The organism is Tindallia texcoconensis, from assembly GCF_055383815.1.
In genome coordinates, this window is the sequence record NZ_AP042431.1 from 518,753 (window position 1) to 576,423 (window position 57,671).

The 57,671-nt window shown below is 39.0% G+C and carries 57 protein-coding genes, 2 tRNA genes and 2 other annotated features (2 of these 61 running past the window's edge); of the genes, 11 read left to right on the top strand and 48 right to left on the bottom strand.

The window, feature by feature from the left end:
- From mtaB to lepA, 9 genes are all read right to left on the bottom strand, one after another.
- Positions 1–117, bottom strand: the 5' portion of a protein-coding gene (gene mtaB / locus ACZ47N_RS02480; protein WP_464887564.1) for a tRNA (N(6)-L-threonylcarbamoyladenosine(37)-C(2))-methylthiotransferase MtaB. The gene continues 1,194 nt to the left of window position 1, outside the view; the window shows 117 of its 1,311 coding nt (coding positions 1–117); its start codon is at positions 115–117; its stop codon lies beyond the left edge, outside the window.
- Between the two features lie 25 nt (positions 118–142).
- Positions 143–898 (bottom strand): RsmE family RNA methyltransferase, encoded by a 756-nt coding sequence (locus tag ACZ47N_RS02485; protein ID WP_464887565.1) that lies wholly within the window; start codon positions 896–898, stop codon positions 143–145.
- A gap of 48 nt (positions 899–946) precedes the next feature.
- Complete coding sequence (gene prmA / locus ACZ47N_RS02490) at positions 947–1,894, bottom strand: 50S ribosomal protein L11 methyltransferase (RefSeq protein ID WP_464887566.1); 948 nt, start codon at positions 1,892–1,894, stop codon at positions 947–949.
- Positions 1,895–1,929: 35 nt separating this feature from the next.
- Positions 1,930–3,072: a molecular chaperone DnaJ gene (gene dnaJ, locus ACZ47N_RS02495; protein WP_464887567.1), complete on the bottom strand. Its 1,143-nt coding sequence runs from the start codon at positions 3,070–3,072 to the stop codon at positions 1,930–1,932.
- A gap of 112 nt (positions 3,073–3,184) precedes the next feature.
- Complete coding sequence (dnaK, locus tag ACZ47N_RS02500; protein ID WP_464887568.1) at positions 3,185–5,032, bottom strand: molecular chaperone DnaK; 1,848 nt, start codon at positions 5,030–5,032, stop codon at positions 3,185–3,187.
- A gap of 47 nt (positions 5,033–5,079) precedes the next feature.
- Entirely contained in the window at positions 5,080–5,676 is a 597-nt protein-coding gene (gene grpE, locus ACZ47N_RS02505; protein ID WP_464887569.1) for a nucleotide exchange factor GrpE, read from the bottom strand.
- An 81-nt stretch (positions 5,677–5,757) separates the two neighbouring features.
- The gene (gene hrcA / locus ACZ47N_RS02510) at positions 5,758–6,789 is read right to left on the bottom strand and encodes a heat-inducible transcriptional repressor HrcA (RefSeq protein ID WP_464887570.1); all 1,032 of its coding nucleotides are present in this window, start codon (positions 6,787–6,789) and stop codon (positions 5,758–5,760) included.
- A 129-nt stretch (positions 6,790–6,918) separates the two neighbouring features.
- Positions 6,919–8,061, bottom strand: a complete 1,143-nt coding sequence (gene hemW / locus ACZ47N_RS02515) for a radical SAM family heme chaperone HemW (RefSeq protein ID WP_464887571.1) — start codon at positions 8,059–8,061, stop codon at positions 6,919–6,921.
- Between the two features lie 17 nt (positions 8,062–8,078).
- Positions 8,079–9,887, bottom strand: coding sequence for a translation elongation factor 4 (lepA, locus tag ACZ47N_RS02520; RefSeq protein WP_464887572.1), 1,809 nt, complete (start codon positions 9,885–9,887; stop codon positions 8,079–8,081).
- Positions 9,888–10,055: 168 nt separating this feature from the next.
- Between lepA and rpsT the strand changes: the two genes are divergently transcribed.
- A complete protein-coding gene (rpsT, locus tag ACZ47N_RS02525; protein WP_464887573.1) occupies positions 10,056–10,331 on the top strand; it encodes a 30S ribosomal protein S20 in 276 nt (91 codons plus the stop codon).
- 116 nt (positions 10,332–10,447) lie between these two features.
- Here the strand turns inward: rpsT and holA are convergent, their stop codons facing one another.
- From holA to ACZ47N_RS02555, 6 genes are read right to left on the bottom strand one after another with little or no spacing between them, the layout of a single operon-like run.
- A complete protein-coding gene (gene holA, locus ACZ47N_RS02530) occupies positions 10,448–11,491 on the bottom strand; it encodes a DNA polymerase III subunit delta (protein ID WP_464887574.1) in 1,044 nt (347 codons plus the stop codon).
- A gap of 14 nt (positions 11,492–11,505) precedes the next feature.
- Complete coding sequence (locus ACZ47N_RS02535) at positions 11,506–12,087, bottom strand: cysteine hydrolase family protein (RefSeq protein ID WP_464887575.1); 582 nt, start codon at positions 12,085–12,087, stop codon at positions 11,506–11,508.
- Between the two features lie 21 nt (positions 12,088–12,108).
- Positions 12,109–13,620, bottom strand: a complete 1,512-nt coding sequence (locus ACZ47N_RS02540) for a ComEC/Rec2 family competence protein (RefSeq protein ID WP_464887576.1) — start codon at positions 13,618–13,620, stop codon at positions 12,109–12,111.
- A gap of 37 nt (positions 13,621–13,657) precedes the next feature.
- Positions 13,658–14,785 (bottom strand): YibE/F family protein, encoded by a 1,128-nt coding sequence (locus ACZ47N_RS02545; protein WP_464887577.1) that lies wholly within the window; start codon positions 14,783–14,785, stop codon positions 13,658–13,660.
- Positions 14,786–14,796: 11 nt separating this feature from the next.
- Complete coding sequence (locus tag ACZ47N_RS02550; protein ID WP_464887578.1) at positions 14,797–16,110, bottom strand: tetratricopeptide repeat protein; 1,314 nt, start codon at positions 16,108–16,110, stop codon at positions 14,797–14,799.
- Between the two features lie 14 nt (positions 16,111–16,124).
- On the bottom strand, positions 16,125–17,510 hold the full coding sequence (locus ACZ47N_RS02555) for a hypothetical protein (RefSeq protein WP_464887579.1): 1,386 nt from the start codon (positions 17,508–17,510) through the stop codon (positions 16,125–16,127).
- A gap of 65 nt (positions 17,511–17,575) precedes the next feature.
- Between ACZ47N_RS02555 and ACZ47N_RS02560 the strand changes: the two genes are divergently transcribed.
- Positions 17,576–18,538 (top strand): ComEC/Rec2 family competence protein, encoded by a 963-nt coding sequence (locus tag ACZ47N_RS02560; RefSeq protein ID WP_464887580.1) that lies wholly within the window; start codon positions 17,576–17,578, stop codon positions 18,536–18,538.
- On the opposite strand, the gene ACZ47N_RS02565 is transcribed toward ACZ47N_RS02560, so the two are convergent.
- Complete coding sequence (locus ACZ47N_RS02565) at positions 18,428–20,587, bottom strand: Eco57I restriction-modification methylase domain-containing protein (RefSeq protein ID WP_464887581.1); 2,160 nt, start codon at positions 20,585–20,587, stop codon at positions 18,428–18,430. The genes ACZ47N_RS02560 and ACZ47N_RS02565 overlap by 111 nt on opposite strands.
- A 169-nt stretch (positions 20,588–20,756) precedes the next feature.
- Here ACZ47N_RS02565 and ACZ47N_RS02570 point away from each other — a divergent pair, with 169 nt between their 5' ends.
- Together ACZ47N_RS02570 and ACZ47N_RS02575 are read left to right on the top strand one after the other, a co-directional pair.
- Positions 20,757–21,425 (top strand): hypothetical protein, encoded by a 669-nt coding sequence (locus ACZ47N_RS02570; RefSeq protein ID WP_464887582.1) that lies wholly within the window; start codon positions 20,757–20,759, stop codon positions 21,423–21,425.
- Positions 21,426–21,513: 88 nt separating this feature from the next.
- A tRNA-Leu gene (locus ACZ47N_RS02575) sits at positions 21,514–21,599 on the top strand.
- A gap of 67 nt (positions 21,600–21,666) precedes the next feature.
- Here ACZ47N_RS02575 and ACZ47N_RS02580 read toward each other — a convergent pair.
- The 3 genes from ACZ47N_RS02580 to polA are packed head-to-tail and all read right to left on the bottom strand — an operon-like array spanning position 21,667 to position 26,578.
- Entirely contained in the window at positions 21,667–23,265 is a 1,599-nt protein-coding gene (locus ACZ47N_RS02580) for an ABC transporter substrate-binding protein (protein ID WP_464888405.1), read from the bottom strand.
- Between the two features lie 2 nt (positions 23,266–23,267).
- The gene (gene coaE, locus ACZ47N_RS02585; protein ID WP_464887583.1) at positions 23,268–23,888 is read right to left on the bottom strand and encodes a dephospho-CoA kinase; all 621 of its coding nucleotides are present in this window, start codon (positions 23,886–23,888) and stop codon (positions 23,268–23,270) included.
- A gap of 11 nt (positions 23,889–23,899) precedes the next feature.
- The gene (gene polA, locus ACZ47N_RS02590; protein ID WP_464887584.1) at positions 23,900–26,578 is read right to left on the bottom strand and encodes a DNA polymerase I; all 2,679 of its coding nucleotides are present in this window, start codon (positions 26,576–26,578) and stop codon (positions 23,900–23,902) included.
- A 152-nt stretch (positions 26,579–26,730) separates the two neighbouring features.
- On the opposite strand from polA, the gene ACZ47N_RS02595 reads away from it, so the two are divergent.
- Together ACZ47N_RS02595 and ACZ47N_RS02600 are read left to right on the top strand one after the other, a co-directional pair.
- A tRNA-Leu gene (locus tag ACZ47N_RS02595) sits at positions 26,731–26,817 on the top strand.
- A gap of 82 nt (positions 26,818–26,899) precedes the next feature.
- Positions 26,900–27,778: a cation diffusion facilitator family transporter gene (locus ACZ47N_RS02600; RefSeq protein WP_464887585.1), complete on the top strand. Its 879-nt coding sequence runs from the start codon at positions 26,900–26,902 to the stop codon at positions 27,776–27,778.
- A 7-nt stretch (positions 27,779–27,785) separates the two neighbouring features.
- On the opposite strand, the gene ACZ47N_RS02605 is transcribed toward ACZ47N_RS02600, so the two are convergent.
- Genes ACZ47N_RS02605 through ACZ47N_RS02615 form a run of 3 tightly spaced genes read right to left on the bottom strand, consistent with a single transcriptional unit; the run spans position 27,786 to position 29,819 of the window.
- A complete protein-coding gene (locus ACZ47N_RS02605; protein WP_464887586.1) occupies positions 27,786–28,451 on the bottom strand; it encodes a response regulator in 666 nt (221 codons plus the stop codon).
- Positions 28,438–29,610 (bottom strand): sensor histidine kinase, encoded by a 1,173-nt coding sequence (locus ACZ47N_RS02610; protein WP_464887587.1) that lies wholly within the window; start codon positions 29,608–29,610, stop codon positions 28,438–28,440. The genes ACZ47N_RS02605 and ACZ47N_RS02610 overlap by 14 nt, the downstream gene beginning before the upstream one ends.
- Positions 29,611–29,642: 32 nt before the next feature.
- Entirely contained in the window at positions 29,643–29,819 is a 177-nt protein-coding gene (locus ACZ47N_RS02615) for a DUF896 domain-containing protein (RefSeq protein ID WP_464887588.1), read from the bottom strand.
- A 207-nt stretch (positions 29,820–30,026) separates the two neighbouring features.
- Between ACZ47N_RS02615 and ACZ47N_RS02620 the strand changes: the two genes are divergently transcribed.
- Together ACZ47N_RS02620 and ACZ47N_RS02625 are read left to right on the top strand one after the other, a co-directional pair.
- A complete protein-coding gene (locus ACZ47N_RS02620; RefSeq protein ID WP_464887589.1) occupies positions 30,027–31,016 on the top strand; it encodes a M23 family metallopeptidase in 990 nt (329 codons plus the stop codon).
- Positions 31,017–31,038: 22 nt separating this feature from the next.
- Positions 31,039–31,488: a bactofilin family protein gene (locus ACZ47N_RS02625; protein ID WP_464887590.1), complete on the top strand. Its 450-nt coding sequence runs from the start codon at positions 31,039–31,041 to the stop codon at positions 31,486–31,488.
- A 40-nt stretch (positions 31,489–31,528) separates the two neighbouring features.
- On the opposite strand, the gene ACZ47N_RS02630 is transcribed toward ACZ47N_RS02625, so the two are convergent.
- From ACZ47N_RS02630 to ACZ47N_RS02690, 13 genes are all read right to left on the bottom strand, one after another.
- Positions 31,529–32,236 (bottom strand): DUF881 domain-containing protein, encoded by a 708-nt coding sequence (locus ACZ47N_RS02630; protein WP_464887591.1) that lies wholly within the window; start codon positions 32,234–32,236, stop codon positions 31,529–31,531.
- A 61-nt stretch (positions 32,237–32,297) separates the two neighbouring features.
- Positions 32,298–33,299 (bottom strand): tryptophan--tRNA ligase, encoded by a 1,002-nt coding sequence (trpS, locus tag ACZ47N_RS02635; RefSeq protein WP_464887592.1) that lies wholly within the window; start codon positions 33,297–33,299, stop codon positions 32,298–32,300.
- A 20-nt stretch (positions 33,300–33,319) separates the two neighbouring features.
- The gene (locus ACZ47N_RS02640) at positions 33,320–33,508 is read right to left on the bottom strand and encodes a hypothetical protein (protein WP_464887593.1); all 189 of its coding nucleotides are present in this window, start codon (positions 33,506–33,508) and stop codon (positions 33,320–33,322) included.
- Between the two features lie 126 nt (positions 33,509–33,634).
- A complete protein-coding gene (locus ACZ47N_RS02645; RefSeq protein ID WP_464887594.1) occupies positions 33,635–33,865 on the bottom strand; it encodes a glutaredoxin family protein in 231 nt (76 codons plus the stop codon).
- A gap of 99 nt (positions 33,866–33,964) precedes the next feature.
- Positions 33,965–34,306, bottom strand: a complete 342-nt coding sequence (locus ACZ47N_RS02650; RefSeq protein ID WP_464887595.1) for an ArsR/SmtB family transcription factor — start codon at positions 34,304–34,306, stop codon at positions 33,965–33,967.
- Positions 34,307–34,476: 170 nt separating this feature from the next.
- A complete protein-coding gene (phoU, locus tag ACZ47N_RS02655) occupies positions 34,477–35,127 on the bottom strand; it encodes a phosphate signaling complex protein PhoU (protein WP_464887596.1) in 651 nt (216 codons plus the stop codon).
- A gap of 11 nt (positions 35,128–35,138) precedes the next feature.
- A complete protein-coding gene (pstB, locus tag ACZ47N_RS02660; RefSeq protein ID WP_464887597.1) occupies positions 35,139–35,891 on the bottom strand; it encodes a phosphate ABC transporter ATP-binding protein PstB in 753 nt (250 codons plus the stop codon).
- Between the two features lie 29 nt (positions 35,892–35,920).
- Entirely contained in the window at positions 35,921–36,763 is an 843-nt protein-coding gene (gene pstA / locus ACZ47N_RS02665) for a phosphate ABC transporter permease PstA (RefSeq protein ID WP_464887598.1), read from the bottom strand.
- A 2-nt stretch (positions 36,764–36,765) separates the two neighbouring features.
- Positions 36,766–37,743 carry a phosphate ABC transporter permease subunit PstC gene (pstC, locus tag ACZ47N_RS02670; protein WP_464887599.1) on the bottom strand — a complete coding sequence of 326 codons (978 nt, stop codon included), beginning with the start codon at positions 37,741–37,743 and terminating at the stop codon, positions 36,766–36,768.
- A gap of 196 nt (positions 37,744–37,939) precedes the next feature.
- On the bottom strand, positions 37,940–38,842 hold the full coding sequence (locus ACZ47N_RS02675) for a PstS family phosphate ABC transporter substrate-binding protein (protein ID WP_464887600.1): 903 nt from the start codon (positions 38,840–38,842) through the stop codon (positions 37,940–37,942).
- Between the two features lie 142 nt (positions 38,843–38,984).
- The gene (gene pnpS / locus ACZ47N_RS02680) at positions 38,985–40,757 is read right to left on the bottom strand and encodes a two-component system histidine kinase PnpS (protein WP_464887601.1); all 1,773 of its coding nucleotides are present in this window, start codon (positions 40,755–40,757) and stop codon (positions 38,985–38,987) included.
- Between the two features lie 48 nt (positions 40,758–40,805).
- The gene (locus ACZ47N_RS02685; protein WP_464888406.1) at positions 40,806–41,498 is read right to left on the bottom strand and encodes a response regulator; all 693 of its coding nucleotides are present in this window, start codon (positions 41,496–41,498) and stop codon (positions 40,806–40,808) included.
- Between the two features lie 20 nt (positions 41,499–41,518).
- On the bottom strand, positions 41,519–41,776 hold the full coding sequence (locus ACZ47N_RS02690; protein WP_464887602.1) for a metal-sensitive transcriptional regulator: 258 nt from the start codon (positions 41,774–41,776) through the stop codon (positions 41,519–41,521).
- A 174-nt stretch (positions 41,777–41,950) separates the two neighbouring features.
- On the opposite strand from ACZ47N_RS02690, the gene rd reads away from it, so the two are divergent.
- Complete coding sequence (rd, locus tag ACZ47N_RS02695) at positions 41,951–42,112, top strand: rubredoxin (RefSeq protein WP_464887603.1); 162 nt, start codon at positions 41,951–41,953, stop codon at positions 42,110–42,112.
- A 51-nt stretch (positions 42,113–42,163) separates the two neighbouring features.
- Here rd and yihA read toward each other — a convergent pair whose 3' ends face one another.
- Both yihA and lon read right to left on the bottom strand, forming a co-directional pair.
- The gene (gene yihA, locus ACZ47N_RS02700; RefSeq protein WP_464887604.1) at positions 42,164–42,760 is read right to left on the bottom strand and encodes a ribosome biogenesis GTP-binding protein YihA/YsxC; all 597 of its coding nucleotides are present in this window, start codon (positions 42,758–42,760) and stop codon (positions 42,164–42,166) included.
- On the bottom strand, positions 42,750–45,101 hold the full coding sequence (gene lon, locus ACZ47N_RS02705; protein ID WP_464887605.1) for an endopeptidase La: 2,352 nt from the start codon (positions 45,099–45,101) through the stop codon (positions 42,750–42,752). Before lon ends, yihA begins: the two co-directional genes overlap by 11 nt.
- Before the next feature lie 238 nt (positions 45,102–45,339).
- Between lon and ACZ47N_RS02710 the strand changes: the two genes are divergently transcribed.
- Positions 45,340–45,888 carry a chromate transporter gene (locus ACZ47N_RS02710; RefSeq protein ID WP_464887606.1) on the top strand — a complete coding sequence of 183 codons (549 nt, stop codon included), beginning with the start codon at positions 45,340–45,342 and terminating at the stop codon, positions 45,886–45,888.
- Complete coding sequence (locus tag ACZ47N_RS02715) at positions 45,885–46,403, top strand: chromate transporter (RefSeq protein WP_464887607.1); 519 nt, start codon at positions 45,885–45,887, stop codon at positions 46,401–46,403. The genes ACZ47N_RS02710 and ACZ47N_RS02715 overlap by 4 nt, the downstream gene beginning before the upstream one ends.
- 432 nt (positions 46,404–46,835) lie before the next feature.
- Here the strand turns inward: ACZ47N_RS02715 and ACZ47N_RS02720 are convergent, their stop codons facing one another.
- The 11 genes from ACZ47N_RS02720 to infC all read right to left on the bottom strand — a co-directional run.
- Positions 46,836–47,288, bottom strand: coding sequence for a hypothetical protein (locus tag ACZ47N_RS02720; RefSeq protein ID WP_464887608.1), 453 nt, complete (start codon positions 47,286–47,288; stop codon positions 46,836–46,838).
- A 61-nt stretch (positions 47,289–47,349) separates the two neighbouring features.
- Complete coding sequence (locus ACZ47N_RS02725; protein ID WP_464887609.1) at positions 47,350–48,648, bottom strand: phenylacetate--CoA ligase family protein; 1,299 nt, start codon at positions 48,646–48,648, stop codon at positions 47,350–47,352.
- An 80-nt stretch (positions 48,649–48,728) separates the two neighbouring features.
- Positions 48,729–48,982 (bottom strand) — a binding site (T-box leader).
- A 65-nt stretch (positions 48,983–49,047) separates the two neighbouring features.
- Positions 49,048–50,268: a beta-N-acetylhexosaminidase gene (gene nagZ / locus ACZ47N_RS02730; RefSeq protein WP_464887610.1), complete on the bottom strand. Its 1,221-nt coding sequence runs from the start codon at positions 50,266–50,268 to the stop codon at positions 49,048–49,050.
- Between the two features lie 154 nt (positions 50,269–50,422).
- Positions 50,423–51,646 carry a tyrosine--tRNA ligase gene (gene tyrS, locus ACZ47N_RS02735; RefSeq protein ID WP_464887611.1) on the bottom strand — a complete coding sequence of 408 codons (1,224 nt, stop codon included), beginning with the start codon at positions 51,644–51,646 and terminating at the stop codon, positions 50,423–50,425.
- Between the two features lie 31 nt (positions 51,647–51,677).
- Positions 51,678–52,196, bottom strand: coding sequence for a cell division protein ZapA (locus ACZ47N_RS02740; RefSeq protein WP_464887612.1), 519 nt, complete (start codon positions 52,194–52,196; stop codon positions 51,678–51,680).
- Between the two features lie 77 nt (positions 52,197–52,273).
- Positions 52,274–54,676 carry a phenylalanine--tRNA ligase subunit beta gene (gene pheT / locus ACZ47N_RS02745; protein ID WP_464887613.1) on the bottom strand — a complete coding sequence of 801 codons (2,403 nt, stop codon included), beginning with the start codon at positions 54,674–54,676 and terminating at the stop codon, positions 52,274–52,276.
- A 37-nt stretch (positions 54,677–54,713) separates the two neighbouring features.
- Complete coding sequence (gene pheS, locus ACZ47N_RS02750; protein ID WP_464887614.1) at positions 54,714–55,733, bottom strand: phenylalanine--tRNA ligase subunit alpha; 1,020 nt, start codon at positions 55,731–55,733, stop codon at positions 54,714–54,716.
- A gap of 59 nt (positions 55,734–55,792) precedes the next feature.
- Positions 55,793–56,010: a binding site (T-box leader), on the bottom strand.
- Positions 56,011–56,023: 13 nt separating this feature from the next.
- Entirely contained in the window at positions 56,024–56,842 is an 819-nt protein-coding gene (locus ACZ47N_RS02755; RefSeq protein WP_464887615.1) for a TrmH family RNA methyltransferase, read from the bottom strand.
- A 176-nt stretch (positions 56,843–57,018) separates the two neighbouring features.
- Complete coding sequence (rplT, locus tag ACZ47N_RS02760) at positions 57,019–57,378, bottom strand: 50S ribosomal protein L20 (RefSeq protein ID WP_464887616.1); 360 nt, start codon at positions 57,376–57,378, stop codon at positions 57,019–57,021.
- 26 nt (positions 57,379–57,404) lie between these two features.
- Positions 57,405–57,593, bottom strand: coding sequence for a 50S ribosomal protein L35 (gene rpmI, locus ACZ47N_RS02765; protein ID WP_464887617.1), 189 nt, complete (start codon positions 57,591–57,593; stop codon positions 57,405–57,407).
- A gap of 28 nt (positions 57,594–57,621) precedes the next feature.
- Positions 57,622–57,671, bottom strand: the 3' end of a protein-coding gene (gene infC / locus ACZ47N_RS02770; RefSeq protein ID WP_464888407.1) for a translation initiation factor IF-3. It continues 481 nt past the right edge of the window; only the last 50 of its 531 coding nucleotides appear in the window; its start codon lies off the right edge, out of view — the gene reads right to left on this strand; it ends in the stop codon at positions 57,622–57,624.

Here is a 57,671-nt window from a genome sequence, read left to right on the forward strand (position 1 = left end):
TTCTTTTTCCGAAACAATTTGATATCCATTTTTTTCAAACATTTCCAACATTGCTTGAGTTTCATATTGATTTACCTTGCATCCCAAGGTGCTAATCGCTACGGTCTTTAGATTCATTCATAGGTTCCTTTCCTTTTTTAGGCTAAAGCTCTAGCTCGTATAATAGAATGGACAACATCACCATTCCAGATGTTTCGGTTCGAAGAATTCTTGGCCCAAGTGTAACGGTATGAACATTGGACTTTACCGCTAACTCTACTTCTTCCTGATGAAATCCTCCCTCTGGGCCAATCCAAATTCCTAACCCATCGTAATCATATAAACAGCATTTTTGAAGGTAGTCTCGAACAGAAGTATTCCTTTCTGCCTCATAGGCCAATAAATGCATATAATTCGATGAACCACTCCCCACTTTCGATATGGCTTCCTTAAAAAGAATAGGCTTGCTGACCTTTGGCATTATCAAGGATTTAGATTGTTTTGCTGCTTCTTCAGCAATTTTCTGCCAACGAAGCTGCTTTTTTTCAATTTCTTTATCTTTCAACCGTACCACGGTATGCTCAGTTATAGTCGGAATGATGGTTCTCACTCCAAGCTCTACAGCTTTCTGAATAATAAAGTCCATTTTACTGCCTTTAGCAATTCCCTGGTACAAGACCAATGACGGAATGTCTTTTTCTATGGATTTCAGTTCTTTCTTTATTTTCACCAATACTTGCTTATTATTAATACTAGTAAGTTCACCGACATATCCTTGTCCAGATCCGTTGGAGACAGTGATCATGTCCTTCACTTTTAATCGCAAAACTTTTTGAATATGCTTCACATCTTCTCCCTCAATGTAAATTGTTTGTTGATTCAAATCAATATGTTCAGGTTTCGCAAAAAAATGATGCATCTTTCCACCTCCCTCTTCTCTATTATATCACAAAAAAAAGGCCTCTTATCAAGGCCTTTCTGGTACTTGTGCTACAACACTAACCCATTCGCCCATCTCTCTGGTTTCGAGGATAATGAGCCCCGCATCTTGAATGGCTTTCTCCACTTCATGCTGTTTGTCACGAATAATACCTGAAGAGATCCAAATGCCTCCAGGCTTTATATACTGCCAAACATCCTCACACATTTTAACGATTATTTCTGCTATGATATTGGAAACAATAATGTCTGCCGGTTGATCTAAGACATCCATTAAGTTTCCTTGAAAAACTTCTACACGCTCTTCCACTTGGTTCATAGCCAAATTTTCTTTTGTAATTTTCACTGCCAATTCATCTAAATCTATGGCAATCACTTTTTCGGCACCAAGTAAAGCAGCCGCAACCGAAAGGATGCCACTTCCACAACCTATATCGTATACCAACTGATGCGGCTTTACATGTTTTTCCATTTCTTCAATACAAAGAGAGGTAGTTTCATGGGTTCCTGTTCCAAAAGCCATTCCGGGGTCAATCTCCAACACCAATTCGCCAACTTGTGGCAAATAGGGTTCCCAGCTTGGTTTAATAACAATTGTATTCCCTGGTTTCATTGGTTTGAAGTATTTTTTCCATTCATTGCTCCAGTCCATTTCGTCCACAGCGGATACAGTCACTTTTCCTAAACCAATATCCAGTCCATATTCAGGAAGATAGTCAACGGCTTTTCGGATCAAGTCTAATTGATCCCCAGTATGTGGCATGTCAGGCAAATACCCCTTAACAACGGCTCCCTCCAGGTAGCTGTCCGCAAGATTTTCATCAATAAGTTCCCAAGTCTTTTCTTCCTTATGAAGCATTTCAAGGTCTCGAATGTCTTCAATGGCAACACCTGTAACACCAGCGTCATAGAGGATATTAGAAACTGCCTCTACGGCTCCTGAGGTTGTTTGTACTGATATCTCAATCCACTTCACCCTAATTCCTCCCGTCGCCTATCCTGAATCTCCGATTACTTAAACGCATCTTTTACTTTATCGAAAAAAGATTTTCTCTGTTCATGAGAGCTATCACTGCCTTCAGCTGCAAATTCCTTTAATAAATCTTTCTGTTTATCGGATAAGTTTTTGGGCACCTCTACAATCACTTTTACATACTGATCGCCTTTACCCAAGCCACGAGGGCTGGTAACCCCTTTTCCTTTCATTCGAAAGACCGTACCACTCTGGGTTCCTTCTGGGATTTTATGCTTTACTTTTCCATCTAATGTTGGCACGTCAATGGTATCACCAAGGGTTGCCTGTACAAAGGTAATGGGAATATCACACATAATATGCTGTCCTTCTCTAACAAATATCGAATGTGGCTTCACGGTAAACACCACATACAAATCTCCTGAAGGTCCACCCTTATCACCTGGTGATCCTTCCCCTGACAGGGAAATCATAGAACCATTATCCACGCCAGCAGGAATATTGACTTTAAGTTTTTTCTCTTTTTTCTTTTTTCCATTGCCGTTACATGCTTTGCATGGATTTTCAACTATTTTTCCTTCTCCATGGCAATGATCACATGGTCTTACGTTTAGTATTTGACCCAAGGGTGTTCGCTGTGCAAACCGAACTTCTCCTGTTCCATTGCAATGGGAACAACTTTTGGTATCACTGCCAGCTTCTGCACCACTTCCTTGGCAGGAATCACAGGTATCCATTTTGTTGACTTTGATTGTTTTTTCAGCACCAAAAACAGCTTCTTCAAAGGTGATGGTCATTTCATATTTTAAATCTGCACCTTTTCGAGGGCCTCTCCTTCTTGATGAAGAGAATCCACCTCCACCGCCGCCGCCAAACATGTCAAATATGTCTCCAAAAATATCTTCAAATCCACCGCCGAATCCACCAGCGCCACCAAATCCACCATTGCCTTGACCGCTCACACCATCATATCCAAATTGATCATATCTTTTTCTTTTTTCCGGATCACTTAAAATTTCGTAGGCTTCGTTTGCCTCTTTAAACTTATCTGCAGCCGTTTGATCATCTGGATTTCTGTCAGGATGGTATTTCATGGCCATCTTTCGGTATGCTTTTTTTACCTCTTCCTGACTGGTATTGCGATCAAGACCCAATATTTCATATACATCTCTTTTCGCCACTGTTTCACCACCCTAACCATTCCAAGTATATTGATTTTCATAACATTATTCTACTCATTAACCACATGCTATGGCCGCATGCCGATGATGGCATGCGGCACAATAGTCGCAGTTATTTGTTTTCTTCTTCATCCACCTCTTCAAACTCAGCATCTACCACGTTTTCATCATTGCTGCTACCGCCCTGTTGCTCAGCACCAGCCTCTGGACTTCCTTCTTGCTGTGCTACGTTTTCATACATTTTTTCAGATATTTCATGGAATACCTTCGTCACATCTTCAACGCCTTGCTTCATGGCATCTAAATCATCTTCTTCTAGGGCTTTTTTCAGCTTATCTAATTCCGCTTGAACTTTTTCTTTCTGATCTGCCTCAATCTTATCTTCTACTTCTGTTAAGGTTTTTTCTGTCTGATACACAAGGGAATCTGCTTGATTTTTTACTTCAATTTTTTCTTTTTTCTGTTTGTCTTCTTCAGCAAACTTTTCTGCCTCTTTGACTTTCTTTTCGATTTCTTCTGGACTTAAATTGCTAGATGCAGTAATCGTTATTTTTTGCTCTTTTCCTGTACCCAAGTCTTTAGCAGATACATTCACTATTCCGTTAGCATCGATATCAAAGGCAACTTCAATCTGAGGTACTCCTCTTGGAGCTGGTGGAATTCCACTAAGCTCAAATCGTCCAAGGGTTATATTATCGGCTGCCATGGGTCGTTCGCCCTGAAGCACATGGATATCAACAGAGGGTTGATTATCGGCTGCTGTTGAGAATGTTTGGCTCTTTTTAGTGGGAATGGTGGTGTTTCTCTCAATTAACTGAGTAAAGACGCCACCTAAGGTTTCTATTCCTAGGGATAACGGAGTCACGTCAAGTAGTAATACGTCTTTGACTTCACCTGTCAGCACACCACCTTGGATCGCAGCTCCCAAAGCCACAACTTCATCTGGATTCACGCCTTTGTGGGGATCTTTTCCTGTAATTCGTTTGACAGCATCTTGAACAGCAGGGGTTCTTGTAGATCCTCCAACTAAAATAACTCGATCCAGTTCTTCTGCTTTTAACCCAGCATCTGATAAGGCTTTTTTCATTGGATCAATGGTTTTATCCACCAAGTGTGAAGTCAGTTCATCAAATTTAGATCTAGTAACATCTAAATTCAAGTGTTTTGGTCCTTCATTAGTCGCCGTAATAAAGGGTAAGTTAATATTGGTTGTCATGGTACTAGACAACTCTTTTTTTGCTTTTTCTGCTGCTTCTTTCAAACGTTGTAATGCCATTTTGTCTTTTGACAGATCAATGCCTTCCTGCTTTTTAAACTCACTGGCGATATGATCAATCAAAACCTGATCAAAATCGTCCCCTCCAAGATTATTGTTTCCGCTAGTAGCCAGCACTTCAAATACGCCGTCTCCTAACTCTAAGATTGAAACGTCGAAAGTTCCTCCGCCCAGGTCATAAACCAGAATTTTTTGCTGTTCATCCACTTTATCCAACCCATAAGCAAGTGAAGCTGCTGTTGGTTCGTTGATAATTCTCAATACGTTCATTCCAGCAATTTTCCCTGCATCTTTTGTTGCTTGACGTTGGCTATCTGAGAAATAAGCTGGTACTGTTACCACAACATCGCTTACGGTTTCACCCAGATACGCTTCCGCATCTGCTTTCAATTTTTGAAGGATCATTGCTGAAATATCCTGTGGTGCATATGCTTTGTCATCAATCTTTTCACTATGATCCGTTCCCATATGTCTTTTAATGGATTGGATGGTTTTTTCTGAATTTGTCACAGCTTGGCGTTTGGCTGGTTCTCCAACAATTCTTTCTCCTTCTTTTCCAAAAGCCACCACGGATGGTGTGGTGCGATTCCCTTCGGAATTCGGAATAACAACTGGCTCTCCACCTTCTAACACGGCTACACATGAATTTGTTGTTCCTAAGTCAATCCCTATTACTTTACTCATTTTTTTATTCCTCCTTGATGGTTCAATATAATACTCAAATTTAATTTTTATTTATACACTTTAACCATGGCAGGCCGTAAAACCCGTTCATCAATGGTGTATCCTCTTTGCAGTTCTTGTGCCACTGTTTCCTTAACCTCATCTTCATCACAAGGTTCTGTCATGACTGCATGATGTTTATTCATATCGAAAGCCACACCTTTTGTTTCTATGGGTTGGATGCCATGTTTTTTAAAAACCTCTAAGGTTTGCTGGTAGATCAGCTCTACCCCTTTGTAGATTCCTGCATTCTTGTCCTCTGTGGCTTCAAGCGCCCGTTCCAAGTTATCTAATACAGGCAAAAGGTCTTTCGCCAGGTTTTCACATCCATAGATATAAAGATCTGCTTTTTCTTTTTCCACTCGTCTTTTATAATTCGTAAATTCAGCCTGAAGACGAAGAAGCCTATCGTCCCCTTCTTGTTTCTCCTCTTCTTGCTTTAATGTTTCTTCCTCGACTGTTTCTTCCTCAACTGTTTCTTCCTCGACTTCTGTTGCTTCTTTTTCTGTTTCCAGTGTTTTATGCGTTTGTTCTTGTTTTTGTTGTTCTTGTTCTTCTTGTTCTTCTTGTTCTTCTTGCTTTAGTTCTTCCTTGTATTCTTTCATCAATTATAAGCACCTGCCTTTAATTATCATCTGTGTACATAAGGAGAGTGCAAAGTCATTGCTTCGCACTTGATCATGTCATTAATATGATTGGTCCTTTAAGATCTGTGTCATCATTTTACTTACCTGTGCTAATACCGACATAACACGATCGTAATCCATACGAGTCGGACCAATAATGCTTAACTGCCCTATGGTTTCTTGATCTAAGTGATACGTAGTTGTAACAATACTGCATTCTTTTGCTTCTTGAATCGTGTTTTCATTCCCAATTGATACATTCAATCGACTTGAATCTTGACGTGAAATCAACTGGCCAATGGTCTTTCTTTCTTCTAAAAGATTTAAAAATGACCTCGCCTTTGTCAAATCATTGAACTCTGGAAAGTTAAAAATGTTGGTTGTACCACTTAAATACAAACTAACATCACTGACTTGCTCCAGGGTTTTAAACATCTCAGGTAACAATGCATATACTGTATTGTGGAACTGGGCCAACTCTTTTTTCAAGTCATCTGCCATTCGTATTTCAATTTCTTCTAAGGTTGAGCCTGCGAATTCCTGATTTAAGAAATTGGAGATTTTTTCTAACTCTTCCTGCTTCATATCTGGCGGAATTTTAAATATAGGATTCTGTATAAGCCCTGTGTTTGTAATGAAAATGGCTAACATCGTGTCCTCACTCAATCGTGCCAATTGAATCTGTTTAATACGACTCTTCTTTACTTGAGGCGCTAAAACAATGGATGTGTATTGAGTGAAGTCAGACAATACCCTAGACGTATACTCTAATAATTGTTCTAATTCGCCATATTTTTTAAGTATATCGCTTCGTATCTGTATCCTGTTTTTCTTGGCTGTTCTCTTAATCTCCATCAGCTTATCGACATAAAGTCTGTATCCTTTATCCGATGGAATCCGTCCAGCAGATGTATGTGGTTGCTGTATAAAGCCCATTTCTTCTAAATCAGACATTTCATTTCTAATCGTCGCAGGACTTACCCCTAAATCGTATTTTTTAGAAAGACTTCTAGATCCTACAGGCTCTGCAGATTCAATGTAATCCCTGATAATAGCTTCTAAGATTCTTAGTTTTCGATGGTTTAAAGCCATTTACATCACCTTTGCATCCCCTTCGTTGTTAGCACTCTCGAGTGTCGAGTGCTAATTCTTGATATAAAAATACCATTTTGCTTGACTTTTGTCAACCCTACTTCTGGATTTTTCTCCTATGGCTGCTGGTTACATAAAAGCAACCAGTACTTGGTCTGCTAAATCAAAGCCTCTTTCGGTTAGTTTTATCCGTTCTCCATCTAGACACAATAAATCTTTCTGCCTCAACTCTTGTATCTCATTTCCAAACAAAAGGAGGCATGATTGTTTATGTTTCTTATAAAAGGCCTTTAAGGATATTCCATCCCTCAATCTTAGGCCTAAAAACAATGTTTCTCTTATCGACTCCATCTGGCTGATGGGCTCTCTCATCAGAACTGGATAACACCCTTGCTTTAACATGGATTTGTAATCCTTTATGTTTTCTACGTTGCCATACCTCTCTCCATTAAAGTATCCATGTGCCGCTATACCCAAGGCCAGGTATTCTTCATTTTTCCAGTAGGTGAGATTATGCAAACATTCATAACTAGGTTTGGCATAGTTTGATATTTCGTAGTGTAGATACCCGCTTTTTTGAAGAGTTTCAATGGTTTTTCGATACATACGCCACTCCAGTTCTTCCTCTAAAGGGTTTTCTAGTCCCGCCTTCATTTTTTTATAAAGGGTGGTTCCTTCTTCATAGGTCAAACCGTAGCATGACAAATGCGGTAAATTCATGGCGGTAACATACTCAATGGTCTCCACCCAGTCTTGCATCTGTTGACCTGGTACGCCAAAAATAATATCCGCATTTATATTCGAAAACCCTTCTCTCCTAGCCTGTATCACCTGTTGATAAAAATCCTCTGCACGATGATGCCTTCCAAGAGTTTTTAATAATGGGGTCTGCCTTGCCTGCAATCCAAAGCTAATCCGATTAATGCCACTTTGCCTGTAACCATGAAGTCTTCGTTGATCCATATGTCCTGGGTTGGCTTCTACCGAAACTTCTGCGTCTGGCATCACATTAAATGTAGATTTAAGCGCTTTCATTAGCTTTATCATCTCTTCACTGGAAATTAAAGATGGAGTCCCTCCACCCAAAAAAATGGTTTTAATGCATCGGTTTTCCAAGAGTTTTTGATATAACTCCATCTCTAACTCCAAGTATCCAAGGTATTGGCTTATTTCAGATTCACTACCAACACAGGACACAAAATCACAATAATGGCATTTAGAAGCACAATACGGGATATGAATATAAATACTTATAGGTGCACAGGTTTTCATCAATCAACCTCCAAAAATCAGGAATCAAGTTTTAATACGGACATAAATGCTTTTTGAGGGACTTCTACACTGCCGACTTGACGCATACGCTTTTTCCCCTCTTTTTGCTTTTCTAAAAGTTTGCGCTTACGGCTAATGTCTCCACCATAACATTTGGCCGTCACATCCTTACGCAGGGCTCTGATGGTTTCTCTCGATATGATTTTTTGTCCTATGGCTGCTTGCAGTGGTATGGCAAATTGATGCCTTGGAATTTCATCTTTCAACTTCTCACACATCAATTTTCCGCGTTCGTAGGCCTTACTTTCGTGTACGATGAAAGATAGTGCATCCACCTGTTCACCATTGATTAAAATATCCAATTTTACTAGCTTGGATTCCCGATAACCCAACATTTCATAATCTAAAGATCCATACCCTCGTGTCTTGGACTTCAATGCATCAAAAAAATCAAAAATTACTTCATTCAACGGCAACTCATATTGTAGGGTGACACGTTTTTCATCTAAGTAGTCCATACTTATCATGGATCCTCTGCGCTCTTGACAAAGCTCCATTACCGCTCCAACATAATCATTTAACACCATGATAGCCGCCTTCACAATTGGTTCATCTATCTTGGCTATTTCCTGTGGTTTAGGCATATTAGCTGGGTTTTGGATCGAAACCATCTCTCCATCCGTCTTATATACCTGATAAATAACGCTAGGAGCTGTTGTAACAAGATCTAGGTCAAATTCTCGTTCTAATCGTTCTTGCATAATCTCCATATGAAGCAACCCTAGAAAACCACATCGAAAGCCAAAACCCAGTGCTGCAGATGTTTCATGTTCAAAAACAAGAGCCGCATCATTTACTTGTAATCTTTCCAGTGCATCTCTTACATCTTCAAACTTTTCCCCTTCTGCTGGATAAACGCCACAGTAAACCATTGGCACCACTTTTCGATAACCTGGAAATGGACTTTCCGCTGGTCTCTCAGCATCTGTAATGGTATCCCCCACTCGGCAATTACGCACATCCTTTATACTGGCAGCAACATATCCAACATCTCCAGCTTTTAAGGATTCCTGCGGAATCGGTCCTGGCGAAAATAAACCCACCTCTGTTACTTCAAATTCTTTTTTTCCAGCCATCATTTTAATCTGCATTCCTTTTTTAAGTTCGCCATCCACCAGTCGAATATAGCCAATAACGCCACGATAATTATCGTATACTGAATCAAATATCAATGCTTTTGCAGGTGCTTCTTCGTTTCCTCTTGGGGCTGGCACACGTTGAACCACCGCTTCCAAAACATCTTCAATGTTAATGCCTTCCTTTGCAGAAATAAGTGGAATTCCTTCTGTGTCAAGGCCAATCACATCTTCAATTTCTTTTTTTACTTCCTCCACTCTAGCACTAGGAAGATCAATTTTATTAATAACAGGAATAATTTCAAGATCCTGTTCCAATGCTAGATAAACATTGGCTAAGGTTTGTGCTTCAATCCCTTGAGCTGCATCTACGATTAAGATAGCCCCTTCGCAGGCAGCCAAGCTTCTTGATACCTCATAGGTAAAGTCAACATGTCCCGGTGTATCGATGAGATTTAAACGGTATTCTATCCCATCCTTTGCTTTATAGTTTAATCGAATGGTTTGGAGCTTGATGGTAATGCCTCGCTCACGTTCCAAATCCATATTATCCAGCAGCTGTTCTTTCATTTCTCGATGGCTTACTAAACCTGTATGTTCAATGAGCCGATCGGCCAAGGTTGATTTTCCGTGATCAATATGTGCAATGATGCTAAAGTTTCTGGTTTTATTTTGACGATTTTCAGACAAGAGAATTCCTCCTTCAAGGATATCAATCAGAGTAACCAATTGATTATATCACACACTTATAATTTCTTTCAATGAAAAGCATCTATGGATACATAGAATTCATTAAAAATATATTGATTTCTTTTCAATCTTTTGGTAATATTAGAATGTTAATGCTCGTATAAGGGGGTGAATAGATTGGCCAATATAAAATCAGCAATGAAAAGAGTAAGTGTCATTCGGAAGAAAACAGCACGTAATAAAATGATCAAATCCCAGCTCAAAACTGCCATTAAGCGCTTTGAAGAGGCTATTGACAGCGAACAATTTGACCTGGCAAAAGAGAAATTGCAACTTGTTGATAAAAAGCTTAAGCAAGCTGCTTCCAAAAATGTTATTCACAAGAACAAAGCTTCCAGAAAACTTTCTCGCTTGACAAAAAAACTTCAGCGTACTGCTTCTTAAAAAGTATGATCTCAAGTCAGATAGTTGTCTTAGAAAGACTGATGAAGGAATGTGGTGTTCCAAATCCATCAGTCTTTTTTAATGAAAAAATCTACCCCGCCTTTGTTTCTCCATGATCAAGAGGACTCCTTGCATATTTCTACCATCATTAACTCCATACTGGAAATTGCATCCATCTTCCCACTTTTCAGCCTACGATCAAGCTGGTTAAATCGATTCAATAGTTCTATTAATTTTCTTTCTTCAAAATTCTTACTGTACTTCAGACTCTTTTGAACAGCAAAAGGATGCTGTTTTATTTTTGTTGCCATTTTTGCTGCCGTATACCCGTATTGATCCATTTCCTTGACCCGTAGCATGGTTTTAAATTGATTTCTCAAAAATCCAATTATTTTCATCACTGGCTCCCCATCTGCCATTAACTGACGAAATCGCACTTGTGTTTCGGCTATTTTTTTCTGACTCAAGCTATCTATCAGTTGAAAAACATCGTTCTGGAATGTATATATTGAGCTTTCTTTCACTACTTCTTCGGTGATTTCTTTCTTCGATCCCATGTAAGCAGCCATTTTTTCAATTTCACTGCTAATATCATGAAGGGACTGGGTAGGGTTCCTGCTTAGATAGTCAAAATTATTTATTAGGGCTTTCTGAGCCTTTGCTGAAATAGTTTTTCCTCGCTTTTCACACTCAATGATCACCCATTTTTTCAAATCACTTTCCTTCAGTCTTTGAAATTCAACGGAACAACTTGTCTTTTTCAGTAATTTTGTTATCCCTTTTCTTCCATCTGGTTTCCTTTCACAAAAAACAGCTAAGCAGGTTGTCTCTGGCGGCGAACTTAGATATGCTTTCAGTTTTTCTTCATCTCTACTATCTAGTGACGCTCCTTTTGTCTCTAGAAACCATGGATTTTTCATTATGACCAACTTTTTTTCTGCCATTACTGGCAAGGTTTCACAGCTTTCTAGCAACATATCTACCGTAAAAGATTTCTCTTCAAACCTTGCCAGATTAAAATCCTCCATCGACCCTGGTACCACTTTGTGTTTCAATAACTCTATAAAGCGTTGCATCAACAAAATTTCCTCACCAGTTATAAAGTAAATGGGATGGAGTTTCTCTGCGGATGTGTTTTTTAACTTAATCAATTCCTGCATAAACGTGTACTCCTTCATTCGTATGATTTTAACACTTGAAAACCCAGAACATTTTTAAAATGATCCAACGCCATTAGATGAGCCTCTTCATTAAAGCTGGCCACTAAGCTTTCATCTATAATCGCCTTGAATCCCTTATGATAAGCTTCGATGGCTGTATGAAGCACACAAATATCCGTACAAACACCAGCCAATTCAATGGTCTCTATTCCTTCTTGTTTTAAAATAAGGTGCAAAGGGGTTCCACAAAAAGCAGAATACCTCTTTTTATCCATTCGATAGACTCGTCCAGGATTTTTCTGTTCCAGTTCATTGATCAATGGGTGAATGCTTCCATAAAGCTTTCTTCCTTCAGACCCTATTAAATTGTGAGGCGGAAACAACTTATGTTCAGGATGAGATTCTTCCTTTTCATCATGAAGATCATTGATGACAAAAATCAGATCTCCACTTTCCGAAGCCTGTTGGATTTTTTTTACAATCGCTTTTTCGATAGCCTGTGCTGGTTTTCCAACCGTAAGTTTTCCATCATTTGCTACAAAATCTCGGGTGTAATCTACTAATATAAATGCTTTTTTTTCCTCCATATTTTTCATTACAATCGCCTCCTGTCCCTATTAACAAACATTATGAATCCTAGTTTTTTCATTAGAAATCATATCTACAGCCAGCAGAACTCCTAGCATCAGCAAATAGTAGATCATCAAAAACTTCATAGGCATGGTTTCAATCGATATAGAAGCATATTTCCATTCGGCCATCATGCTTATCAAACGAATCATATATAGTAAGATTCCATTCACCACGTGCATGATTATCTCAGCAACCAAAGGCATCCAACTGAAAAACCAAGCCATCAGTGTTAAGATCATGAGTGTTCCTAGTACTGGAAGAATCAATAGGTTTGATAGCGGAGCCATCATGGATAGTTCTTTAAAATGATAGGCCAGAATTGGCCAGGTACCAATTTGAACAATCAACGTTATGATGAGAAGTTTGGATCCTGGTATCTGAAATTGATTTTTCTCCTTTATAAAGCCCAACCCCACTATGATAGATGCTGTCGCAAGAAAGCTTAGCTGAAAGGAGATACTCTTTATCATAGAAGGATCTGCAGCCACAAATATCATCGCCGCCAGTATCAATGCATTTCCAGGATCGTAATGTCGCTGAAAGGAAAAGGATAACAACATGATAGTGATCATAAATCCAGCCCTCAACATAGAAATTGGTAACCCTGCCATTAATGCATAAAACCATACCATAGCCATGGTGATGACCTTGGCTTTGCGTATGCCTACACCTAATCCCTTGGTTATTTCATGAGCTGCCATGGCAATAATGCCAGTATGAAGGCCAGATACGGCTATGATATGAGCGGTTCCTGTTGTAGCAAAAATAGCCCGCATATCTGAAGATAAATATCCCTGATTCCCCAACATAATGCTTTTCAAAACCTTGCTTTCTGGAGGGTCCAAATATTGTTGAATAAAAGACTGCATAGAGTGCTTTGCTTTGTTGGCAATTTCTATTAGAAAGAATCGATTCACTGGTATATGTTCCATCTCCTCGAATTCGGCTCTTAACACCCCTTGAAATCCACGATCTTTCAGAAACTGGTAATACGTATTTTCTGTATCCTTTAACAAATTTTCTGCCACCGTAAAATCATGGATCATGATCCGATCTCCAGACTCATATGTTCCAAATACAAATTCATTGTTTCTAGCCTCCACCATTATCTTACCTGTAATAGGGTAACTGCTGGGACTTGTTTTTAAATGAATTTCTTTTATAGAAACACTATAGCGAACATGCCCAAAACTGCTATGATGCGTTTCTAGCAAAACACCTTCTATCCCATCGATTTGATGTAATGAAATAATATCATTTTCTAGGTAATCCATAAAAGTTTCCTGATGTTGATGTCTGTACCCCAGAAACATACCTGTAACGAAAAAGAGGATGGCGATCCATATAGGCGTTCTTTTAAGATTTGTTACAAACAGACCTCCTACAGCTAAAGATCCTCCCCATAGCCACATTTTAGATATATAACTACCTAGCAACGTCACCATTGCTACTCCAGCTAAAAAAGAGATCCCCGCCATCATCATAGGTCTTTTCATACGTGACGCTCCTTCGCTGTCTCCGATTCCAGCTTAGCTACTTCTCACACCTGCTTGACGATTTCTTTACCCTTCTATTCAATAAAACAACACTAGCTAATACGGTTAAGGGTACTGTTAAAACCAGTCCAATACTACCAGATAACGCCCTTACCACTTCTGTAGCAATCATATCTAGATTAAGGATATCGATCATGGTTGCATCATAGGCCATAAACAACAGGAGTAACGGCAGCGCTGCACCAGTATATGCTAATATCAACGTATTAGACATGGTTCCCATAATGTCCTGCCCAACATTCATTCCAGATTTCATCAGCTCACGGATCGATATATCCGGACGCACTCGTCGAACTTCTTCCATGGCCGAGGCTACGGATATACCTACATCCATGACAGCCCCAAGGGCTCCCATAATAATACCAGCAAAAAGTAGATCTCGGAAATCGAAGTTCACATCTTGAGGAATATACATCAACATGGTAGCCTCTTGACTGGAAAGTCCTGTTAGTTTTACTTGGTTCCCCGCCCAAAGCATAACAAATCCTGCTGCCATAAGTCCACCCAAAATACCTATGATTGCCGAAACGCTTTTGCCATTCACTCCATTAATGATAAAAATTGTAACAAGCGTAATCACAAAAGAACAAAAAAGCGAAAGCACAATGGGCGAGTAGCCCTTGAGCATACCAGGTAATAAAACGTGAACAATCATAAAAAAAGTAATGCTAAGGGTCAACAGTGTTTTAAGTCCTTTCCATCGCCCGATTAATAAAAGCAACAAAGAAAAAAGAAGAGCTAATTTGAAAATAGAACGATCACGTACGTATTCGGTGATATGAAGTGTGTATTCACCATTTTCCGAATATTCCTTCATTAGCAAAACCCGTTCTCCTGGCTCAACTGGAATATCATATACAGGATGATCACTCAAGTGATTTTCCACAATTTCGATTCTTCCTTCCAAGGAGCCGCGATAAATCTCCAGGGTTACTTCTTGTATGGCAAATGAATCCTCAGAGCCGGATTTTTCCACTTCCAACACGATCCCTCTCAATGTCTCCATGGTGTCTTCGGCTCTATTTTCAATCAGGTCCTGGGCTGCAGCAAAACTCTGAAATAGTAACATTATGGATATCACCGTAATTACCAGTGATTTTTTCATCTCTCTTTCCCTCATTTCTCTAAGGTTTCATGATTTTTTAATCCAAGCATTTTTCTTTTCAGCCGATTTAACTCATGGTGAACCGGTTGATAAAAAGGAATCATTCTGCGGGCTTTATAAAGATGCCAACGGGCTTTTTCGCTCATATTCATTTCAAGATAAATTAATCCCATTTGATAATGAAGGTACCCACTTTCAGACCCTTTTTCAGCCACTTGTTTTGCATATTTCAGAGCTTCTTCCGACTCCTTTAAATGATAAAAGCATATTTGCGAAATATTCATTAATGTATAATGATCTTCAGGAAAAGTCTTCAGCACCTTAAGATAATAATCTTTTGCAGGCTTATACTGTTTTTTTTCAAAAAAACAAGCCGCCATTCCAAAAAATGTATCTGCTCGATATTCTTCCGTAAACTCTTCTGAGTCTCCACGCAACGCCTTTCTGTAGCATTGTAGTGCGTTTTCCACATCTTCCATTTCATATAATAAATCTGCTAATAGCTTCCAGTAAAAAGAATTTCTCATATCTTTTTCCAAGGCTTTTTTCAATACATCTACTGCCAAATGAGTGTCTCCTACGTTACCAAGAGCCATAATGTAATTATGCATTAAATACTGGTTGGATGGGTGTTTCTTTAATGAAGCCTTCAATATATCCATCGCTTTTTCCATCATCTCATTCAATAAATAAAGATTGCTCATATTTAAAGCTGGTAATGGCGAATCTGGCATCAGTCTCATTTGTATTCGAAGACATTTTTCAGCACGATGAAAGTCCCCTGCAAGATCATATTGATAAGAAAGGTCTTCAAAAATGCTATCTCTATGATATTTTTTCAAAAAGGATGGTCGATGTTGTAACAATAACAATAGTCCATAATAGGCATTATCAAATTGATTTTCCTTCATAAGTCCTTTTATTTCTTGAAAAAAAATACCATAGGTCTCCTTATTCGATTTTCTTTTTTGAAAACAGTACTTTTGTTGCCATTTTTTTTCGAGGACTTCATAGGAGTAGGGTTTTCTGGGGTAAAATACGTTTCCATTGATCCGATGGTTGCCTACCATTTCATAGATATCCGATAAACTCTTCTTGACCCCTTTTTTTGAATCCATTTGGATCTTAAGCCAATACCCAGGAATTCCTTGATGTCTATTTTTTGCTTGAATGGACCGAATATTCCTCACTGTTTCCCTTTCACCGAAACTCGAATTATACCTTGTCCATATTTTAGTAACATCCTCTTCCCTCTTAATCTGCAGTAGCTGTTGTACCAATCCCTTTTGCTCACTACTGTTCGAAGAAAATAGATACAAAATCATTTTGTTCCCCTTCCTCATTGAATCAGCCACGCTGATTTTTCTTTTTCTGTTGTTTCAAGGTATACTATTACGCCTGTTTCCATATTAACCTTGGATACTCTATCGTACACATCCACGTGACTTATTATCTTTTGTGTTGTATTAAGATCTGTTCGCATCATGTTTATTTTATCCTCTTGGTCTACAAAGTAGTATATCTGATGACCAACTAAAAAAAACATGGGTAATTCATCGGATACATTGGTCACAGAGACATTTCCGGTCCGATTATCTTGAATGAACAACTCCGATTTCCCTTCTTGCTGTATCCTAAAAATCAGGTACCCCTCTCCGTAAAAGTACACGTCTTCTTTCAAACAACTTGTACCATCCCAGGCCGGTAAGATATGTGTTCTCTCCATCTCTTCTTGTAGGTGAAGAATGTGAAGCCTTATATCCTGGTTTTGATCTTTGCTGACATACAAAGCATGATGCCCATCTTTTGCTACCAACGGGCCTTCCAGTATTTCAAAATCTGGATTCGCTTGTCCTAGAAGCGTCATTTGACGCCTTTCTCGAAAATAAATGCCCATCTGTAATGTTTCTTCGAAGCGAAATACAATGATTTGATCATCTTTACCCCAAACAGAATAAGTTCCCGGAATATGGGATATCAACTCACGACCTGAATCAGTCCCATACAAGCTGAATCCAGCGGAAAAAGAATCAGTTTTTTCTGCATCTACCAACAAATAGCCTCCTTGGGGTGAGATGCGAATTTGTTCAGACCATTCTTCAGGCTTCAGTGTTTTATCTTTAATGGCTATTTTTTTGCTTTGTTTCTTAATCACATGGTAGCTGTATAAAGAGTCCTCGGTATCATCAAAATACAATACTTTGTCCCGCCTAGAATTGAAAACAATTTCCGGTAATACCATTTGATTTTCCATAAGTTTCTCTCTAGATCCTAAAGAGTCTCCCCAGTGATGGATCAGGTGATATCGCCCCTTCTGATCCTTGGACACCACGAAAACACCTTGATCCCCAGTTTCAATCTGGAGGATTCCATGCTTCTGCTCCACATAATATCCACCGACAGACTGGATAGAAACAGGTTTTAAGCCTTCTTCTGCTACGTCAATTTCATAGGCTTTCGTTAATTCATCGTTGATCATTAAGGGCTTCGTCGAAATAAATCCTTGATATATAGCCCATTGTTGACGAGGCCACTTTACTTCATAGCCTATGTCCAAGGATTTTAAGGAGGGTTCTGCCTCTTGCGGTAAAAACCAAGGATCCTCCCAAGGCATTGTCATGTCCATTCTTTGTTCTTCTTTAACGGATTCCTTGCCGCATCCTGCCAGCACAAAAATCAATAGGGTTAGACCAAAAACTATGATAAAATATTGTTGTTGCTTCATAACCAATCACTCTTTCTTTGTTTTCGACACAAAACTTAATCCAAATGAACAGGAGCTGCCTTTTAATGAATCAACAGCGAAAAATAATCATGATCCTTTTGATCGCTTCCCTTTTTTTAGTAAGCTGTAGTCCTTCTTCTGATGCATCCTCTCTAAAAGTTCATATGATCGATGTTGGTCAAGGCGACAGTCTTTTAATCCAATCACCCCAAGGGATAAACATGCTTATCGATGGAGGTCCTCCCGAGAATAGCCATCAATTAATGGCTTATTTGAAGCGGCATAACGTGAAACAAATTGATTATGTGCTTGCGACTCATCCACATGCAGATCACATTGGCGGATTGCTTTCTGTCATGAAAGAAATCCCTGTGAACCGAGTTATCATGCCTGCCGTTACGCATACCAGTCTTTTGTATGAATCTTTTCTGGAAGCCATCGACGAAAGTCAAGCAACGATCCAAATTGTTGAAACTTCTTCTCGCCATACCATAGAGGATGACCTGTTTTTCGACATTCTCTACACAGCCGTGGATTACGGTTCAAACTTGAATAACTGGTCTATTGTGATGAAACTCCAACATCAAGAAATGTCTTTTTTGTTTACTGGAGACATAGAGACTCAGGCAGAAAAAGATCTGGTGGATCGTTTTTCTCCAGTACAACTATCTTCCGATGTACTAAAAGTGGGACATCATGGTAGTTTAACATCCACTACTGAACCCTTCCTTACTGCTGTTCAACCAAAAATTGCATTGATTTCTTGTGCTAAGGACAATGCCTATGGTCATCCTCACCATCAGGTGATCCATCGGTTGAAAGCCAAAGGTGTTTGGATTTATCGAACTGACCTGCAGGGATCCGTCATTTTATACAGCGACGGAGAAAAAATTTGGTCTCATCAAGAACCCATTAATCTATCTCCAGTTTCTACGACTGAGATTTCTCCGCAACTTCATAATTCTATCACGAATCATTTCTGCTGTCTCTCCTGTGATGCCGTACCGTTCCATAAACAGGCTGTCTAATTGATTCCAGTACTGCTCACGTAAGTTATCCTCCTTTTCCTCCATCATCATTTCAACCAACTCTACTACGGATTCTTCCTGTTCAAAACTATCTGGCATCGGAATCGGAATCCCTTTCAACGGGGTGGCATATAGCTCTAGATCTTTCCCCTTCGTTTTTCCATAAAAATCTAAGTAGGCATAACATAAGGAAGAATTGAGCCACCCTAACAAATAAAAAGGAGAAAACCATGCCTCCGGCTTCATCTGAATATAATAAACATCTGCACTGGCATACCAAGCTTCTGGGGCCCATGCAAAAATATTGTACGCACATCGTTGAGGGGCAATTATTTTAGGTTTTTCAAACAAAGATTGCTTTCTAGGCCAATGTAATGCATACCATGATCGAATCCCCAACTGTACTTCTCTTCTTTTTTCAAGAATTGGCCGAAACTTTTCTAAATGGTCATGAATCTTTGGGAAATCATGAATGTCAGGCATGTTTAGATCTGTCACATATAGGATCCACTGATCCTGTCGTTTGCGTGGTAAAAATGACATCATATCACTATTTTTATGAAATGGCTTCAAGAATTTTTTTTCCTCTTCTGAAAACCCTATCTCTTCAACTTCCTTGCTCGTCAAAACAAAGATACCTTGATTGCCTTGCCAGTCTGGATAGGCTTTCTGGTGCTTTTCTGTTACTTTATCTGCACCACTTACCAAACCCTGATTCACCGTGCATAAATCCTTAAGCTGATACGTCGAATGGTTTATTAGTTTTTCTAAGGCAGGTTTTATAATGGTCGGTGGTCTTAACAACAATTGGCCTCGCTCATCGAATAAATCTGAAGAAGACTCATAAGTAACCCTTCTCACCCCAAGAACTGATGCTTCAACACCCTGCTGCTTTAAAGTAGAAAATAAATCATTCGTTTTCCCTTCATAGGTACCTGCAAAAACAATTGTTGAAGATTTCCGTGGGTTACCAGCCTTTTTTGACAAGCTATAAATTAAATTATGTTGCCCCTTTGCCTGGTGAAATACTTTTTTATTTCCTAATTGGAGAATCCAATGAAACTGCACGTTCGTTTTCAGATGTTGCCTTAGTTTCTGAGCACCATCTGCTGTCCCAAAGTAGGATGTGGTAATATAACATATCCTACCATTTTCCTTTAATAATTCATGGCCTCGATAAAGAAAAAAATAAAAATAATCCATGTTTCTTTCATAGTACTTCCTGCCAAAATTCGTTTCTTTCGCCTTTTTAAAGATGTTTTGATTGCCTTTTTCACCTATATACGGCGGATTTCCAATAACAAGGTCATATAGTTGTCCGCAGGGCGGTTGCCATAAAAGCCCGTCGGAACAAAATATCGGCACTTTTATTTTGTCTTGAATAGCCTGCGGTGTTTCGAAGCGAAGTAAGACTTCGGCCAATACAGCCGCTTCTGCTTCTTGGTCCACACCAGTCAACTGGTTTTGAAGGATATGACCAATCCATTCACTGTCATCAATTTCCCATTGCAATTCTTCTGCCATATCTCTTTGAAGGGCCAATAACTGTTTTAATCCTTCTCTCAGAAACATCCCACCACCACAAGAAATATCAATTATCCGAATGCTTCTTAAGTAGCTTAGCCGCTCCTCCATTGTATGACCGATTTCCCCATTAGATAAGAGGTCTCTCAAAGATTGACTAACCATAAAGGCCGCCATTTCTTTTCCCGTATAAAAACTTCCAGTCTGATCTTTATAGCTTCCTTTGAGGACTTCTTGATAAAAATTTTCCAATTCAAAAGGTTGGGGGACAGGCACACAATCAAAGGCATCCTGAATGCTAGGGATGCACTTCTGATCAAGAAAATCAAAGGCATCTTTTAAAAATCTGCAATTAGTTTGCTCTAATACCCTTAACCGATGGGCTGTTTGTTTGTTCTGGCCATCTTTACCAAGAATGTATGTCAATATCCATAACAAAATATAATGAGTTTTCATCCCATATGCATCGTGTATTCTTTGTATCTCTTGTTTGCAAATACTCATCCAGTCTTGTGACTTTCCCATGAATTTCTCCCTCGTCCATTTTCTTTTTATTGCTTTATTATACCATATAGCAAGATGCAAATCTTCTACTAGCCATGATAGAAAATGGCGTTCTAAGGGTATCAATAAAATAAGTAAAATATAATGGAATCCAGCTATTTTGCCGATACTATAGGTGAGAGGTGATCTTATGTCTAAAATTTCTTCTGTAAATAAAGACCGTATATCCACCTACTATTTCAATCGAAAAAACACGAATCAACAGGTTTCCACTGTAGATAAATTAGAACGAGTTAATCCAGTGAAAAACTCGATGTCCAATGCAAGTGAAAATTTCTTGCTTTTTTCTGATATGTTTTATGGCAAAATTCACGACTTGAAACAATTCTACAAGAAATTTTATGCACGAGAACAAGCTTTAGAGGATGCCTTATCCAAGTTCCGACAAAATACACAAGATCAGGAGGCTGATGAATGGATTGGTCTTATGATCGAATTATTTCTTAAATACAACCAGGCTTTAGACAGTTTAAAAGACTTTGAAAATGAGATTGGCTTGGATCACAGCACAAAAATAATTCAAACAGTTCGAAAATACTTGTCTCCCCTAGGAGACCTTGGGGTCCAACTGAAACCAAACGGTCATTTGAACGCCCAAGCAGAAACATTGCGTATCCGATTAAAAGAAGAACCTAGCCGAGCTAATTTTTTGTTCCACTATCAACACGGCTTGCTTTTTGAACTAAATCAACTGTTTAAAAAGATTCAGGCAAAACCAAATCAAAGTATTTTTGTTGAAAAAATGGAGCAAACCCTACATCATTATGCTAGCGGACAAATCGTTGATAAAAAATCATAAAACAGAAAATATCCTTTGACAAATCGCACTAGCCTGTTGACATAGCACTCCGAAGACGATATACTATTAAAGTATTTTGATATCTTATGCGGTAGTGCTGGAATCGGCAGACAGGCAGGTTTGAGGGATCTGTGTCTTAATGGCGTGTGGGTTCAAGTCCCACCTACCGCACCAATCAGTATATAAGATCGACAGAGAAAAAAAAACGAAGAGCCTAGGCTCTTCGTTTTTTTCTCTTAATCTATTCTTGTTCCATAGGTGTCACTATATATGCAGATTCAATACCTCGAAAAATATTATAAACATCGGGACGTAGATCACCTCTTAAGGTTTCACGATGTAATATAGCATGTTTCTTGAAAAACAAACTGACATAGGGCATCTCTTCCACGAACAACTCCTGAAACTTCAACCATTCCTTCTTTTTCTGATTTGGTTCTATTGCTGCAAAAATATCTTGAAGAACTTCATCCATTCTATCATTTTCATATCGAATAAAATTTCCATCCGCTTTCTGAGTTGAATGAAAGGCAAAGGACATATCTGGCAAGATGGACAGATGCCAACCTGTTAAAATCATTTCAAAGCTTCCTTCTTTTGTTCTTTCTTGCAGCTGCTCCCACGCCACAGCTTCCATTTCCGTTTCTAAGCCCATAGCTGTCAAGGATTCAGCAATGATCTGTGCCGTTGCTACTCTCAGCGGATTATCCTCATTGGTTAACAACGTAAAGGTGGTCCCTTCTGGTATTTCCATTTCCTTTATCATGCTTTCTGCCAAGTCTACGTTATATTCATATTTTATTTCTTCCATCTGATTTAACCATGATTCTGGAGAAACCGGTGTATCACTTATAATACCATGATTAAAATACAACTTCTGAAGAATTTGCTCCCTGTCTATGGCATATGCAATAGCTTGCCGAAGTTCTTTTTGACTTAACCATTCATGATCAAAATTAAATCCAATAAATTCATAACGGTTTGACAAAAATGATTTCCCCGTTACTTCATCCCGGTCTGTATGCTTAGTCCAGTCAACAGATAGAGGTTCCACTAAATCAATTTCTCCACTTTCGAACATGGACATAGCCGCTTCCCGATCTGGTACTACTGTCACAAACATTTCTTTAATATAAGGCTTTTTTCCCCAATATCCATCAAAAGCATTCAACTCAAAAGACCTTGTTTTATCATATTTTTTAACTCGATAGGGTCCTGTCCCAAGGATTGGGAATTTATCTGAATTCAACAGGTTTTGGCCAGTATCTGCAAAAACATGTTGTGGTAACACTGGAAATACCATGGCTTCCAAACCACTGCTAAAAGGTCTACTGAAACTAACTCTCACTTGGTGATCTGCTATTTTACGTACATCTGAAATCTGATTGATGATATCGGCGTGCACAAAGGGATACTCTAACTGATTCAATTGTCTTTTCATAGCATTAACGGTAAACACAACATCTTCAGCCACAAAAGGTTCCCCGTCATGCCATTTTACATCCTGCCTCAATGTAAATACAATACTCTGTCCACTTTCATCCCATTCCCACTCTTTGGCCAATAAAGGAACTACTTCATGGTTTTCATCTAAGGTAACTAAACTTTCATAAATCAAGTGGTACATCTGCGTTAAGCTTGGATTTCCATTAAAAAGCGGGTTTAATGTGTCGGATCTAGTTACTGCAAAATGAAGAGGCCCACTATCCTCTGGATTTACTTCTATTTCTGTTGTTTGATCTGTTTGTTCTTCCTCTTGTTCCGTAGATGAATCCTGACAAGCTAACAACGTATTCATTATCAGAAACAGGCATATTGCTATAGCCCATCTTTTTCCCATTTTCAATCAAAAAACCTCCCCTTTAAGCTAATTGTGTTTGTATAAAGCGTTTCTACTTGATGCATCAATTGTTCCAACCCATCTTCGTTTTTGATAATAATATCTGCTTGCTGTCTATTTTTATCTTGTCCCGGCTGAGCTTCGATCCTTCTCATTGCGTCTTCATAGGTGATGGCATCTCTTTCAAGAATGCGGCTGATTCGTATTGCTTCCCTAGCATCTACATACCAAACCGTGTCCACCTTTTCATGAAGGCCGGTTTCAAATAGCAAAGCAGCATCAATCACTAAAATTTCTCCCTCTAGATCATCTAGAAATCGAAGAACTTCTTTATCTATTTCTTCTAAAATATATGGGTGTAAAATCCGATTTAAATCCTGTCGTTTTTCTTGGTCTCCAAAAACAATTTTTCCAAGCGTTTTTCGGTCTAACGTTCCGTCTTCCCTTATTATTGAGTTCCCAAATTTACGTATGAGTTTTTTAAGTGCAGGTTGATTTTTCGCCACTACTTTTCTAGAAACATTGTCTGCATCAATTACAGAAGCACCCATCTTCTTTAAGATCTTTGTGACGGTGCTTTTCCCAGAACCGATAGGACCTGTTAATCCAATAATTTTTTTCATTGATATAGCCCCTATTTTGCGTCATACCAGTTGCCAGCCACGGACAGATCCACTTTCAGAGGCACTTCCAGCTTTATGGTGTTTTCCATCTCATGTCTGAGTATTTCAGCTACTGCCTCTATTTCTTGTTCAGGCGCCTCGATAATCAATTCATCATGCACCTGCAATATGATCTTTGCCTGATATCCCTCATCTTTTAACCTTCGATAGACATTCACCATGGCCATTTTGATAATATCTGCTGCCGTCCCCTGTATAGGAGTGTTCATAGCCAAGCGTTCTCCAAAAGATCGCTGGTTAAAATTTCTAGAATGAATTTCTGGAATGTATCGAATCCGGTTCATCAACGTTCGAACCGACCCTTTTTCCTTCCCTACTTTTATCATTTCGTCAATGTACTGTTTTACACCTGGATATTGTTGAAAATATTCATCAATGTATTGTTGTGCTTCTTTTCGACTTATATTTAAATTAGTCGCTAATCCATAATCGCTAATGCCATAAATAATACCAAAATTCACTGCCTTCGCTTGACTACGCATGGAGTCGGTTACCTCTTCTATGCTCGTCTTGAAAATCTGTGCCGCCGTTCTAGTATGAACATCGGATTCTTCCCAAAATGCTTTCATCATTTCTTCATCTTTGGCTAGATGAGCCATGATCCGCAGTTCAATTTGAGAATAATCTGCATCAATAAACCGATATCCTTTCCTTGCTACAAAAATTTTACGTAACCGACGGCCCACCTCTGTCTTTACCGGGATATTCTGCAGGTTAGGCTCCGAACTTGAAATGCGACCAGTCGCTGTTACTGCCTGATGAAAGGTCGAGTAAATCCGCTTCGTCTCTGAATTTAAAATAGCTCCCAATCCATCGATGTAGGTGTTTTTAATCTTAGTTAGTTGTCTATACTCCAAAATAAGAGGTATGATTTGATGCTTATCCATTAGTTTTTCTAATACTTCAGCATTTGTAGAGAAGCCTGTTTTAGTCTTTTTCACAGGTGGTAGTTTTAATTTTTCAAATAGAACTTCCCCTAACTGCTTTGGAGAATTCAAGTTGAATTCCACTCCTGCCATGTCAAAAATACGACTCATATTTTCTTCAATATTTATTTCAAATTCTTCTTTCAACTGATTCAAGTAGTCCTCGTCAATGCCAATGCCTTCATGTTCCATAACCGCCAACACTTGTGTTAAGGGTAGTTCCGCTTGATCATACAAGGTATCTAGCTGTTCTTCTACCAGTTTTTCTCTAAGCGGGGTATGCAATCCGTAGATACAGTTAATGGCTTTTGATAAAAGTAACTGAATCTGATTCGACTCCACATCCTGAGGTTGTTGCTTTTTTTTGCCTTTCCCCAACCATTCTATTGGTTCTTCCATTTTAAGACCATCGTAATGGGCCGCCATATCTGCCAGTGCATAACTTGATTTCGATGGATTAATTAAATAATCCGCCAACATGATATCAAAGTTTTGACCTCGTAAAATTTTGTTTTTTTCCAAAATCCAACTGCATTCTTTTTTTAAATCATGGGTCACTTTTCTCATGTTTTCATCTTGAAGCCAGTCAACAAACATATCAAACATATTCTGTGATGTTTCATCATCTCCAAGCCTAAACCATCCAGAAGCATGGTTATCACCTAATATAAACGCCACAGCTGATGGCAGCTGGACTGGAGCACGCCTATCATCCATCAAGGTATAATAGATTACTTCCCCTACGTCAGCTGCTTTCTCTTGTATTTCCCGAACCTGCTCCATCGTTGTTATTTCATGAATCGACACTTCTTGTCTTTTATCAGAAATTCCAGCTTCAGGTTTAGATATTTTTTCTAACAAGCGACTAAACTCAAACCTTCGAAATAACGGCATCAACACATCGTATTTTAATTCCATAGGTCTCATATCTTCTAAAGAAAGATCAAGCGGAACTCCAGTTTCGATGGTGGCTAATTTTTTGCTGAGTACCAGCTGCTCTTGATAAACTTCTACTTTTTCTTTTAATTTTTTATTGCTTATTTTATTTTGTTCTTCAATAATTCTATCAATCGATCCAAACTCTTTTAAAAGTTTAATGGCCGTTTTAATGCCCACGCCTGGAATCCCTGGAATATTATCTGAAGAATCTCCCATCAACCCTTTAAGATCAATCATAGCTTCTACTGGCACTTCAAATTCTTCTATGACTTTTTGAGGATCATATATTTCAATCTGTGAGATTCCTTTTTTGGTAATCATTACCGTAGTCACTTCTGATACCAGCTGAAGAACATCTTTGTCTCCAGACACAATGTATGTATGGCAGTTATTCCCCTCAGCCAGTTTTGTTACAGTGCCAATTAAATCATCTGCTTCAAAGCCCTCAAGTTCCATTCGGTAAATTCCCAAAGCATCTAAAATCTCTTTCAATGGTTCTACCTGTTCAGCCAGCTCTGGAGGCATTTTCTTTCTCCCTGCCTTATACTCCTTATATTCTTTATGACGAAAGGTGGGAGCTTTGAGATCAAAAGCCACTGCAAAATAATCTGGTGCTATATCCTCTCTCACTTTAAAAAGCATCGTTAGAAAACCGTAGATTCCATTGGTATGAATTCCTTCTCGATTCGTTAATGGTGGCAAGGCATAGTATGCCCTATTCACTAAGCTATTGCCATCTATAATAAGCATTTTTTTCAATCCCACAATCAGACACTCCTTTCCTTGCACGTTTCCCTTTGACATTGTACCACGTTTCAACCTCTTCAGTAAACAAAGATTCATTGTGAATCAAATCCTTCTGAATGAAATCATCTTGACTTTTAGAAAAGAACATGGTATGATAATTTTTGTAATTCGCCGCGGTGGCGGAACTGGCAGACGCAGCAGACTCAAAATCTGCCGATGGAAACATCGTGGGGGTTCGATTCCCTTCCGCGGCACCACTATTTCACCAAAATATCCTTCGAGGTTCTCGAAGGATATTTTTTTAAATTGCATTTCTCTAATCTAAGGAGTTGAGTAGCCTTGAAAGATGAAGTTCGTTTTCAAAAAGCAAAAAGAGTTTCCTTAGTTAGCATCCTAGGAAACCTTGTATTAACCGTCATGAAACTTATCGTTGGTTTTCTCGCCGGCAGTACTGCCTTAGTAGCCGATGCTTTCCACTCTGCCTCCGACTTGATAGGCACCGTTATTTTGCTCAAAGGAATGCAAATTGCACATCTACCTGCGGATAAAAACCATCCTTTTGGACATCATCGGGCGGAAACCATTACTTCAGAAATTCTTGCCGTTATTTTAATGATTACAGCCGCTGGCATCGGATATGAAGGCCTTCGTACCCTCACTTCAGAAACCATCAAGATCCCTGACATAGCAGCGGTATATGTGGCTTTTCTTTCTATTGTTGCAAAAGAGCTGATGTACCGATATTCTTCAAAAATTGGCACAGAAATCAATAGCGATGCCATCATTGCAGATGCATGGCATCATCGTTCCGATGCTTTTTCCTCTATTGCTGCTTTGGTGGGCATCGTAGGCTCAAGATTTGGAATGGCTTTTATGGACCCATTAGCAGCCCTTTTTGTTGCCTTGTTAATTTTCCGTGCTGGTATTCAAATATATCGAAAAGCTGTTGACACCCTAATGGATACGGCTCCTTCCAAAGAAACTCTCAAGGAGTTAATAGATACCATCTTACATGTGGAAGGCGTTGAAAAAGTCGATGATCTGCGAGTTCGTCGATATGGCTCCAAGATGATTATTGACCTGAAAATCAGTGTTCTCCCAGAACTTACGGTAGAAGAAGGCCATGGTGTTGCTGCCAGAGCCAAGTCCCAGATTTTAGAGTTAAATAGCAGTATTCAGGATGTGCTCATTCACGTAAACCCCTTCTACCGCCAATAAGATGCCACTATTGTATGCTTTTAATCTTATTTCTAAAAGCATAAATAGCTGCTTGAGTTCGATCGTTGACATCGATTTTTTTAAAAATATTTGAAACATGATTCTTAACAGTTTTCTCACTGATATATAGCGTATTTGCAATTTCTCTGTTATTAAGGCCATCTGCTATTAATGTCAAAATTTCATATTCTCTTTTGGTAAGACTGGACTTCTTTTCTAAAGGCTCCCAGGCTTCTTCATTGGTTTTAAGCTTGTTAAGCCGTTGCTTATCACCTTCTGCCATGGTAGGGTATACATAAGAAATGCCATCATTTACTTCTCTAATTCCATCGATGAGAATTCGACTTTCTGCATCTTTTACAATATACCCATTGGCTCCCAAATTAAATGTCTCAAATAAGTACTCAATTTCTTCGTGAAACGTCAGGATAATGACTTTAATGCTCTGATCCAGATCTTTTATTTGACGCAAGGCTTTAATGCCATTTACATTTGGCATATTAATATCTAGCAATACTACGTCCGGCTTGTTTTCACGAACTAATTGGACGCACTCTTCACCATCTCGTGCTTCTCCCACCACTTCAATATCTTCTTCTAATGACAAAATCTGACATAATCCCTGTCGAACCAAAGAATGATCATCTGCAATTAATACTTTAATCTTCTTCATCTCTTTCCTCCTGTCCCTCTATTGGAATTAATATTTGTAACAAGGCTCCTTCACCTGGTTTAGATTTTATTCTTAAGTTTCCTTTTAACAATTCAGATCGTTCTTTCATATTCATAATGCCAAATCCACTTTCTTGATCGATGCGAATTTCCTGCGGGTTAAAACCAACTCCATCGTCTTTGATGCTTAAAGAAATAAATTTAGAATCCTTCGATAGTTCTATCTCTACTTTTGTGGCTTTGGCATGTTTGCTAATATTGTTTAGCGCCTCCTGCGTAATTCGAAATAAGGCCAATTGGAGCACCGTATCCTCCGCATGAAAGCTAGGAGAAACTTTAAAATCAATCTCTATAGCTGTTTCAGCATTAAAATCTTCTAGGTATCTTCTCAAAGTAGGAACCAGTCCCAAATCATCAATGGCCATTGGTCGCAAGTTATATATAATTTTTCTGATTTCTCTGGTGCTTCCTCTCACTAACTCTTTTAGGTTTTGTGTTTCTTTTTTTGCTCTTTCAATGTCTTTATCCATTAGTTTTTCACAAAAATCTACTTTAAGAAGGATATTTGAAAAAGACTGGGCAGGACCATCATGAATTTCGCGGGATACCCGCTTTCTTTCTTCTTCTTGTACCTGAATTATTTTTCGACCCATCAAATGTCTTTGTTCTAGATCCGTAATCGTATTGCTAAAGTCTTCCATATTTCCTTCTAAAAACTCCAAGGCTACACTAAACTTTGTGGTCACTTTTTCCGCTCGTACTAGATTCTTTCGAGCGTGACGTAAATGTTCTTCCACTTCTTGCCGCTCAATTCTCAGTTTTTCTTCTTCTTTACGTTTAAGAATAAGCTTAACCTGATATTCGTTGGCTTTTTCATAAGCTCCCCGTATCTTTGATTCACTATGGTGAGAAAAATCACGACTCACTTTCACCAATTCTTTTCGACTTTTTTTTTCAAGCTCATCTAATCTGTCCAATTCTACAATCACCGTCTGGATTTGTCGATTGACTTGCTCTAGTTTGCCTTCTAATCGAGAGTATTCTCGATTAAGTGTATCTGCAATTTCAAAAACTTCTTCTTTACTTTCCTCAATAGCCGCGAAAATTCGGCTTAAGACTTGATTCATTTTAACAGCACTTTGAATATACCCATCACTCATTCATGATTCTCCTCATCAAGCTACTACAGAATTTAATCAACGTATTCAATGTCTAAATTATCTAGTCGGTTGCGAAATGATTCCCTGAATTTTGCCAAGTATTCTTTTCTCAGCTGTTCTTGTTCTTTTTTTTCGTCTGACGAAAGTGTGCCTTCCTTCGCCATTTTTGCCAGTTCATTAATCCGATTCATCTTTTTCTTCTCTAACATCTCTTTCTCTCCTCTTTTTCTTTTTGAATGAATTATTTCCAATTCCTTTGATACTATCATAAATCTATTTAATACTATCATAAATCCTTTGTTTTTTCATTATATAGGTAAAAATACCTACATCGCCAAATAGTCCAGTGTTGATTTATATTCAAACATTGCATCTTTCTTTATTTTATATATAATAGTGTCTTAAGGAGGGTTTATATGGATAGAAAGCCACCTCATTTTATTAGTAAACCACAGCGAAAATACACCTTTATGTTAGTACCCAATCACTCTGGCCAGATCTATCGTTTCTCTATTCCAGCCTGGATTCCCAAAACGGCTTTTTGTGCGCTGGCAATAACCTTATGTGGCTTTGTCTTTGGAACCTGGTATTTTGCTGGAGAGCTGGAAGAGACCAAACAAGCGTTAACAAGCCAACGGATTGTCACCGCACAACTTACAGAAGAAAATCAGGACCATTTAGAGGAAATAGATTTCCTGAAATCTAAGTATCACAAAATCGACGAACAACTGGCTTCACTTCAAAAACTTGAAAATCAAGTACTGGACATGGTTGGTCTTAATAGTGATGATAGCCCTAAAGTCACCGGTGAAGGAATCAAAGAACCTTCCGTATTTAAAGAGGATGACCATCCTCTTTTAGCCATGGTTACAAGGTCTGCCAGCTCACGCTCCATAGGACCAAGACTTGACCATTACCAAGTAGACGTTAACTCCTTAAACGATTTAATCGCATCTCAAAAGAACAAAATGGAACAACTTGTAGACGATGTAGAAAATCAGCTGGAATATTTAGAGGCAAAACCTAATTCCTGGCCCGCTCAAGGAAGAATTAGTTCTCCCTTTGGCAAAAGAATTTCTCCTACAAACCGTAGAACAACTGAATTTCATCAAGGCATTGACATCGCCAACACTTCAGGAACCGCTGTTGTTGCAGCTGGTAGTGGCATTGTTACATACTCTGGATATAACGGAGGTTATGGTCGTATGATTATTATTTCTCATGGCTATGGATATACCTCTGTTTATGCTCACAATAGCCAAAACCTTGTTGATGTTGGAGATCAGGTAAATCAGGGCGATCTCATCGCCAGAATAGGACAAACTGGACGCGCTACTGGTCCGCACTTGCATTTTGAAGTTCGAGTGAATGGAGAGCCTAAAAACCCAAAGAATTTCTTACCCTAACTATGATACAAAGGAGGATTTTATGTTCAATAAAAAACAAGAAACAACCTCGCCACAATTCGAAAATTTTGATACGCTAATTGGCAAAAAAGCAACCTTCGAAGGAACCATGAGAATACAAGAACCCATACGAGTGGATGGCGTATTCCAGGGCGAAATTATTAGCGAATCAGATGTTGTGATTGGTGAAGGAGCTGAAATCAAAGGAAATATTCAGTGCAATAATATTCTGCTAGCTGGAAAAATTCATGGAAATATCGAAGCCTCTGGCCAATTACACATTGCTGGAACTGGATCTCTTTATGGCGATGCCATGATCCAATCCTTTATTGTTGATGAAAAAGGCATCTTCGAAGGAAACTGTCAAATGAAAAAGTCTAAAGAAACCAAGCAACCTTCACCAGAAGACTTATCTTCCACCCATAAGCATTCTTCTGACCAAAAGAATACACAAAAAAAGCAATCATCATAAAATAACAAAGCAGCCCAACCTTCCTAAGGGGCTGCTTTGTTTAATTAATGGTGGATTCCATAAACTGAACGGGTTTTTCTCTGGATGGTTTCCCAATAACCAATTCATCTTGGTATTCAAGAGAAGCTACAATACCATCTCCACGCATCAGTTCAAATATAAAGGTTCTATTCTCAACATATCGCTTGAACTTTTGCTGGTTTCCTATTGCCCTGATAACATATGGCGGCGCAATTGGGTAACCATTAATCTGAATATGACTTCCAGCCAATGTCATTTCACTTCTTGCAGTCACCCTTCTATCATTAATGGAGATCACTTCCCCTCCATGGGTACGCAATTCATTCACCAAGGCAATCAGATATTTTCTTCTTTCCACTAGTTCAGCAATGTTTTCTTCAAACATACCTTCCAAAATAATTTGAATTCCAGGCCCCTCTACTTCTCTGTGTCCAGCAAGCATTTGATACTCGCTTATTTCTCCCATCAACTTTTGTATCGCTAAATTCCCTTCCGCTCTCTCTTCTTCCACCATTTGAATTTCTTCTCGTAATACTTGTATGCGCTGGCGCATATCGTCATTCACTTTACTCAAATCCTCAATTTCTTTAAAGCCATCTGTATTTTCCGCTATAGCAAGTGGATCTTGTGCATCAAAATGCTGATTGACATCCATATTCATCCCTAGCAAAACACCAGAAATCATAAAAAAGAGCAACATGAGTATTTGTGGTTGTTTGTGTTCCATGTGCCCACGTCCTTTTTCTGCCTTTACAACCTATCTGAAAAAATTTCACATAGATACATACTTAAATGGTGACCAATCCAATTTTCTTCCTTACCTCTTCCATGGTAGCAGATGCAGCCTTCCTTGCTCTATTGGCTCCTGTTTGGTATATTTTTTCCATATAATCTTGATTCTCCATATACTGACGATATTTCTCGCGAAAAGGTTTTACTGTTTCGATAATTATTTCTGCTACTTCCATTTTTAGCGCACCATATCCTTTTCCTTCAAAAGAATCTACAACCTTTTCTCTATTTTCACCAGTCAGCGCACTATAAATAGATAAAAGATTTTGCACTCCAGGCTGCTCTGGCCTATCTATAATTTCGTTATAGCTATCCGTTACTGCTTTTTTCAATTTTTTTATGATAACGTCATCTTCATCCAACATATACAGAACAGCATTTTGGTTCTCATCGGATTTAGACATTTTTTTACTGGGTTCTTGTAAACTCATAATTCGGGCTCCTTGTTTCCCCACATAAATATCAGGAACTGCAAAAGTTTCTCCAAAAATGTTGTTAAACCTCAGAGCAATATCTCTAGAAAGTTCCAGATGCTGACGTTGATCTTCTCCTACTGGCACTAAATGCGCTCCATAAAGAAGAATATCTGCTGCCATTAGCACTGGATACGTAAAGAGGCCTGCGTTAATATTCTCTTGATGTTTTTCTGATTTGTCTTTGAACTGAGTCATTCTGCTTAATTCACCCATATAGGTATAACAATTAAGGAACCAAGCCAACTCTGTATGCTCCCGCACATGAGACTGAAAAAAGATTACATTCTTTTCTGTATCCAATCCAGATGCCAAATATTGAGCTAAAAAAGATAAGCATGTATGCCTAAAGGTTTCTGGATCTTGCTTAACCGTCAAAGAATGTAAATCGACGATAGAATAAAAACATTGATACTCTTCTTCTAATTGTTTCCAGTTTTGTAATGCTCCTATGTAATTCCCCAAGGTCATACTACCCGTTGGTTGTGCCCCACTAAAAATAACTTTCTGCTGTAATTTTTTCATCCTGGATACCCCTTTCTTTTTTACAATTCTTCTAACCTCTCAATTCTCTCTTCAAGTTCTTGGATTTTTTCTAGCATTCTAGCTTCTCGTTCAAGCTTATCATCTTTCCTGTTGAAATGACGAAGAACCATCACTGCAATTAAAACTGGTACTCCTAACAGTACTAGCACCAACAACAAATTCATTATTTGATAAAACAGAATGTTCAAGTGATTTCAGCTCCTTGATCGTACACTCTTTCATTACTCGATCATTATAACACAGCTTACAAAGTCATCAAAACAAAAGCCCTCAGACAGCTTATTACCATCTGAAGGCTTTCATAAAAGCACTCACTATCCAAGCAAGCTATCTAATTTTTCCTTGTCAACTCCTACAACCATCTCATCATCCACTTTAATAACTGGTACCGCCATGATTCCTTTTTCCATTAACTCTTTCCGTGCAGCTACATCAGACTGTACATTTTTTTCTTCATACTCAACGCCCTTAGAATCCAAATAATCCTTAGCTGTAGAACAGTGAGGGCAAGTCGTCGAAGTATAGACAATCACTTTTTTATCCATAAAACATCCTCCTTGTAATTTAAGCATCTTTTATCTTTTTACCCAACAAAAAAGTCAGCAAACACTTTTTATCCTTTTCCACGAAAAAAAACGTCCCTATTAGCGACTGACCACTTCATCTATTTCCCGACTTCCATTACAGTCATGTTCCGAAAGCACATAAGGAAATTGATCCACATTAATCAGGTCATCATTAATAAACCGAATTAATTCCTTTAACTTATCATTATGTAACCCGTAAAACATCCACTTCCCTCTCTTTTCTACTTGAACTAATCCTGCTTGCTGTAGTATTTTCATATGATGAGAAATAGTTGGTTGCTTGAGCTGAAAGTTTTCCTGGATATCACAGGCACATTTTTCTCCATCCGAGAGCATCATCAATATCTTAAGACGCGTGTCATCTCCAAGTGCTTTAAAGCAATCTGCACTTACCTTCATCCATTTCACCTCTTTCTACGGTCATAATCACATGGTTATGTCTTCATTAAGGATACCTGTTTGCTTGGTTAATGTCAAACAAGCACTTTGAATTTATTTATACCCATATTTTATTATGAGTAACGAAGAGGCTATTCTTTAAAGAGGGCCACGCATCCATACAAAGCTATTTAATTGATTTCTACCCGTTCAGCTGTAACCATATAAATCACTCGTTCACCAATATTCGTCGCATGATCAGCAATCCTCTCTAAAAAACGAGCAATCAATAACAAATGAAAGGCCTGTCGGATGACTTGCTGATCGTCTATTATCATCTCCATCAATTCCACATAAATACTTTCATATATTTCATCTACAGCCTGATCCTCATGCGCTACTTCTCTTGCAAGACTTATATCTTCTTTTAAAAATGCATCCAAACATTTATCAACCATGTTCTCTGATAGACGAGCCATTCTAGGAATATCCACCAAAGGTTTTATAAACGCCTCTTCTCCAATTAATCGTGTCTGTTTCGCAATGTTAACAGCATGATCTCCCATTCGTTCCAAATCCGTTATCGCCTTTAAAATTGTTCCTATGGTTCGCAAGTCTTTGGCCATAGGCTGTTGTAAGGCAATTAATTCCATGCATTCATTCTCAATCTCTAGCTCTAGTTCATCAATCCGATCGTCCATTCGATATATTCCTGAAGCTTTTTCCATGTCCTGTTCTAGCAAGGCTTGCAAAGATTCTTCAATGATTTCCTGAACCATAGATCCCATTTTCAGTAACTTTATCTTTAGCCCATTTAATTTTTCTATATACGTGGTTCTCATCCCAAATCCTCCTATCCAAATCGACCAGTAACATAATCTTCCGTTCGCTTATCTGATGGGGTTGTAAAAATCCTTTGGGTCTCTCCAGATTCAATAACTTCTCCCATAAGAAAAAACACCGTTTGATCCGATATACGTGCTGCTTGTTGCATGGAGTGGGTGACAATCACTATGGTATAGTCCTTTTTTAACTGTTCGATCAACTCTTCTATTCTTGAAGTAGCAATAGGATCCAATGCAGACGTTGGTTCATCCATTAACAACACTTCTGGCTCCATAGCCAAAGCTCTTGCAATGCATAGTCGTTGCTGTTGACCTCCAGAAAGTCCCAGTGCTGAATTTTTTAATCGATCTTTTACTTCCTCCCATAAGGCCGCTTCTTTCAAGCTTTTTTCTACTATTTCATCTAATCTAGCTTTCGACTTTACTCCGTTACGCCGTGGCCCATATGCAACATTTTCATAAATTGATTTACGGAAAGGGTTAGGATTTTGAAAAACCATTCCGACTCTTCTTCTAAGAGCTGCTACGTCCACATCAGATGCATAAATATTCTGATCTTCCAACCATAAATTGCCTTGTATCCTAACCCCATCGATTAAATCATTCATTCGATTCAACACTCGGATAAAAGTTGATTTTCCACAACCAGAGGGTCCAATCAGTGCCGTTACTTTATTTGCATCTATGTTCATCTGAACATCTTTCAACGCTTGAAACTCCCCATAAAACAAATTTAAATCTCGGACAGATATTTTAAACATATCGATAGAACTCCTTTCCGGGGATCATCTTATTGATTAGCCATCTTGAAACGAATTCGTATAAAGGTTGCCATGGCAAAAAAAATGGATACAATCCCCAACAACACCAGTGCGGTTCCATATTTAATACTTTCCGGCATCCCTGGGACCTGTGTAGATATGATATATAAATGATAGGGAAGTGCCATTGCTTGATCAAAAATCGAACTTGGTAGACGAGGTAAATAAAAAGCTGCTACCGTTAGCAAAATAGGAGCTGTTTCACCAGCAGCTCGTCCAATTCCAAGAATAGCTCCAGTGATAATTCCTGGCGCTGCATGCGGCAATACTACATGTCGAATCGTCTGCCATTTTGTAGCTCCTAATGCCAAAGAAGCATCACGATACTTTTGATGAACACTTTTTAATGCTTCTTCAGAAGTTGTAATGATAATCGGAAGAATCAAACATGCTAACGTTAATGCACCTGCTAAAATCGAACTCCCAAAACCCATGAACAAAACAAAAAGTCCCAGTCCAAATATGCCATATACAACTGATGGAACACCAGCTAAATTAAGGACAGCTAAACGAATGATTCGAGTCAACCTTCCCTGCTTTGCATACTCTGTCAGGTATATGGCAGATCCAATCCCTAAAGGTAATGCGAACATAATCGTCCCTACTACCAAATAAATCGTCCCAATAATAGAAGGAAAAATCCCACCTTCCGTCATCCCACTGCGAGGCATGGCGGTTAAAAACTCCCAGTTTACGGTTCCAATTCCTTTTATAAAGATAAATCCAATCACAAGAATGGTTGGAATCACCACCATAGCCGTCAGCGAAGTCAGAATACCAAAGGCAAACTTTTCTTTTGCGCGTTTACTCATTCTTATCTTCCTCCTTTTCGAGCTCTTTGCAAGACAAAATCAGCAATCAAGTTAATAACGCTGGTCATAAGGAGTAAGACAACACCAACTGCAAACAAAGAATAATAGTGAGCACTCTGTCTTACTGTATCGCCCATTTCTGAAGCGATGGTTGCTGTCATCGTTCTGCCAGATTGAAGTAAGGAAGTAGGGATTCGTGCTGCGTTGCCAGTCACCATCATCACAGTCATTGTTTCGCCTACAGCACGTCCAATGCCTAACATTACACCAGCAATGATTCCAGAAGAAGCTGCTGGCACCAGCACATGAAAAATGGTTTCAAAACGTGTAGCCCCTAACGCCAACGAAGCTTCACGATATTCTTTTGGCAAAGCGGTTATGGCATCGTCAGCAACACTTATAATGGTTGGTAAGGACATAAACGCAACTAAAATGGATCCTGTCATCAAGGTAAATCCAGAAGATAATTGAAAGGATAAACGAACCCAATTTGATAAGACTACAATACCAAGAAAACCCAGTACTACTGATGGAATCGCTGATAAAAATTCTATAATAACCTTGAGCATCGTCCGGGTTTTCGGCGGTGCCACTTCAGAAATAAAAATGGCACTGCCGATACCTATGGGGACAGATATGAGGATAGCACCTGCAGTAATCCAAAGAGTTCCCAACACCAGTGGGATGACACCAAAACGTTGGGGGGTGCTTCTTGGCGACCAGGAAGTTCCCATAAGAAACTCTCCAATGGTCATGCTGTCAAACAAGGAAATTCCTGAATGAATGAGAAACACAAAAATCAATGCCAAAATCAAGATAGAGATGACCCCAAGTATAAAAATAATTTTTTCGATAATAAATTCACTAAATCTATTTTTATAGTTACTTTTTAAGTTTTTTTCATGGTTAAAGGATAATGTTTTTTCTTCCTGAATAAATACATTTTTTTCTTCCCTCAGGCTAAACATAGGTTGTTTCATTCATCACACCTCCTAGGACATGTTTGTCCAACCCTTCAAAATTCATCATCATGAAGCCCCATCGTTTTCTTCAGATTCATCTATACTTCAATACATACCTGATGGACCGCTGGATCAGCGGTCCATCAGCTTTCTCAATTCATTAGCCTCTTACGCTTCTATCCCTCTATTCATTTTTTAAGCAATGACTCTTCTTTTATTTCAATGGAATAAACCCTACATTTGCAACAACTTCCTGACCTTCATCACTAAGAATAAAATCTACATACGCTTTCAACGAGCCATTAGGTTCCCCATCTGTATAAAGAAACAAAGGTCTAGCCACAGGGTATCCAGCTTCTCCAGGGATATATTCAGTACCCTCTTCAATGACTGTGATCGTCTTTGTATCTTCTGAAAGATATCCCATCCCTACATATCCAATGCCACCACTATCTTGAATAACGCCTTCAACAATGGCTTGCGTAGATGGCATAAGATTGGCATCATCAGAAAAATCATTTTCCTTAAGAACAAAATCTCTAAAAAACACATAGGTCCCTGAGCTTGTATCTCTTGAATAGAGTCCAATAGCTACGTCTTTTCCACCAAGTTCACTCCAGTTGATTATTTCACCTGTATAAATTGCTTTAATATCATCCATTGATAATTGATCAACAGGATTGTCATGGTTTACCACCAAAGCGATTCCATCTCTCCCACCCACAATTTCATGGATCTCTATGCCATTATCCAAACCTTGTTGAATTTCTTCTTCTGAAATTGATCTAGAAACCTGAGCCATATCAATAGTTCCGTTAATTAATGCTGCAACACCTGTTCCAGATCCGCCACCTGTTACGGAAATCATTGAATCTGGATACTTATCCATAAAAGCTTCTGCCCATCCTTGGCCTAAGTTAACCATTGTATCTGAGCCTCTCACTTCAATCATTTCTCCATAGTCCACATCTGAATCTTGGCTTTCTGCCGATCCATTAGCAGTGGTATTCTCCTTTGACTTCTCTTCGTTGCCTGCAGCCGTCTCTTGTCCTCCACAACCAGTTAATGCTGTAACCGTCATCATAACGCATAAAAGCATACCCATCCATTTCTTCATTGCTTAATTTCTCCTCTCAACATTGTTTTATTTCTCACTCTACAAGGAGATTATAATCTCTATTTCTTCTGCCATGGTTAAGGACCAGTAAACGTATTGTTAAGATTCTGTAAAGAAAAAAGTGAACCGCTTTTAAAGCGGTTCACTTACGATGTAACGGTATGAAAATTGTAAATTCAGCGCCTTTACCAGCACCTGCACTGTTCACCCTGATTTTTCCATCCATGGATAAAACAATATGTTTTACAATGGCTAAGCCGAGCCCTGTCCCACCCATTTTTTTAGATCTTGCTTTATCCACTCGATAGAATCGCTCAAATAGTCTGGGGATATCTTTTTCTGGAATCCCTATTCCTGTGTCTTTCACCCGAAAAATCAGTTGATCATGCCGTTGATATATTATAAGACTTACCTTTCCGCCTGTCGGCGTATATTTAATGGCATTATCAACTAGATTAATCAACATTTGCTTCACTCTGTCTTCGTTGCCCTTAATCAGCGATAGATTGCTTTGTGTTTCAAAATAAAATTCAACTCCCTTGGAAGCTGCAATGGCTTCCATCATTTTCTCTACATCATTTAAGATTTTCCCCGGCGAAAAAATAGGGGTATTTTCTTGATTTCTGATATTTTCGATCTCAGAAAGTGTCAAGATATCGTTGATCAACCTAGTGAGACGCTCTGTTTCAATTTCAATAATTTCTAGGAATCGGATTCGTGTTTCCTCGTCTTCAATTTCACCAGTTTTTAAGGTCTCCACAAATCCACTGATTGATGTTAAGGGAGTTTTGAGCTCGTGGGTTACATTCGTAACAAAATCAGACCTTATTTTTTCCAGTTTTCTGACTTCTGTCATGTCATCTATAAAGATGACAAGGCCCATTACTTTTTCTGGATCTTGTTCCTTGCGAATCAGGTTCGTATTCACTCGAAGGATTTTTTCTTCAGGAATTTTCACACTGATTTCAAACTGATTTTCCAATGGAAGGGATATCGATTCTTTAATCAACTCATCTAATTCGTTGTTACGTATCACTTCTAAAATATGGCGATGCTTTACTTCTTGGAAGGACACATTAAAAAACCGTTCTGCCGCCACATTCATCAAAATAATCGATTCTTTGGGGTCAACGGCAATGATTGGATTATTGATACTAGCCAGTAGGGCCTGAAATCGTGAATTGCTTTCAGAAAGTTTAGGAATCAGCTGATGTAACCGATCCGCCATATGATTAAAATGCTCTGCCAGCTCTCCAAGTTCATCTCCAGAAGAGAGGTAGATACGTTTATCGTAATGGCCTTCCACCATTTTCTTTGTCATATTAACAAGTTCATGAATGCTTTCAATCATTTTATCAATTAGTTTTGAACCCAGTATCATCGCAATCACCAGTCCAAATAAAGTGGCTATTGCTATATACCAGACAATACTTCTTGTAATGGCATTGATATCCGATATATCCATCGATAGCCTTACAAAATAATCAACTTCTGCTTCTGTCCCAACCAGTAAGGCTATATACATCATTTCTCTATTGGTTGTATGGCTATAGCGAATGATAGGATCTGAATTGCCATCCTTTAAAGCAGCCATTATTTCTGGTCGATCAATATGATTATCCATGTCATCAACCTCGGATCTCGTATCTAAATAAACGTATCCCTGACGATTGAGGACGGTAATTCGCATTTCACCTCTATCTGCTATTTCGTGCATATCATTTTGAAAGGATTTTGTCTCTAAGACTCCTTCGTTTGTTCGTATCATCGCAGCAATCATCTGACCATTTGTTTGTAATCGCTTTTCTAGTTCATGGGTATAGCTTCTGTTTATTAAGTTTACCGATAAGAACCCAATCAGTGTCGAGCTAATCAGTAATATCATGACGAAGGACCAAAATATTTTTCGTCTCAACACCAGCCCCCCTCTTGTTCACCTCATACGTTCTTCTCATGGTGTATTTTACTTTATTTTATACCCAACCCCTCTTACCGTTTCGATATATTCTTCTAGGTCATCTCCAATTTTTTTTCTGATATTTCGAATATGAACGTCTACGGTTCGTGTTTCTCCAAAATATTCATACCCCCATATTTCATCCAACAAATAGTTTCTAGAGAGTACTTTTCCTTGATTCGTCATTAAAATTCTAAGAAGATCATACTCTTTAAGGGTTAGTTCGATGGGAGTATTGGCCACTTTCACTTCACGCTTTGTTAAATCAAGTTCTAGTGCTTTAATGCACAAAACGTTTTTTCCTATAACTGAAGTTTTCCCTGAACGCCTCAGCACAGATTTAACCCTAGCCGCCAACTCTTTGACACTAAAGGGTTTTGTCATATAATCATCTGCACCCAGTTCCAGACCTACTATCCGATCAATCTCTTCTCCTTTTGCCGTTAACATGATAATTGGCAAATGGCTATATTTCTCTGAACTTCTCATGCTTTTACATATTTCTATTCCATCCGTATCTGGAAGCATTAGATCTAAAACCATAAGGTCTACGCTGTTTTCTTCAAGTACTTGCATCGCCTCTGAACCCTGACTGGCCAGCAATACATGATACCCTGATTTAACTAGGTTGTAGCGAATTAATTCTAAAATGTTTTCTTCATCATCCACCACTAAAATCGTTTTACCACTCTGACCCATCAACCATATGCCTCCTATCCCTATTTTAAAAACTGTGCAATTTTTTGAATGGTCTTGTGAACTTCTTCTCGATCCATGGGATTTTCTATAATACACTCTGCTGCGTGGTCTTTAATCAAGATCCATCCCACCTTTTCAACAGAAGATTTCACAGCAGTGATTTGTTGCATTACTTCATCGCAAGCCTTGTCATCTTCGATCATTTTTTCTACACCTTGAATATGACCTCGAATGGTTTTTAAACGTTTTATGATATCTTTTCTGGCTTTTTCATCCATCATAAACCCTCCCTGAGCTGGATTGTCTATCCATTCTTTATTGAATATCATTATTATATCATAATTCCCTATTGGCTTATCAATTTTTGTTTAACAGCGCCATTGTCGGGTATTATAAACTTCGAGGTCACTTTGTGGCTCATTATAATTAACCAAATGAAAGGAGACAACACAATGGAAAAATATGTTTGTATGCCCTGTGGATATGTGTACGATCCGGAGGCTGGGGATCCTGATTCCGGCGTAGATGCAGGAACCGCTTTTGCTGACGTTCCAGAAGATTGGGTATGTCCTGTTTGTGGCGTTGGTAAGGATATGTTCGAACCTGAAAGCTGATTACAGCAAAATCAAAACCACCCGAATCAGAGTTTTCTGTCGGGTGGTTTTTTATGTTTCTTTAATTTCTAGGTGTGCTTCTAAAAGTTTCCAAACCTCTTCTGCACCAGTTTTTTTAAGGGACGAAAAAGGTAGTATGACTGCTGTATCTGGCATTGCCAACTTTGTTTTTATTCGTCTCATTTGTTGCATTTGTCTAGAACGGGATAGTTTGTCACACTTGGTTGCTACCACCAGATTCCCATATCCTTGGTGACGAATCCATTCATACATGATTCGATCATCTTCCGAAGGGTCATGACGAATATCCACTAGTAAAACAACTTCTTTGAGCATCTCCCGATTAGCCAGATAATTCTCAATCATTTTTCCCCATGAGTTTCGCTCTTTTTTCGAAACCTTTGCGTAACCATATCCTGGTAAGTCCACAAAGAAAAAGTGATGGTTAATTTTATAAAAATTAATGGTTCTTGTTTTCCCTGGCGTACCACTGGTTTTTGCCAGTTTTTTTCTTCCCAGCAATATGTTAATGAGAGATGATTTCCCTACATTCGAACGACCTGCCAGAGCAATTTCCGGCATCAATTCTTCCGGAAATTGCTCTGGCTTCACAAAACTACCTACAAAGGATGCTTCCTTAATTTTCATTTTTAGTCTCCCTTAAAAGTGCATGTTCTAACACTTCATCCATGTGTTCTACAAACACAAATTCAATTTTTTTCTTTATATTCTCTGGCACTTCATCCATATCTTTTTTATTTTCCATCGGCAGTAATATTTTGGTAATGCCAGCTCTTTTGGCTGCCAACACTTTTTCTTTCACACCGCCAATGATCAACACTCTTCCACGCAATGTTATTTCTCCTGTCATCGCTACGTCTTTTCGTACCGGTATCCCTGTTAAGGATGAAATAACAGCTGTAGCCATTGTGATCCCAGCTGATGGCCCATCTTTTGGCGTACCGCCTTCTGGAATATGGATATGAATATCTTTATTCGAATGAAACTCTTCATCAATACCCAAGACATCGATCCTGGATCGAATATAGGAAATTCCTGCTCTAGCGGATTCTTTCATAACATCTCCCAATTGACCCGTTAACACTAGCTTCCCTGAGCCTTTCATCAGTGTTACCTCAATAGAAATTGTATCCCCACCTACTCTTGTCCAGGCAAGGCCCCTAGCAATTCCAACTTCATCTTTTTGAGCAGCCATTTCATAACGAAATTGTGGTGTTCCTAAATATTTCTTTAGATTATCAGGATTGATTCTGACATACTGAATCTTTTCATCTACAATTCGTTTAACCACTTTACGGCAAATATTAGCTACTTGACGTTCTAGGTTCCGGACTCCAGATTCACGGGTATAATTATTTATAATGTCCCTTAAGGAGTTTTCTGAGATTTTAAGATTTTCTGGTTTTAGACCATGATCTTTAATTTGCTTCGGTAACAAGTATTTCTCAGCAATGCTTAACTTTTCCTCTTCTGTATACCCAGGAATCCGAATGACTTCCATCCTATCCAATAACGCTCTAGGAATAGTATCCAGTGAATTGGCTGTTGTAATAAACATGGCTTTGGATAAATTAAAAGGAAGCTCTAAAAAATGGTCTGTGAAATCATGATTTTGTTCCGGATCCAAGACTTCAAGTAAAGCAGATGCAGGATCTCCCCTGAAATCACTGGCCAATTTATCTATTTCATCCAATAGAAACACTGGGTTTTTTGTTCCAGCCTGACGGACTGAACTAATAATACGTCCTGGTATAGCCCCAATGTATGTCCTTCGATGCCCACGAATCTCCGCTTCATCTCGAACTCCTCCTAAAGACATTCGGACGAATTTTCGATTCAAAGCACGAGCTACAGATTTTCCAATAGACGTTTTACCTACCCCAGGCGGTCCTACTAAGCAAAGAATCGGTCCTTTCATAGAGTTAGACAACTGACGAATCGCTAAATATTCAAGAATCCTTTCTTTTACTTTCTCCAGCCCATGATGATCTTCTTCCAAAATTTCAGAGGATTTTTTCAGATCCATTCGATCTTTTGTTTCTTTTTTCCAAGGTAAGCTCAGGACCCAGTCGATATAGTTCCGAATAACACCCGTTTCTGCTGAAGATGACGGAAGTTTTACCAATCGGTCTATTTCACGCTCAATTTTTTTATGCAATTCTTTTGGAAGCTTGATTTTTTTCAGTTGTTCTTTGTATTCTTCAACTTCTTCAAGTACTCCTTCGTCTTCGCCCAATTCTTTCTGAATTGCACGAAGTTGTTCCCGTAGGTAATACTCTTTCTGTACTTTATTTATTTGCTTTTTCACCCTTGTATTAATCTTTTTTTCAATTTCAAGTATTTCTATCTCTTCTAGTAAAAAACGATACAAAGTTTCAAGTCTCTCCGAAGGATCAAAGGCTTCCAACATTTCTTGTTTTTGATGAGGTTTTAGCGCCACATTAGCGGCAATCGTATCTGCTAATCTGCCTGGTATTTCAATTTCTGTAATGGTGATAAAAATTTCCGGAGAAATTTTATTACTGACTTCAATGTATTTTTCAAATGTATCCACGACACTTCTCATCAGTGCTTCTGTCTCTGCTTCAGGCTCTTCCTCCGTTTCCTGCTCCTGCTCTTCCACCTCTACTACAAAATAGGGAACTTCCTGTAGGAATTTTTTTACTCGTCCTCGTTTAACCCCTTCTACCAACACACGAATATTATCCCCTGGTAATTTCAGCATTTGCTTCACTTTAGAAATAGTCCCTACTTCATAAACATCCTCAGACGTCGGTGAACCAGTTTCCGCCTCTTTTTGAGCTGACAAAAAAATCATCTGGTCTTTTACCATTGCTTCTTCCAACGCATTAATAGATCGCTCTCTCCCTACATCAAAATGTAACACCATATGTGGAAATACGGTCAATCCCCGCAAGGGAATAAGCGGCAGTGTATGCTGATCTAATTTTATTTCTTGTTCATCCATGTAATCCTCTCCTTTATGTGAATCTCTCTTACGAACCTTCCATTCTTTTCATCCTTCAGGTTATTCCATTTATCGAAAGCCTTATATGGATATCTACCCATTTTTCTGTTAAACTAATGTTGTTGCGATAAAACAAAGTTAATTATACCTTTTCCTGCCTTTTGTTGCAAGGATATCGTGGTTACAAAAGACTTGACACTATTTATCTTAATTTAATCATGCATGGGAGGGCTCTTTTATGAATCCAGGTCTTTGGGAATTATTCACCATTTTTTTTCGTGTGGGTGCTTTTACTTTTGGTGGCGGGTATGCGATGGTACCCATCATACAAAATGAATTGGTAGAGAAATCAAACATCCTGTCAAGGGATGATTTTATTGATATTTTAGCCGTATGCCAAAGCATGCCAGGTGCCATTGCAACAAATATTTCCGCTTATGCCGGCTATAAAATCGCCGGATACAAAGGGGCTGTCACCTGCATTCTTGGCACCATCACCCCTGCTTTTATCGTTATTTTACTCATTGCTCGTTTCTACCAACAAATTGCTGGTTCAGAATCAATTCAACTGTTTTTCCTGGGCGTCCGCCCTGCCATCGTAGCGCTGCTAATGGTTTCTTTAATGAAGTTACTTCCTTCTGTGCCTAAAACTGCCTTTTCACTCATTATCTTTATCATTGCCATCACTGCACTTCACTGGTTACATTTCCACCCTATCGGCGTTATTGTTACCTGCATGATCGCAGGATTGATCAGTGAACATCGAAAGAAAGGAGCAATATCATGATCCATTTGCGATTAATGCTGGTTTTTATGCGTATTGGTGCCTTTACCTTTGGAGGTGGTTATGCTATGTTACCACTCATTCATCGAGAAGTAGTTCGTTCACAAGAATGGATTTCCGCTTCAAGTCTTGTGGATATGATTGCCATTGCACAAATGTCACCAGGGCCTATCTCTATCAATCTTGCCACTTTTATCGGATATACGCAAGCTGGCATCACTGGTGGTATGGCAGCTACCTTCGGCGTTGTTTCTTTAACTTCTTTACTCGTACTAATGGCTGCCAAGGTTTTAATCAAAAATCCAGATCATTTTCTTGTTAAAGGCTTTTTTAAAGGAATCCGACCTGCTGTTCTTTCCTTTATTTTAGCAGCTATTTTATCTTTATATGAAGTCTCTGTTCCCGACCTTAAATCCGCTGGTATTATGATAGCTGCCTTTTTGATTTTCTGGAAATCAAAAGTCCATCCCGTCCCCATTCTTCTTTGTTCTGGAATTGTTGCCGTATTAATCTTTTAAGGCTATTTTATGAAGGTTACTATTATCCCTAGAGGCGAGTTAATAAGGGATACGGTTGTCTTTGTTCTTCTATATGCTTGTTTCATAATTCCATTGTATATGTTTTTTTATTCATACTGCAACGTTGTTTTTGAAAAAATGGGCTTTCATCCCACGATTGAAACCGTGGGCTTTCCGCCCTAATACTGTAATAGATCAAAAAAAGACGCCTCAAAATCATATAGTTAATACGATTCTGAAGGCAATCCTATAAGAAAGGAGTTCCTAGGAACTCTAGAGTTTGATCCCAAGTAATACTCAGCTTTTTTTATGGATCACGTAACTTTTTATTGGAACAACAAGGGCATTGCCTAGAAAAAATTCTACCACAAAACAATAGCGGCTTTTTCTTAGACAGAATGTCTTTGATTTATGCCGCCATTGTTTACTTTGCTACTCCCAACAAAAATGGATTAAGTCTTCTACTTCTTTTTCGGTGCTGATCAGACGAACATCTTCCTTGCGAAGACATTCAATGGCCTTTTCCAGATTGTCAACTCGGAAAATCACCAAAGCTTTCCTAGGTTTAGATCCCATAAATGCATACATATACTCAATATTAACGTGATTATTTTCTAATACTTCCAGTACAGCATTGAGTCCGCCTGGATTGTCATCCATCTCAACAGCCAACACTTCTGTCATTTTAACCGCAAAGTGGTTTTTTTTCAAAATATCCATTGCCTCTTGAGGTTTATCGACAATGATTCGTAAAACACCAAAATCCGCTGTATCTGCTAGTGTTAGCGCCCTCATATTAATCTTAGAATCTGCCAAAACTTTTGTCGCTGCCTTTAGACGACCAGGTGAATTCTCTAAAAATACGGACAACTGTTTGATAACCATCTTAAGACCTCCTCTAATCTTTTCCCTGCCCTATTATATCACAATTCTCACCTTCACTATTTCATGGTTTTCGACGATCAAGGACTCTTTTAGCCTTCCCTTCACTCCTTGGAATTGTTTTGGGTTCTACCAGTTTCACTTTTACAGCTACAGCTAATATGCTTTCAATTCTATGGCGAATCCGATTGGACAAATCCTCCAAGGACCTAACTTCATCAAATAAAGTCGTCTCAGAAATCTCAACCTGAACTTCTAATATGTCCATTTGACCATGTCGTTCTATAACCAGTTGGTAGTGAGGTTCTACTTCTCCTACTTGCAAAAGCGCGTGTTCCACTTGGGATGGAAATACATTGACTCCACGAATAATGAGCATATCATCACTTCTACCTTCTATTCGTCCAATTCTTCGAAAACTTCTGCCACAAGAGCATTTTCCAGGAAGAATCCGAGTTATATCACCAGTACGATATCTTATAATCGGAAGTGCTTCCTTCGTCAAGGAAGTGAAAACAAGTTCACCTCTTTCTCCCTCTGGCAGCACCTTCCCAGTATCTGGATCTATAATTTCCATCCAAAAATGATCTTCCATTACATGTAACCCATTTTGTTCCTGGCATTCTACTGCTACACCCGGACCAATGATCTCACTCAATCCATAAATATCGATGGCTTTCAAATGTAATCGTGCTTCTATTTCTTTACGCATATTCTCGGACCATGGTTCTGCTCCAAAAATACCCACCTTTAATTTTAAATCTGAAAGTTTAATGCCACTTTCTTCAATGGCTTCTGCCAAGTATAGTGCGTAAGAAGGCGTACATGTAATTACGGTACTTCCGTAATCTTTCATAATCATGATTTGTCTATCTGTATTGCCACCAGATATAGGAATAATAGAAGCACCGATTTTTTCAGCTCCATAATGAACACCCAACCCCCCAGTGAACAATCCATATCCGTATGCATTTTGAATCACATCTTGTCGTTCAACACCTGCACACATTAAAGAACGTGCCATTAGTTCTGACCAGGTATTGATATCTTTGCGTGTATATCCAACTACTGTTGGTTTGCCTGTGGTTCCAGAAGAAGAGTGGATCCTCACCACATCCTGCATGGCGACGGCAAACATATCGTAAGGATAGTTATCCCGCAAATCTTGCTTTCTACAAAAAGGTAGTTTTTCCAAATCCTCAAAGTTTCTCATTTCACAAGGATCTATGCCCGCCGCCTGAAACACCCTTCGATAATGGGGAACATTATGATATGCCATTTCTAAGGTTTTTTCAAGTCGCTTTAATTGCAAATTTTCTAGTTCTGTCCTTTCCATGCATTCTTTTTGTTGATTCCAGTACATCTTAATTTCCTCCTCTATTTTATCTACAACCAACCCTTGCCAGAAGGAAATAAATGTATAAAAAAGAAACCTTCCCCCTGTCAAGGGACGAAAGGTTTCCGCGTTACCACCCTTATTGACCGTCGTTATAACAGTCCACTTAATCTGAATACGAGAATCTCATGACTCTGATATTCGCACCTCATAACGGAGGTTCCGTTCAAGCCTACTGATAATTCAGCTTGAAAACTCCAGAGAGAACTTCAACAAGTTGATCCTTAGAATACTCTCAGTCAATGGCATTCTTCCCTGTATAGCACCATAATTGCCTACTTTTCTCCATCATTGTTTTTTCTGAATGTTGATTCGTTTAAGAATTATTATACACTGGCCTGTTTTGTGTGTCAATAGCGGTTTACTTTATTCTTGATTGATTTCTTCTTTTCGAATCGTTAATTGATATTCTTTTTTCAATAGCAAGATCCTACTCACGGATTCATCAAGCTTCGACTCAGAGAGTCGTCCATCCTTCACAGCTTCCACAATGGCTTCGTGGGCATCCAAGGGCTCTGGTGGCATTAGTAAGAGGTCTGCTCCCGCATTTAATGCCTTCACCGCCGCTTCACCGCTTCCCCACTCCTTGCTAATAGCCGCCATCTCAAGGGCATCTGTCACAATCACCCCTTTATAACCCATTTTTTCTCTCAACAAACCTGTTAGAATAGATTCAGATAGCGTCGCCGGAAAAATTTCATCATAAGCAGGTACTATGAGATGAGCTGTCATAATTGCTGGAATGCCTTCCTTAATGGCTTTTTGAAAAGGAACCAATTCCACCTGCTCCATTCGCTCCGAGCTGTGAGGCAAAATCACCTGCTCAAAATGACTGTCTTCGCTGGTATCCCCATGGCCTGGAAAATGTTTGAATACGGGAATGATTCCCTCTTCCATCATTCCTTCTGCCTGTTCCCATGCAAACATCCCGACTAATTCTGGGTCTGATCCAAAGGATCGGTCACCAATAACCGGATTTTCAGGATTACTGTCTACATCTGCAACTGGAGCCATATTCATGTTGAACCCTAACTCTCTGAGATGTTTTCCCAGCAGGTTTCCAGACTCACGAACTTCCTGAGCATCGGCATTTTCTCCCAAAACTCTGTTGCCAGGTAATTCTGGAAACCCTATCCCTTTTCCTGTTAAACGAGAAACCCTGCCTCCTTCTTCATCTACTGCTATCAACAATGAAATAATAGATGTTTCTTGCAACTCATTGATAAAATCATTTATTTGCTCTTCTTTCTGAATATTTTCCGAAAATAAAATAACGCCACCTGGCTTGATCTGATGTAATACACTTAATAGATCTTCTGTTGTATTTAGGATGGGATTTCCGAATGCATCCTTACGAAAAGCCAGCATTAAGACTTGGCCTGCTTTTTCTTCCACACTCATGCTGTTTATTAAATCCTTTAAGACTTCGTAGGAATCTTCTTTTTCTACTTCTTTTATCTCCACTTCTTCTAAACAATCTTGGCTTTGATGATTCAGTTCTTCTACCATTTCAGTACCACATCCTATGCATAGAAGCATCAGAAAAGCCACCACATAGACACTGGATTTCTTATGAGTACTCCCCATTTCCTGCCACCTTTCTATCGTGGACTGGACTCCATATCGACTTGTACCCTAAGGTCAAGTGTTCTTCCTAACGGTTACAGTCTGAATATTGCCTAGCTGACAACTAGAAAACCCCTGAAACACATGGTTTTCAAGGGCTTCCAAAGTATTTTTTCTATTTTAAAACTACTCGATGATAGGTTTTCTTTCCTTTTTTAATAAGTAGCGAACCATCTTCAAAATCACTTTTTCCAATGGTATGATTAATATCCATCACTTTCTCATCCTTGATAGAAATACCTCCCTGTTGAACTAGTCGACGTCCTTCAGAACGAGAAGGGACCAACTCGGTTTCAATCAGTAGAGATAATACATCCTTGTTTTCTTCAAAATCCTTTTCTTCAAATTCCGTTGTCGGCAAATTCTCTGCCATACCACCGCTAAATACTTTTTGGGTCGCTTCCTCTGCTTTATTTGCCTCTTCTTCCCCATGAACTATTTTGGTGGCTTCAAAGGCCAATCTTGCTTTGGCAGCATTAAGGGCCGCTCCTTCCACGCCACATAGTTCCCTAATTTCTTCCAGTGGTAAAAAGGTTAATAGCTTCAACGTTTTTTCCACATCTTGATCATCTACATTTCTCAAATATTGGTAGAACTCATAGGGGGATGTTTTTTCAGGGTCTAGCCATAAGGCTCCTGATTCGGTTTTACCCATCTTGATTCCTTCGCTAGTAGTCAGCAATTGGAAAGTCAAGGCATGAGCATTTCCGCTTTCAACCCTTCGAATCAATTCGTAGCCCGCTAAAATATTGGACCATTGATCGTCTCCACCCATTTGAAGCTGACAATCATGGCGTCGATATAGTTCAAGAAAATCATACGCTTGCATGATCATATAGTTAAATTCCAAAAACGTTAAGCCTTGTTCTAACCTTGCTTTATAGCACTCTGCAGAAAGCATCCGATTGATGGAAAAGTGTCGGCCTATTTTTCTTAAAAAGTCAATATAATTTAATTCCAGTAACCACTCTGCATTATCTACCACAATTGCCTTGCCTGGGGAAAAATCCAAAAACCGCTGAAACTGCTTCTTGAATCGCAGAGCGTTGTCTTGAATTTGATCTGGTGTCAACATTTTTCTCATATCGGTTTTTCCAGAAGGATCTCCCACCATAGTGGTGCCTCCCCCTAGCAGTACCACAGGACGATGTCCGGCATTTTGCATATGCATCATCACCATAATCTGAACATAATGTCCAAGATGTAAGCTTGCTGCCGTTGCATCAAAACCAATATAAAACGTAATCGGTTCACGACCCATTCTTTCTCGAAGTTGATCTTCGTGGGTAACCTGGGCTACATAACCTCTTTCTTTCAACACATCAAACACATTTGCCATTGGGTCTCTGCCTCCTCCTTTTGCTGTCAATCTATTTATCTTTTTGTTGCAGCTCAACTACTTGCATTTGACTTTCATATAGCTGATTCTGAAGCTCTTCAATAACATCCTTGGCTTTCTTTAGTTCTTGATCTTTTTTGTTGAACGCCTCATGAAGGTTTTTCAGTTCAACTTGTTTGCTTTCATTTTCTTTTCTGATTTCATTTAATTTCTGTTGAAGATGTCTACTATGTTCTTTTTCTTGACTCAAAGTCTTGTTTTTCTTCTCTAATTCATTTTTCACATGAAAAAGGTCTTCGTTTTTTAATGGTTTCTCTTTTTGTAACGATGCATTTTCTTGCTGTGATTTAAGATAAAGATCGGCAATATTGATAGAAGTCAATACCGCTGCCATGGAGAGACTTAGCTGACGATTATGTTTTGCAACCTCCTGCATTTTTTCATCCACAAAAGTTCCAATCCGAATCAAATACTCTTTTGTCTCATTTCCGGCGATGGGGTATTCCTGTCCATTAATCCTCATAATCACTCGATTTTTTTTCTCCGTCAACGACATCCACTCCTTGACTGAAAACTGTTCCCCTATTATATCATATTCCCGATTGTGTCGTACAGACTGTTGCCTCTTTATGCTCTAAGTTTTGCTTGAAGCTGCTTTTGCAGTTCTTTTATTAAAACTTGAATGACTTCCTCTACTTCATTATCTTTCAATGTTCTCTCCGAATGCCGGAAGGTAATGGTATAGGCCACACTTTTTAAGCCTTCTCCAATCTGATCACCTTGATAAACATCAAAGAGTTCGTAGGATTCCACCCATTCCCCACCATATTGGCATATAATATCCTCTATAGCCTTCACAGGAATTTGTTCTTCTAATACCAAGGCCAAGTCTCTTACAATAGAAGGATATCGAGGAAGGGTTTGATACACGGGATTCACCACGGCCATTTCTAACAAAAGATCTCCATTAATTTCTGCAGCGTAGCATCGCTCACTATCTAAGTCATAATTCTCTCCAACCATGGGATGAATTTCACCCATGGTGCCCAATAATTTTCCTTCTGCATATACATTGGCACATCTTCCTGGGTGATAACTAGGATGATTTGGTTCTTCTTCATAAACGATTTGTTGTATGCCCATTTTGTTCAGTAAATGCTCAAGAATACCTTTCAAGGTAAAGAAGTCTTCCTTCTTTCCAAAGGTTGCAATAATTAACTCTGTCACTTCCATCGGCAGTACATTACTGGATTCTCCCAACTTAGAATAAAAAACATTCCCTATTTCATAAAAACGACCCATAGGTACTTTTCGATGAATATTTCTAGCAAGTACTTCCATCATATTGGGCAGGACAGACGTTCGCATCACGCTTGTTTCATCCCCTAGTGGGTTAAGTAATTTAACAAAATCTCTTTTAAAGCTTTCTTTAGGCAATCGAATTTTTTCTACACTTGTCGGACTCACGAAAGAGTAGGTTAAAGATTCAAAGCACCCACAGGCAGCTAATGCATCTTTTAATCGTTCCTTCATCTTTTGATGTTCCGACAATCCACCAACCATAATATCCCCCTTCATTAGGGTAGGAACAATCTTATCAAAGCCGTAGATCCGACCAATCTCTTCTATAAAATCTGCTTCTTGTTGTAAGTCCTTTCGAAAGGAAGGAGCTTCCACCATTAGGTGGTCTTGTTTTTTTTCTGTTTTTATTTCCAACTTAGTTAGAATAGCCATCATTTCTTCTGTTGAAAGATCTGTTCCCAAAAGTCCATTGACTTTTTCTGGCCGAATCTCCAGCTTTGCATGTTCAATTGGTTTAGGATAGTCTTCCAGCACTCCTATATTAACAGTTCCGGCACCCAATTCTTCAATTAACTGACACGCTCGATTAGCCGCTAATAAACATAGTTCTGGATCCATTCCTTTCTCAAATCGAGAGGATGCCTCAGTTCGAAGATTCAATTCCTGAGATGTTTTGCGGATACAATCTTGGTTAAAATTGGCAGATTCCAGAATAATAGAGGTAGTCTGATCTGTTATTTCCGATTCTTCGCCTCCCATAACACCTGCTATTCCTAAGGCATTATCTTTATCAGCAATCAACGTCATATAAGAAGCTAATTTTCGTTGAACTCCATCAAGGGTAGTCAATAATTCCCCTTCTTTAGCCTTCCGGATAAAAATATGTTGATCAGTTATTTTTTCAGCATCAAAGGCATGCAGCGGCTGCCCTATTTCCAACATAACATAATTGGTAATATCCACTATATTGCTAATTGGACGCACACCTGCCTGAATAAGCCGCTGTTGCATCCATTGCGGCGATGGCTCGATCTTTACATCTGTAATTTTTCTTGCAATATAACGATAACATCCGTCTTCATCTTCAATGGTAACACCCCCATCCTCGCTCCAATCCAATCCAGCTTCCTTAAGCTGTACCATTGGTGGATTTAGCACCGTATCCAAAGTAGCAGCTACTTCCCTAGCGATTCCCAAAACACTTAAACAATCCGGCCTATTGGATGTGATTTCAAATTCAATCACGTCTTCTACTAGCGGAAGTACTTCCGTAAAGGGTTTGCCCGTCTCTGCCTTAGCATCTAAAATCCATATCCCATCTTTAAATTCTTCCGGCACCATATGCTTGGGAATTCCCAGCTCATCCGGTGAACACATCATCCCCTGTGATGATTCTCCTCTTAGATGACTTTCTTCTATGATCATTCCATTAGGGAGTTCTGTTCCTTCCAATGCTACTGGAACCTTATCCCCTTCTTGTATGTTCTCCGCCCCCGTAACAATCTGTAACTTATTCTTGCCTGTAGATACTTGGGCCACCACTAATTTATCCGCCCTAGGATGAGGCTGTATTTCTTCTATGCTGCCAACCATTATTTTATCTAGACCTCTCCCCCAAGGGCGAATCTCTTCCACTTTGGATCCTGACATAGTCATTCTATCAGCTAATTCATCTGTATTAATCCTTATCTCCACATATTCCTTTAACCATTTTACTGGTACCAGCATGGGTATTTCCTCCTTTAGTGTCCTATAGTTTTCAATGCTAAAACTGGCTTAAGAAGCGTAGATCGTTTTCATAAAGCAAGCGTATGTCATCAATGCCATATTTTTGCATAGCGATTCGATCAATTCCCATCCCAAAAGCCCATCCACTATATTTTTCCGGATCAATTCCGCAATTCCTCAACACATTTGGGTGAACCATTCCAGATCCCAACATTTCAATCCAACCACTGCCTTTACACATGGAACATCCTGCTCCCTGACATTTAAAACACGTTACATCTACTTCAGCACTTGGCTCTGTAAAGGGAAAATAATGTGGCCGAAACTTGGTTTGTGTATGCTCTCCAAAAAGATGTTTCGCAAAAATTTCTAAACTACCTTTCAAGTCTCCCAAGGTGCTTTTTTCATCCACTACCAACCCTTCTAATTGATTAAACATTGGAGAGTGGGTTGCATCTGGAGTGTCATTCCGAAAACATCTGCCCGGAGAAATCACTCGAATGGGAGGTTTATTTTGCTTCATCACCCGAACTTGCACTGGTGACGTCTGTGTTCGAAGAATGGTATTTTCATCAATGTAAAATGTATCTGAAAAATCTCTAGAGGGATGATTGGGAGGTGCATTCAGCATATCAAAATTATTGCTGACGGTTTCTACTTCAGGTCCTTCAACTACAGTGAAACCCATCCCTATAAACACTTCTTTTAGTTCGTCTAACGCCTGTGTCAAGGGATGTCTTGAACCCTGGGATGGCCTTTTCCCTGGCATGGTTACGTCAATCTTTTCTTTCATCAGCCTGATCCCCAGTGCTTCTTCATGGATCCTTGCCCTTGTTTCATTAATAGCTTTTTCCAAGTGTTCCCTCACGTCATTGGCTACTTGCCCTACCCGTGGTCTCTCTTCTTTTGGAAGACTTCCCATATTTCTCAGTACCTGTGTAAGTCCGCCTTTTTTACCAAGGTATTTTATCCGAATATCTTCTACTTCCTTTGATTCCCTGACCTTTTGCAGCATTTCCACTGCTTCTTCTTGAAGTTGTTTCAATTTTTCTTCCATGGATCAATACTCCCTTCCCCTGTTTATAATAAAATCAAAAACAAAAAAAGCCTTCTTCCCCAAGGGACGAAAGCTATTCCGCGGTACCACCCTACTAGCACAAATCTTCTTGTGCCTCTCAATGACGATAACGGCGTCTGCCGCCAATGCCTACTTGTCTTCAGCATTAGAGCTCCTGAGCGAACTTCCATTGAAATCACTATGGAGGCTTTCAGCCACGGCTTCCATTCTCTTTCCTAATGACCCTTCAATGTACTCTCTCAATCATCGCAGGATAAACTTATGGAAGATTATACCATGGATTTATCCCTAGGACAAGTAGTAGCCACATGAAACATCAATACACTCCCTGCAATGGCGGCATTTAATGATTGAGTTTTTCCCTTCATGGGAATGGTAACGGCGCCATCCATCATTTCTAACAATTCCGGTTGTATTCCCTTTGCCTCATTGCCAATAACCAATACCATAGGGGATTTATACGTTATTGAGGTATATACTACGCCTCTCTCCAATGCAGCTCCAATAATTTGATACTGATATTCTCTCAGTTTTTCCCATGTTTTCTCAGTATCTTGTAGCTCAAAAACCGGTAAGTGAAATACGGCTCCCGTTGCTGCACGGATGCATTTAGCACTAAAGGGATCCGTGCTTCCTGTTGTCATCATCACCGCATTAAATCCTGCCGCCTCTGCTGATCGGATCAAGGTTCCCATATTTCCTGGATCTTGAATTCGATCTAACAAAAGGATGTTTTGACTTTTTCTAATGACTTCCTCTAAATCATATACGGGTTTATGAACAATGGCTATAGCTCCTTGAGGGTTCTCCGTATCAGTCATTTTTTTCATGACAGAATCCGTTACCTGTATTAGCTCTATGCCAGCTTTCTCGCTGCTATAGAGCAGGTTTTCTCCACTCTGTAATGATTCGATTTTTTTTTCATAAAAAATTACATCAATCCCAGGGGATTCAGACACCATGTCTTGTATTCCCCTTATTCCTTCTAAAAGAAATTGTTGATGCTTTTTCCTGTTTTTTCGGAGTTGTAGAGAAAGCGCCTTTTTTATAATAGGGTTTGAGATGCTTTCTACTATTTTTATCGTCATCACCAACCTCCTTATACATGATCTTTCCTTATTGCTAGGTCTCCTAATATCCATCAACCAATGACACTTATTCCTTAACCAATGGGGATTCGTCAGAATCCAAACTCCCCTTCACCACTTCCTTAGTCTAAAAAAGAGCCGACTATTTCGGCTCTTTAAGACTGAAGATAACAACATTATGCATTTATTTTTTCTTTAGATAATTCTACCAACTTGGCAAAACCATCCTTATCATGAATTGCCATTTCTGATAACATTTTTCTGTTCATTTCTACACCCGCCTGCTTTAATCCATTCATGAAACGGGAATAAGACATGCCGTTAACACGGGCTGCTGCATTTATTCTTGTAATCCATAGTTTTCTAAAATCACGCTTTTTCAGTTTTCTACCTTTATAAGCATGACTCAGGGCTTTAATCACTGTAGCGTTAGCAGTCTTAAAGAGCTTACTGCGAGCACCACGATACCCTTTTGCAAGTTTAAGTATTTTTTTATGTTTCTTTTTGGCGTTTACCGCCTTTTTGACTCTAGCCATGGTTGATTTCCTCCTTCAACAGATCCTTAAATCATTTCTCTGATTTTTTTCAATTCACCTTTAAATACAGTAGCCGACTTTCGAAGCTTTCGCTTTCTTTTAGCAGACTTTTTCGTCAAAATATGACTCTTATAGGCCTTTGCTCTTTTAAGCAGCCCTGATTTTGTTTTTTTGAAACGCTTGGCAGCGCCACGATGACTTTTCATTTTTGGCATGAAAATTTCCTCCTTTTAGTGAAGCTCCTTATTGAATTTTAGGCGTAAGGAACATAATCAGCTGTCGACCTTCCATTT

Excerpts from the sequence above, each read along its gene's own strand:
- ACZ47N_RS02485 (WP_464887565.1), bottom strand. The coding sequence starts at position 898 with ATGCATCATTTTTTTGCGAAACCTGAACATATTGATTTGAATCAACAA.
- dnaK (WP_464887568.1), bottom strand. The coding sequence starts at position 5,032 with ATGAGTAAAGTAATAGGGATTGACTTAGGAACAACAAATTCATGTGTA.
- grpE (WP_464887569.1), bottom strand. The coding sequence starts at position 5,676 with ATGAAAGAATACAAGGAAGAACTAAAGCAAGAAGAACAAGAAGAACAA.
- hrcA (WP_464887570.1), bottom strand. The coding sequence starts at position 6,789 with ATGGCTTTAAACCATCGAAAACTAAGAATCTTAGAAGCTATTATCAGG.
- hemW (WP_464887571.1), bottom strand. The coding sequence starts at position 8,061 with ATGAAAACCTGTGCACCTATAAGTATTTATATTCATATCCCGTATTGT.
- holA (WP_464887574.1), bottom strand. The coding sequence starts at position 11,491 with ATGCAGGAATTGATTAAGTTAAAAAACACATCCGCAGAGAAACTCCAT.
- ACZ47N_RS02535 (WP_464887575.1), bottom strand. The coding sequence starts at position 12,087 with ATGAAAAATATGGAGGAAAAAAAAGCATTTATATTAGTAGATTACACC.
- ACZ47N_RS02540 (WP_464887576.1), bottom strand. The coding sequence starts at position 13,620 with ATGAAAAGACCTATGATGATGGCGGGGATCTCTTTTTTAGCTGGAGTA.
- ACZ47N_RS02545 (WP_464887577.1), bottom strand. The coding sequence starts at position 14,785 with ATGAAAAAATCACTGGTAATTACGGTGATATCCATAATGTTACTATTT.
- ACZ47N_RS02550 (WP_464887578.1), bottom strand. The coding sequence starts at position 16,110 with ATGATTTTGTATCTATTTTCTTCGAACAGTAGTGAGCAAAAGGGATTG.
- ACZ47N_RS02555 (WP_464887579.1), bottom strand. The coding sequence starts at position 17,510 with ATGAAGCAACAACAATATTTTATCATAGTTTTTGGTCTAACCCTATTG.
- ACZ47N_RS02560 (WP_464887580.1), top strand. The coding sequence starts at position 17,576 with ATGAATCAACAGCGAAAAATAATCATGATCCTTTTGATCGCTTCCCTT.
- ACZ47N_RS02565 (WP_464887581.1), bottom strand. The coding sequence starts at position 20,587 with ATGGGAAAGTCACAAGACTGGATGAGTATTTGCAAACAAGAGATACAA.
- ACZ47N_RS02570 (WP_464887582.1), top strand. The coding sequence starts at position 20,757 with ATGTCTAAAATTTCTTCTGTAAATAAAGACCGTATATCCACCTACTAT.
- ACZ47N_RS02580 (WP_464888405.1), bottom strand. The coding sequence starts at position 23,265 with ATGGGAAAAAGATGGGCTATAGCAATATGCCTGTTTCTGATAATGAAT.
- coaE (WP_464887583.1), bottom strand. The coding sequence starts at position 23,888 with ATGAAAAAAATTATTGGATTAACAGGTCCTATCGGTTCTGGGAAAAGC.
- ACZ47N_RS02605 (WP_464887586.1), bottom strand. The coding sequence starts at position 28,451 with ATGAAGAAGATTAAAGTATTAATTGCAGATGATCATTCTTTGGTTCGA.
- ACZ47N_RS02610 (WP_464887587.1), bottom strand. The coding sequence starts at position 29,610 with ATGAGTGATGGGTATATTCAAAGTGCTGTTAAAATGAATCAAGTCTTA.
- ACZ47N_RS02615 (WP_464887588.1), bottom strand. The coding sequence starts at position 29,819 with ATGTTAGAGAAGAAAAAGATGAATCGGATTAATGAACTGGCAAAAATG.
- ACZ47N_RS02620 (WP_464887589.1), top strand. The coding sequence starts at position 30,027 with ATGGATAGAAAGCCACCTCATTTTATTAGTAAACCACAGCGAAAATAC.
- ACZ47N_RS02625 (WP_464887590.1), top strand. The coding sequence starts at position 31,039 with ATGTTCAATAAAAAACAAGAAACAACCTCGCCACAATTCGAAAATTTT.
- ACZ47N_RS02630 (WP_464887591.1), bottom strand. The coding sequence starts at position 32,236 with ATGGAACACAAACAACCACAAATACTCATGTTGCTCTTTTTTATGATT.
- trpS (WP_464887592.1), bottom strand. The coding sequence starts at position 33,299 with ATGAAAAAATTACAGCAGAAAGTTATTTTTAGTGGGGCACAACCAACG.
- ACZ47N_RS02645 (WP_464887594.1), bottom strand. The coding sequence starts at position 33,865 with ATGGATAAAAAAGTGATTGTCTATACTTCGACGACTTGCCCTCACTGT.
- ACZ47N_RS02650 (WP_464887595.1), bottom strand. The coding sequence starts at position 34,306 with ATGAAGGTAAGTGCAGATTGCTTTAAAGCACTTGGAGATGACACGCGT.
- phoU (WP_464887596.1), bottom strand. The coding sequence starts at position 35,127 with ATGAGAACCACGTATATAGAAAAATTAAATGGGCTAAAGATAAAGTTA.
- pstB (WP_464887597.1), bottom strand. The coding sequence starts at position 35,891 with ATGTTTAAAATATCTGTCCGAGATTTAAATTTGTTTTATGGGGAGTTT.
- pstA (WP_464887598.1), bottom strand. The coding sequence starts at position 36,763 with ATGAGTAAACGCGCAAAAGAAAAGTTTGCCTTTGGTATTCTGACTTCG.
- pstC (WP_464887599.1), bottom strand. The coding sequence starts at position 37,743 with ATGAAACAACCTATGTTTAGCCTGAGGGAAGAAAAAAATGTATTTATT.
- ACZ47N_RS02675 (WP_464887600.1), bottom strand. The coding sequence starts at position 38,842 with ATGAAGAAATGGATGGGTATGCTTTTATGCGTTATGATGACGGTTACA.
- ACZ47N_RS02685 (WP_464888406.1), bottom strand. The coding sequence starts at position 41,498 with ATGGGTCAGAGTGGTAAAACGATTTTAGTGGTGGATGATGAAGAAAAC.
- ACZ47N_RS02690 (WP_464887602.1), bottom strand. The coding sequence starts at position 41,776 with ATGGATGAAAAAGCCAGAAAAGATATCATAAAACGTTTAAAAACCATT.
- rd (WP_464887603.1), top strand. The coding sequence starts at position 41,951 with ATGGAAAAATATGTTTGTATGCCCTGTGGATATGTGTACGATCCGGAG.
- yihA (WP_464887604.1), bottom strand. The coding sequence starts at position 42,760 with ATGAAAATTAAGGAAGCATCCTTTGTAGGTAGTTTTGTGAAGCCAGAG.
- lon (WP_464887605.1), bottom strand. The coding sequence starts at position 45,101 with ATGGATGAACAAGAAATAAAATTAGATCAGCATACACTGCCGCTTATT.
- ACZ47N_RS02710 (WP_464887606.1), top strand. The coding sequence starts at position 45,340 with ATGAATCCAGGTCTTTGGGAATTATTCACCATTTTTTTTCGTGTGGGT.
- ACZ47N_RS02715 (WP_464887607.1), top strand. The coding sequence starts at position 45,885 with ATGATCCATTTGCGATTAATGCTGGTTTTTATGCGTATTGGTGCCTTT.
- ACZ47N_RS02720 (WP_464887608.1), bottom strand. The coding sequence starts at position 47,288 with ATGGTTATCAAACAGTTGTCCGTATTTTTAGAGAATTCACCTGGTCGT.
- ACZ47N_RS02725 (WP_464887609.1), bottom strand. The coding sequence starts at position 48,648 with ATGTACTGGAATCAACAAAAAGAATGCATGGAAAGGACAGAACTAGAA.
- nagZ (WP_464887610.1), bottom strand. The coding sequence starts at position 50,268 with ATGGGGAGTACTCATAAGAAATCCAGTGTCTATGTGGTGGCTTTTCTG.
- tyrS (WP_464887611.1), bottom strand. The coding sequence starts at position 51,646 with ATGGCAAATGTGTTTGATGTGTTGAAAGAAAGAGGTTATGTAGCCCAG.
- pheT (WP_464887613.1), bottom strand. The coding sequence starts at position 54,676 with ATGCTGGTACCAGTAAAATGGTTAAAGGAATATGTGGAGATAAGGATT.
- pheS (WP_464887614.1), bottom strand. The coding sequence starts at position 55,733 with ATGGAAGAAAAATTGAAACAACTTCAAGAAGAAGCAGTGGAAATGCTG.
- ACZ47N_RS02755 (WP_464887615.1), bottom strand. The coding sequence starts at position 56,842 with ATGACGATAAAAATAGTAGAAAGCATCTCAAACCCTATTATAAAAAAG.
- rplT (WP_464887616.1), bottom strand. The coding sequence starts at position 57,378 with ATGGCTAGAGTCAAAAAGGCGGTAAACGCCAAAAAGAAACATAAAAAA.
- rpmI (WP_464887617.1), bottom strand. The coding sequence starts at position 57,593 with ATGCCAAAAATGAAAAGTCATCGTGGCGCTGCCAAGCGTTTCAAAAAA.